We start from the raw sequence: 57,671 nt of genomic DNA, 5'->3' as shown, positions 1-57,671 counted from the left end.
CTGGCACAGTTCTTGTGGCATCGGTGGTTCAACGACCGTAGGCAATGAATTGATATTTTTCACCAACCCAACACTTGGCATTTGTTCCATAAAGTCATCTAGGCCTCCATCGACCAACAAATGCTCTAGCCCTATTGCCCCACCTACTGCCAGCACCAAGGCGCGCTGAACTACGTTTTCTAGCTCGCGCACATTACCAGGCCAAGAATAAGACTGCAAAAACCCCAAAGCGGCCGAATCAAACTGAGCATTAACCGCGGCAGCCCCCATGCTGCCGCGATAACGCTGTAATAAAAATTGAGCAATTGGCAAAATATCTTGGGCCCGATCTCGAAGCGGTAATAACTTAAGGGGGAATACGTTGAGGCGGTAATAGAGGTCTTCTCTAAATCGTTTTTCTAGAACTTCTTTTTGCAAGTTGCGGTTGGTCGCAGCAATAATACGAGTATCTAATTTAATAACCTCGGTGCCGCCCAAACGTTTAAGTTCTTTTTCTTGCACCACTCGCAATAACTTGGCCTGCAAAGAGAATGGCAGCTCACCCACTTCGTCTAAAAATAAAGTGCCGCCTTGAGCCTGCTCAAATAAACCCAAATAGCGCTGATGAGCGCCGGTAAAGGAACCTTTTTCATGGCCAAAAAGCATATCTTCTAACATCGTCTCTGGGATCGATGCGCAGTTAACAGCCACAAACTCACCTTCAGACCTAGGTGATGCTTGGTGAATATGTTTGGCTAATACTTCTTTTCCAGCACCCGACTCACCACCGATAAGTACGGTAACGTCAGTTTTTGCAACCCGTTCTGACAGCGCTAAAAGCTGTTGGCTACGAATGTCCCGGCAAATAAAACCATCCGGTTTGCGCGCTAACAAATGGCGTAAATAACGCTTAAAATGACCGGGCTCAATAGGCAGTGTTAACACGTTTTTAGCGCCCAGGGCCATCGCTGTTACGGCAGTATGCACGTCGCTCGAATCTACTAATACCAATACATCAGCACGATGGAGGGACTCTGCTAATTGTTTGAATACAGCCGCTAGAGGTACTTGCAAATTGGTAGCGTTAATCACCAGTAACTCAATCTGACTGCGGCTCAAAAAAACCCTTAGCTCATTCAAATCGTGTGCTGGCAGCACCGCCATGCCAGCACTACTGGCCATTTCGGCGAGCATATCTAGGCCTGTGTCTTGGCTATCTAGTATTGCAACTGTTGCGTTGGTATTGGCCATCATTGAATCCACTTGTGGTTTGCCCAAGGGCGTAAAACTCTACACAAGCTTAAATGCAATTTTAATGCCATAAAGATAGAAATGGTTTAACTAATTGTTTTTTATAGTTTTTTATTGGTAACGCGAGGCTGGTATTGAAAAATAGACGGTATTACGTCAATATTAATGAGGGTCTTACAACTGGTATTTCTTAATTTTTTCGATCAATGTCGTACGCCTGACACACAATAAATCTGCAGCTTTACTGACATTACCTAAGGTTGCATCAAGTGCTTTTTGGATAAGCTGAGTTTCTACCGCAATGAGTTGCTGCTTAAGGTCACACCCTTGGCTGATGTCGATGCCTGATACCAACCCATCGGCTAATTGCTGGGTATTAGTAAGCTGTTTATCAACCACTAGGGGCGCAAACAAACTGGGTGGGGTGGCCGCTTGAGGAAGTAACACTAATTCAGCTTGAGCCTCCTCTGCCATCATTTCTGAAAGCAATCTGGGCGTACTCGGTTTAAGGTGTTGCACGGTGATTTTTTTGCCTGGGTACAAAATACTCATGCGTTCAACTAAATTGCGCAGCTCTCGACAATTGCCTTTCCATTCACGCTGCAGAAGTTCATGTGCTGCATCCATTGATAGCGTGACCGGTGAATCATGATCAAAACTTAGGCTTTTGGCAAAGAAATCCCATAGCAATAGAATATCCTCACCACGATCTCGCAGTGGTGGCACCTGAATAGGAAACACATTAAGCCGGTAGTAAAGGTCTTCACGAAAGCCACCTGAAACCACTTTGGCAGATAAATTTTGATGGGTAGCTGCAACAATGCGAACATTAATCGCACGTGGTTTTTCACTACCTACCCTATCAATCACTTGCTCTTGAAGCACACGGAGCAACTTCACCTGCATGTTTAACGGCATTTCGCCAATTTCATCCAGCAGTAAAGTGCCCTTGTCAGCAAGTTCAAAGCGGCCTCTTTTAGTACTAGAGGCGCCAGAGAATGCACCTTTCTCATGGCCAAACAATTCACTTTCAAGCAGTTCTGCAGGGATTGCACCACAGTTCACAGGCACGTATGAGTATTCACAACGGTCAGACTGTTGGTGTAAAGCCTTAGCAACAAGCTCTTTGCCTGTGCCAGATTCACCAAGAATAAGCACAGAGGCGTTAGACTTGGCAACCTGCTGAATCAGTCGCTTAACCTGCTGCATAGGCACTGAGTTGCCTAACAATAAAGCATCGATATTTAACATAAATAAGGTTCTTATGGCTGGGATTGTCAAAATACCGACGTATCAGATCAAATGCAAGTGAAATTCTGAATTACTTTCAACTACTTATAGTTAGTGCCTAATTACCCGCTATGCTAAATAAATGTTAATTAACACCTCGGATATAGTGCTTATCTAGAGGAATTTGCCCCCAAGACTCTCGAATATCCCTTAACATGGCTTGAATATTTCGGATGGTTTCAGTGTCATTTTTTAACCCCGCAACAAACAGCTCTTGAGCCATATACAGGTACAAGGAATCTAAGTTGTTAGCCAACTCACTACCGGCTTCTATATCTAAGCAATCCCGCATGCCGTTGATAATAGAAATAGCACGGCTGCTTTGTTTGCTACGCAGTGAAATGTTATTTTGCTGAATAGCGCCGATCGTTATGCTCATAGCTTCAATGGCCCCGTCAAATAACATCAATATCAGTTGATGAGGTGACGCATACATTGATTGGGTATCATTCTTAATACGTCCGTATTGAGCCAAAGCTGTCTTAGCGTTCATAGGTGCTTCTTTAGTTTGTGTTTGAGATACTTAACTTATCGACACGCAGCGCAAAAACTTAACAAGATTGGGCCCTAACCCGTTAATTATATTAATCATTTTTAGACGTGAATGGCAGGTTGCCCAGGCTTGATTCAAGGTAGTCTTGCGTCGCCTTCATTTCGTCCATAATCCTACTCATGGTGCTAAATTGCTGCGTATAGCGCGTCTGGATAGCTGCCATTTTTTTATCTAGGTCACTTTGCTCTACTGACAAATATTTTGTTTCATTGCTGTAACTGCCCTCCCTAGTTTTAATAAGGCCGTCAAACGCTAAATAACTGGTTATCTGATGAACAATGTCACCCGCAATACCACGACTTGCACCGTCATAACTGCTTTGGTTATTTGTGTCTGCGCTAAACATTTTAGTAATATCAGTGTAATCACTGGTCAGTGCTGCAGACAAAGCGGTGTCGTTAACTTTAAAGGTGCCATTACGCTGCAACGACACACCGATGTCAGACATACCCATTTTAGTAGCACCCGGGGTAGAGCTGTCTGATGTTAGAAAACCACGCACTTTTTCTCTAATAGCAGTCACCGAGGCATCAGACTTTAGCGCACCGCCTTCCATTGTAGGGGTGCCACTGGCAGTGAGGCCCCTAATAATGCCTTCAAACACATTGTAGGACGCTACTAAATCGTTAATAGACGCCTTGGCTGCGCTGGTGTCTCTACTGACCGACAAAACGACGTCGGTAGTCGTTTCAGACATTAGGTTTAGTTTAAGGCCAGGCACCACACCGCTTATTTGGTTGCTTGCGCTTGACACCAACAACCCATTAACAGTGACTGTGGCATTTTGCGCTGTTTGTATTTTATTGCTGGGGGTTACTAAACCAAACACAGTGTCGTTAATGGTCAGTGCATTACTAGTTCCTTGCGGGCCTTCAACGACAACACGAAATGCACCCACACTGGTTTCTACTATGCGCGCAGACACGTTTGCAGTAAGGGCATTAATGCCGTCCACTAGGTCATTTAACGTTGTAGCACCCGCGGCAAGGGTGACCGTTTCTACACTACCGCTGCCTACTTGAATAGTCACCGATGCAGTGGCCTGATTAGATGATATATCACTATATTCAGAAGATATAATTACGTCATTCTTTGCCAATTGACTAACAGTTAACGTGTAGGTACCCGGCAAGGCACTGGTTGCATCGAAATTAGCCGAGACCATAGCGGGTGCAGAATTAGTTAACGATGAAAAGTTAAAATCAGCTTTATCATCTACCCTAGCAAACGATGTTTGTAAGGTTTGCAGGGCAGATTTAAGCTGCCCAATACCCGATAGTTTAGTATCTACATCTGCTGTGCGCCGGTCTATGGAGGACTGTTTACCCGCTTTTTCTGCAGCCACTAAGGCCGTCACAATTTGCTTCGTGTCAAACCCACCCCCAGCGCCCAAGGCTTGTAAATAATCCGTTTCCATATGGGTCTCCTCAATACTGCAGCCATTTTTGGCCGCTTTATAGAAAATGGCTTAACTTCACCCTACCTTTTGTTACTTCAAAAGCTGTAACACACCTTCGCCAGAAGCATTAGCCTGGGCTAGCATTGCAGTGCCTGCTTGCTGAAGCACTTGCGCTTTAGCAAGGTTTGCTGATTCAACCGCATAGTCTGCATCTTTAATACGAGACAGCGCAGCAGACTGACTTTCCACCCGATTCATCAAGTTAGAGACTGTATGATCAAGCGTTTTAGAGACTGAACCAAGCGTTGCACGGTAGTTGTCCACTTGCTTCAACGCCGTATCAATTTTGTCCAACGCTAAACGTGCATCCCCAGAAGTTTCAATCTTTGAAAGATGTAACCGGGTATTTTCATCCTCAGTGAGGAAAGTGGTAAGGGGGCCTGACGCCACGTCCGCTCCCAAGCCGGTGTCTTTACTATTTATTGTAAGCGCATTTGATGTAACTGAAGCATCTGCGTCTCCACCGGCATTAATTTGCTCAACCAATTTTGTCATTGTGTTGGCATCGCTGGTTTCAAACGCTTGAGCATATGTATCGCCTGCCACAGTTATTTGAATAGAATTACCGGTACTAATCGTAGCAGTACTATAGACGTGGCTCTGCTGAGTAGCAAGGGTAGCAGGGTCAGCGGCAGGAGCGGCAGCAGCTCCAGCAGTTACTGATTTTCCGAAGTTAGCGATAACGGTTGCTCCTGTGCCACCAATGTCCTCAGCCCTCATCTTTTGAAAAGACAGATCTATGGTGTCGGTTAATTTATCACCAACCTGAATTTTTGGAGTGTCCGTTGAGTTAAGAACGCTCACTCCATTGAATTCTGTTGTCTGCGCTATGCGCGTAATTTCGGTCCTAAGAGCGGTATATTCGTTATTCATCGTGGTTAAACTTCCGGACTCATAAGTGCCATTAGACGCCTGCACAGCAAGCTCCTTCATACGACCAAGAATATTACCGATTTCTTCCATACCGCCTTCAGCGACCTGTACCATCGACATACCATCATTGGCGTTTCTTATGCCTTGATTAAGGCTCATCACTTTCACTTCTATTTTATTGGCAATGGCCATGCCAGCAGCATCATCCGCAGCTGAGTTAATCCGTTGACCAGACGCCAAGCGCTCCATAGCCGTTTCCATGTCACCACGTGAGGATTCCAAATGGCGCTGAGCTTGCAAAGACGCCACGTTTGTTCCAATTACCATACCCATACTAAATACTCCTAAAAGTAATAAAAAAATGATCTAACTATGGCAACTAGTTGCCAATACAAAGGACATCTCTTAGCTACATTATGGTGGCAATTCATTGCCGCTGTGTAAGAAATTCCCTAACTAGTTTCTAACAAGCATAAATCGTGCCAATTTTATTTTTAGAGTTACTGGGTAAGTTTAAAGTAAAAAAAAACAGCACCTTATAAAGATGCTGTTTACTCATACCACGCGACTTGATACGTGGGCTAGGCCTTTTGATTAAATATCACCCCAACCATTAGATCAATATTCTCCATGGCTGTTAGCACTTCGGTACTGGGCATTTGCCTAATAATGTCGCCTGTATTTTTATCAGTAATGGTGACCACATCTATGCCTGTTTGTGGGTCAGTACTAAATACAATAGCTTGTTTTTGCATGGCCATAGCGCTATTTAGTTCGGCTAATTTAGTAATCATGTTATTGGGTGTGATAGCCATTTCACCATTAGCGTTCAGCTCTCTTAGCTCTGGTAGGCTTGGGTTCACACTGCTATTAGCTATGCTTGGTAATGCCTGAGCATTCACAGAAAGCGTTTCAACTGCCATAATGCGCTCCTATATTATAACTTAATTAATAGAGTCTGGCTGACGTTTCAGCCAGACTCATGTTATCACTTCAATAGCGATAACACGCTTTGGCCAGAAGCATTAGCCTGGGCTAGCATTGCAGTGCCTGCTTGCTGAAGCACTTGCGCTTTAGCAAGGTTTGCTGATTCAACCGCATAGTCTGCATCTTTAATACGAGACAGCGCAGCAGACTGACTTTCCACCCGATTCATCAAGTTAGAGACTGTATGATCAAGCGTTTTAGAGACTGAACCAAGCGTTGCACGGTAGTTGTCCACTTGCTTCAACGCCGTATCAATTTTGTCCAACGCTAAACGTGCATCCCCAGAAGTTTCAATCTTTGAAAGATGTAACCGGGTATTTTCATCCTCAGTGAGGAAAGTGGTAAGGGGGCCTGACGCCACGTCCGCTCCCAAGCCGGTGTCTTTACTATTTATTGTAAGCGCATTTGATGTAACTGAAGCATCTGCGTCTCCACCGGCATTAATTTGCTCAACCAATTTTGTCATTGTGTTGGCATCGCTGGTTTCAAACGCTTGAGCATATGTATCGCCTGCCACAGTTATTTGAATAGAATTACCGGTACTAATCGTAGCAGTACTATAGACGTGGCTCTGCTGAGTAGCAAGGGTAGCAGGGTCAGCGGCAGGAGCGGCAGCAGCTCCAGCAGTTACTGATTTTCCGAAGTTAGCGATAACGGTTGCTCCTGTGCCACCAATGTCCTCAGCCCTCATCTTTTGAAAAGACAGATCTATGGTGTCGGTACTTTTATCACCAACCTGAATTTTTGGAGTGTTCGTTGAGTTAAGAACGCTCACTCCATTGAATTCTGTACTCGCCGCTATGCGCGTAATTTCGGTCGAAAGAGCTTTATATTCGTTATTCATCGTGGTTAAACTTTCGGTGTCATAAGTGCCATTAGACGCCTGCACAGCAAGCTCCTTCATACGACCAAGAATATTACCGATTTCTTCCATACCGCCTTCAGCGACCTGTACCATCGACATACCATCATTGGCGTTTCTTATGCCTTGATTAAGGCTCATCACTTTCACTTCTATTTTATTGGCAATGACCATGCCAGCAGCATCATCCACAGCTGAGTTAATCCGTTGACCAGACGCCAAGCGCTCCATAGCCGTTTCCATGTCACCACGTGAGGATTCCAAATGGCGCTGAGCTGTTAAAGACGCTACGTTTGTTCCAATTACCATACCCATACTAAGTACTCCTAAAGTAAATAAACCGACCCTATTTCTTTGCACATTCGACCTAGAGAAGGCTCGAATAAGGCTGGGTTAGAATAGCCTTTGGAATAACTATCGGCCGGTGTAGATCAAACTTGAGCATCTTTATGAATTATTTTTTACATACTTAACGTGTTTTTACACCTAAATAATGGGGCTTTTTAGGTTCTAATCATTAAAAGGGCCATATTTTATAGGCCAACTTAGTACCCCAGCCCGCCTTGGTGGCATCTACGTAATCGCCATCACCACTGTAACTAATTTCTGCGTTAGCAATACGCTTAGATAATACGGTATTGTCTGGTTGCACATCTTCTGAGCGAATCATGCCTGAAATTTGAATATACTCATTGCCGTCATTTAGGGTAATCATTTTTTCTCCCCGAATAATCAAATTGCCATTGCTTAACGCTCTTACAACAGTGGCTGAAATATCACCACCTAATGTATTAGATTGTGAGGTACTGCCATTGCCTGTATTGTCTATATTGGTGGCTGCCAATGCGGAAGCCACGGCTAAATCTCCTGGCATTAAAAGGGGCAACGCATTATTATTTGACACCCGAGACGTGACGTTACTTGCACTTTTTTGAGACATGGTTTTTTCACGTAAGATAATGGTGATAATGTCACCGACGCGATAAGCCTTTCTGTCACCAAATAACCCATCATTAATACCACCAGAAAAAATAGAGCCATCGGCGACCGTTTTTGCAATAAGTGCTGGTGGCAGCACGGGTGAGAAATCACTTGTTTTAACTGGCATGGGCGCACTAGCACAAGCACTAAGCAATAAACATAGAAGTATAAACAACCCCAGTTTTGGTACCTGTTTACGCTTTAACATTAACTTGGCCATGTAGTTCACCTCTGTGGAATGATGTGATTTAGTAACGCGAAGGGATAACACGTCTTTAAAGGTTATTGTTGATAAAGCGCAACATGCCATCTGCTGCCGCAATGGCTTTAGAGTTCACTTCATAAGCGCGCTGAGTTTCAATCATGTTCACCATAGATTCCACCACGTTTACGTTTGACGCTTCCAAAGAACCCTGAACGAGTGAACCCGCTCCATTTTGGGTGGGCGTCATCACTTGTGCAGCGCCACTAGCAGAGGTTTCTTTATAATTGTTACCGCCCATGGCCTGCAGGCCAGCTGGATTAATGAAGCTGGCTATTTGAATATTTCCCACTATTTGAGCAGCCGGCTGCCCAGCTGTTTGCACACTCACCGTACCGTCTTTACCAATGGTGATTGAACGTGAATTATTTGGAATGGTAATTGTTGGCTGCAATAAGTTGCCATTAGCAGTCACTAGCTGGCCTATATTGTTTAGCTTAAAAGAACCATCTCGGGTATAACCAATAGAGCCATCGGCACGTAACGTCTGCAAAAAACCATCACCATTAATGGCCACATCAAGGGCGTTATCAGTTTGTATCATGTTGCCTTGGCTATGGATTTTTTCCGTAGCGACAACCCGTGTGCCCGTTCCCACAAGCAGGCCTGTAGGCGAGTTTGAGTTTTGGTCTACCTGTGCCCCAGGCTGGCTGATGGTTTGATAGAGTAGGTCTTCAAATACCGCCCGATCTCGCTTAAAACCAGTGGTATTTACGTTAGCTAGGTTGTTGGCAACAACACTCATCCGACGCTGTTGTGCATCTAAACCTGTTTTAGCAACCCATAATGAGGAATCCATAAAAATCTCCTATTTATTTATTAGTTTAAGCGCATCGTAGACGCAGAGGCTTCATCTATTTCACGAGCATGTTTAATCATATTCACCGTCATTTCGTATTCTCTAGACAAGGCAATCATTCTCACCATAGAATCTACTACATTAACGTTACTGCCTTCTAACGCTCTAGGCGTCACTTTTACCTCAGCACTTGCCGGCAGTTCACCGCTTGGTGCTTGGTATAAACCGTCTTCACGAATGATCAGGTTTTGGCCTTTTGTATCCACTAGTTTAATACGCCCCACTGCCACTTCTTGGCTAGTGCCTGAAGGGACCATAGTGACCGTGCCATTGCTGGTGATCGATATATGGCTTCCTTGAGGCACAGTAATTGGGCCATTATCGCCTAACACTAAACTCCCACTGCCGGTCACTAATGCACCATCCGCAGAAACAGACAAGTCACCCCGCCGAGTGTAAAGATCCTGACCTTCAGGCCCTTGCACAGCGATGGCCCCTAAATCGTTAACGTAAATGTCTAAATCCCGGCCGCTCACCATCATGGTTCCAGGGCTCATATCCACTGCGTTGCTCCTTGTTAACTCAGCCACTGCCCGCGAGTTATGCGTGCCAGGAACATAAATATCCAGGGATCTGGCTTCCTCGTTATAGGACTTCTTAAAACCAGGCGTTACCACGTTAGCTATTTCGTGAGCATTGTTGGTTTGCCTGGCCTGGGTGTTTTTCATACTGTTAAGCACGGTGAATATTAACTTATCCATATTTTCATCTCTGGCATTGTTGCTTTCTACCACCACATAAGCACAGACCGTGCCAAAAAAATCAACTAATTGTTTTATAACCATTTTTTATTATAAAAAAAATAGTTGGCAAATCTTTGCCGCAGTTTTTTTAGCAAATGATTGCATGCATAGGAGGCTTAGCCTTATGATTCATTATTAAGGGAAACACACCTAAAGCAGATCACTTTTGTCATGGCCACTCCTTCTCCCCAAGCTCGCATGAGCACGCCTTATTTACACACACTACTAAGTGCACAAAAAAACGCCTACGATCGCCAGGGTATCCCTAGCTTAGAACACCGGTTGGCGAGCTTGGATACCCTGTTTAATATTCTAAAAGCCAATCAATACACCATTGCAGAGGCTATTTCTAAAGATTTTGGCCACCGTGCTCAGCAAGAAACCCAGTTAGCAGAACTGTTTTTATGTATTGATGGCATCCGCTATACCCGTAAACGATTAAAAAAGTGGATGCGGCCCCAGAAACGGTCCACATCTATTTGGCTCTTGGGCTCTGGCAATAGGGTAATTCCGCAACCCTTGGGTGTGGTGGGCATTATTGTGCCATGGAACTATCCATTATTTTTATGCATAAGCCCCCTCATTGGTGCCCTTGCTGCAGGCAACCGCTGCATGATTAAAATGGCTGCTAATTCATACCATTTAAGCCAATTATTAGAAGGCTTATTTGCTGAGAAGTTTTCAGCAGACATGCTCACCATTGCTCATGGTGCCAAAGGCGCAGAATTTTCCGCACTCGCCTTTGATCACCTCATTTTTACTGGGTCTAGCAACAGTGGCCGCCAAGTAATGCGCGCCGCTGCAGGCAACCTAACGCCGGTTACCTTAGAGCTTGGAGGCAAGTGCCCTACTATTATTGCTGCGGATTACTCAATCACTAAAGCAGCAGAACGTCTATTGTTCTCCAAGTGCTTAAACGCAGGCCAAACCTGTGTAGCGCCAGACTATGTCTTTGTTCCAGAGGGCAAGGTTGATGAATTTGTTACTGCGGCAAAAACCATTATAAGTGGCCGTTATGCCAGTATAGAAAGTGCGGATTATACGTCTATTATTGATGACAAGGCCTACCTGCGCCTTAAAAGCACGCTTGCAGATGCCATTAATCTGGGTGCAATAGCAACGGTATTGGTACCTAATAGCCAAGCTAATGAGGTTACTCGAAAATTTCCTCCTACCTTATTAACCCAGGTTAAGGGCACCATGAGAATAATGCAGGAAGAGGTATTCGGCCCCCTATTACCCATTATGGCGTACCGGCACATAGACGACGTATTGGGCTACATTAACAGCAAAAATAAGCCTCTGGCGTTATATTTATTTAGTAATGACAAGCCATTACAAAACAAAGTGATTAACAAAACCCAATCCGGTGGTGTATGTCTCAATGACGCCGCGCTGCATGTGGGCCAACACGACATGCCATTTGGGGGCGCAGGGGAAAGTGGCATGGGGCAATATCACGGCATAGAAGGGTTTATGGCTGTGAGTAAACTAAGGCCCATTTTTAAACAAGCGCGTTTTTCGTCTTTGTCTATGATGTACCCCCCTTATGGGAAAAAATTCGATAGACTCATTAAAATAATGTTACGACTCTAGGCAAGCAGCGAAGAGAAGGTGCAACACAACATGCCAATAACCCACCATAGCCTTTGGCGAGCCAATGCCAACAGTAACCTGATTAGTTCACCCCTTAGTAGTGATCTACATAGTGAGCTTGTGATTATAGGGGCTGGGTACAGTGGCCTTTGCGCCGCTCTGCACGCGGCTGAGCAAGGCATGCGCGTGCACGTGCTAGAAGCAAACACCGTGGGGCATGGTGGGTCTGGTAGAAACGTAGGGTTGGTTAATGCGGGGTTATGGACACCCCCAGATGAGGTTGAAACTGCGCTGGGCCAAGTTGCGGGAATCACACTTAACCATGCCTTAGCTGCGGCGCCAGAACTTGTGTTTTCCCTCATAGAAAAGCATCAGATTGAATGTGAAGCACTGCGCCATGGCACCTTACATTGTGCCTCTAACAACGCTGGCTTACGCCAACTCAAACAACGCCTTGCACAACAGGTGAAACGGCATGCCCCGGTGACATTATTAGGGGCGAGTGACACTTTGCAGCGCACTGGATCATGCCAGTTTTTAGGGGCTTTACTAGACCCCAGAGCAGGCACATTGCAACCGCTAAACTACGCCCTAGGCCTTGCGCACGCAGCTACAAGGGCAGGGGCGGTGATCCATACCCAGTCACCTGTCATTACCCATCAGCGCAAGGGTAACCACTGGCTGGTTAACACGGCCCATGGCAGCGTTACTGCGGATAAACTAATCCACGCCACAAACGCCTACGACACCTTGTTACCCCGCTCTACAGCATTTACTAGCGTTGATTATGTGCAATTTGCCACTCAACCACTCACGCTGCAACAAAGAGCCAGTGTGTTACCTAACGGTGAGGGGTGCTGGGATACTAATCAGGTGATGTCGTCGTTTAGAATGGATCAAAGTGGGCGTTTAATCATTGGTGGTGTGGGGTCCTTAGATGGCAAAGGCAAAGGCACTCACATTAACTGGGCTCACCGTAAACTTAGGGCCTTGTTCCCACAGATTACTCAATATAAGTTTGAATACATGTGGCACGGGCATATCGCCATGACCACTAATCATTTACCAAAAATCACCCAGCTTGGCACTAATGGTATTCGTTTATACGGCTACAGTGGCCGTGGTATTGGGCCTGGCACACTGTTTGGCAAGGCGGCGGCTCAGTGGGCCTTCAGTGGCAACGAAGATCATTTGCCAGTTGCCATAACAAACCCCAAGCCAGAAACCTATACCCATTTGAAGGCCACTTTTTTTGACATGGGAGCCACCCTTAGCCACTGGTTAAGTTGTCGGTTGTAGGCCTGAAAAAACTCAATAGGCCCACACCTAAAGTGAACTTCAGATAAGTAATGCAGCTTATATGAATAACGGAGCTTATATGAACAAGGTTGCTATTTCCCCACACGGCGAATTTATTAGCCTAACAGTTGCTGGCAATACCCATCGTTTTCATGCCCTGTGGTTAAGGGATAATGCATTAGACAAAGACACCCGCAGCGAAAGTAATGGCCAACGCCTGATTGCTTTGACAGACATTGATGCCAGTGTCCACATAAGCGCTGCCCAACTGCATAAAAATGACTTACAGATTACCTTTATGCCAGAAGGCAAAACCTTAGATTACCCCATTCAATGGTTGCTAAACCACAGCTACGATAAGCCCAAGAATGACACTAAGGGGTGGCACAATCCCAGCCAAACCCTTTGGGACGCCAGTTTAACACCCAACCTACCCAAGGCCAATTTTGATGCTGTTATAGCTTCGCCCGAAAGGCTAAAAATATGGCTTGAAAGCATCGCACGCTTAGGGTTTGCCAAGCTTAACAAAGGGCCTGTAGAAGCGGGTGCGTTAACGCAAGTGGTCGACTTATTTGGCTACCTTCGAGAGACCAACTATGGGCGTGTTTTTGACGTAAGAGTAGAAGAAAAACCCACCAACCTTGCCTATACGGGCTTGGCCTTGCAAGCCCACACAGACAACCCTTATCGTGACCCTGTGCCCACTATCCAAGTGCTCTACTGCCTAGAAAGCTCGGCACCTGGGGGTGACAATGTATTGGTAGATGGCTTTATGGCTGCCACCACACTGAGAAAGGAAAGCCCCCAAGGCTTTAATCTGCTGAGCCGTTATTGTGCCCATTTTGAGTATGCCGGTGAAAATGATGTTTGCTTACACGCTAAACGTCCCATCATTGAACTGTCAGCAGGTGGGCAATTACAAAGTATACGTTTTAACAACCGCTCTGCTGCGCCTTTCACCGACATTCCCTTTAAGCATATGGCAGACTATTATGGCGCCTATCGCCGTTTAGGTGAAATTATAAATGACCCAGCTTTGGAAGTGGGCTTTAGACTTAATCCTGGTGATTGTTTTGTCATCGACAATACGCGTATATTGCATGCTCGTAAGGCTTTTTCAGGTGCCGGTACACGGTGGCTGCAAGGCTGTTATGCCGACATGGACAGCTTACTTTCTCGTTTAGCTGTGCTTAACAAAACCCATAGCAACACCCCAACTGTTTAGGAGATCACCCATGGAGCGCCCTCAAAACACATTAACATCAAGCACCATTGTCGCTCACTTATCAGACATTTTTGGACACAGTGGCGCGCAACAATACCTTGGTGAGCCAGTCACTATGGCGCAGCATATGCTGCAAGCGGCGTCCCTAGCAGACCAGCAGGGGCGTTCTAAAACTGTGGTTGCCGCGGCACTCTTGCATGACATTGGCCATTTCACTAATGATTTCGGCACATTTTCTATGGCAGACACTCTTGACCTGAAACATGAAACTTATGGGGCTAATGTATTGGCACCATTCTTCCCAGAAAAAGTCACTCAATGTGTACGCCATCATGTCGCAGCCAAACGCTACCTGTGCGCAACTCGGCCAGCGTATTTCTCACAGCTCAGCGACGCCTCAGTGCACTCATTGAAACTGCAAGGTGGGGCCATGAATGCAGACGAGGTGTGTGAGTTTGAAACTAACCCCCACCTAAAAGAGATTATTCAGGTGCGTTTGCTTGATGACACTGGCAAAGTTGCCAACCTAAAGACCTATCCCTTTGTCTATTTTCAGACACTATTGCAGAGCTTGGTGGATGAGCACTGCGGTTAAATTATTAACCCATAAGTAGCTTTCTAATTTCGTCTAAACTGGCTGGATCATCAATGGTAGACGGCGCGACGTAGTCTTCACCGTTGGCAATATTACGGATGATCTTACGCAGAATTTTACCTGATCTGGTTTTTGGTAAGCGTGGCACAATGTGGGCACTTTTGAGCACCGCGATAGGGCCAATAGTTTTACGAAGCATACCTGCAATATCACTAGCCAACTGAGCTTCATCAATGTTTGCACCGGCTTTTAGCAACACTAATGCTATAGGCAGCTGGCCTTTAAGCTCATCTTTCACACCCACCACAGCGCACTCAGCTACCATGTTGTGGGCGCCCACTACCTCTTCCATTTCACCAGTAGACAACCTGTGGCCAGCAATATTAATGACGTCATCCGTACGGCCCATAATAAATATATAACCATCGCTATCTCTATATCCCCCATCTCCAGAGCTATAGTAACCTTTGAACTCTTTTAAATACGCGTCATTTAGGCGCTTATCATCTCCCCAAATGCCCACTAGACAGCCTGGCGGTAACGGTAGTTTGAGGACAATATTACCTTTATTATTGTCACCCATAAGGTGCCCTTCATCAGACAAAATGTGCAAATCATAACCCGCAATCACAACCGTAGATGAGCCGGCTTTAGCAGGCAGCTTATCTAGCCCAACGGGGTTAGCACAAATAGGCCAACCCGTTTCTGTTTGCCACCAATGGTCTACCACGGGCCTACCAATCGTCTCTACTGCCCAATCGTATGTGGGTGGGTCTAATCGTTCACCCGCCATAAACACTGTTTCTAAACTACTAATGTCATAATTTTTCAACAATTGGCCAGTGGGATCTTCTTTTTTTATGGCACGAAAAGCGGTGGGAGCAGAAAAAACAGCTTTAACCTTGTACTCTTCGATTACTCGCCAGAAAGCCCCAGCATCTGGCGTCATCACCGGCTTACCTTCGTATAAAATGCTTGTGCAGCCAGCCAACAAAGGGCCATACACAATGTATGAATGCCCTACCACCCAGCCAACATCAGAGACCGCCCAGAACACCTCACCAGCGCGCATATTGTAAACTGCCTTCATGCTATAGTTGAGGGCTACTGCATGGCCACCATTATCTCTCACAATGCCTTTAGGCTTACCTGTGGTACCTGACGTATAGAGAATATATAGCGGATCTGTTGCTTTAACTGGCACAGCGTCTACTGCTTTGGCTTGGGCCATAAGTTGTAGCCAATCGTAGTCACGGCCAGTGTGTAATATTGCCTGCAATTGGGGCCTTTGCAAAATAACCACACTTGGCACTTTGTGTTGTGCAATGTCTAAGGCTTCATCTAACAAGGGCTTATAGGCAATAATTTTGGCCACTTCGATGCCACAAGACGCACTAATAATGGCTGCTGGTTTTGCATCATCAATACGCACTGCAAGTTCAGCGGCAGCAAAACCACCAAACACCACAGAATGAACTGCACCTATACGCGCACAAGCCAGCATAGCAATAGCGGCTTCCATCACCATCGGCATATAGATTACTACTCGATCACCTTTACCAACACCTTGATCTCTTAAGGCTCCAGCAAACACAGCAACGTGCTCTAATAACTGCCTATAAGTAAGACTAGATTTGCTGTTGGTCACAGGGGAATCGTAATGAATGGCGACCTGATCACCACGGCCATTAGCCACATGATGGTCTAGCGCCATATAACAGGTGTTCATTACACCATCGCGAAACCACCGCCCAGTAGGTAGTTCGCTGGTATCTACACCCACAGTAGGTGTTTTAAACCATGCCAGGCGCTCAGCCTGCTGCTTCCAAAACACAGTGGGTTGGTTGTGGGCCTGTTTATAGGAAGCAGCGTAGCTCATAAACTTATTCTCGATTAATCAAAATCATTAGCGTGTAATAGTACCCGAAGCAAGGCAGAATTAATCTACGACATTGGGGTAAGACCACTCGCGTTAACCGGAACAATGGGTGGCAATAAAGTCTTCTGCACAAGCAAAAATCAACGTCTTTCGCTCCTCATCCATTTTTTCTAAGGTACTTCGCATAAACGACAAACGTGGATTATTTTTTAGCATTCCCATATTGCGGCTAACAAAACGCCAATATAGGCCATCTACCGTGTTGCACCAGTCACCTTTTTTATAGTCACTCATCTTCAAAATGTAGTTAGACCCGCAAATATAGGGTTTGGTGGCAAAAATACCACCGTCTGCAAAAGTGCCCATGCCAAACACATTGGGTGTCATAACCCATTCTGAAGAATCAATATACATTTCCATAAACCAATGATAAACCTTATCTGGGTGAACTTCACAAAGGGTCATTAAGTTAGAAATAACCATTAGTCGGTTGATGTGGTGGGTATAACCAAAGCGATCAGAAAAATTGATTGCATCATCTAACGGTGGGATGCCAGTTTCACCAGAGTACCAGCTACTATTTAACGCGCCAGAAAAATTGAAAAAATTACTTTTAAGCTGGGTTTCTCCATGATGCTGATAAACCCCTCTTATAAACTCTCGCCAGCCAATAATTTGCCGTAAAAAACCCTCTACAGAATTTAACGGCACATGGTTTTGTTCGGTATAAGCCAATACCTTATCAATAATATCATTGGGTGTAATTAACCCCATATTTAATGAAGGACTTATGGCCCCATGAAACATGAAGGTATTCTTCTGTAAAATGGCGTCTTCATAGATCCCAAACTTTTCAAACTTAACCTCTAAAAAGTAATCTATGTTCTCTAGCGCATCATGCCGGGTTAGGGGCATCCACACATCATCCATTTGGCCTGGGTGATGAGAAAACTTAGCCGCTATAGTGGGCTTTAATAATTCAACATACTGCGATTCACTGGGTGTGTACAGATCAGGTAACGCTAGCCCTTTAGGGATCTTTTTGCGGTTATCTTCATCAAAAGACCACTGTCCTCCTAAGGGTTTTTGATTCTCATCCATAAGGATATTGAGCTTTTTACGCACTTCTTTATAGAAGTTACCCATACGTAGCACTTTAAATTTCTTATTTAAGGCTAAAAACTCTTCTCGCTCCAACAGAAACATGGGCGAAGGCAACACCGTTAGAGGCAGCTTTTGCTGCTCCGCAAAAGCTTTTATTCGGGCTTCAAAATCTTTGTCTTCTATTTCAAATATTATCAGAGACTTTATACCAAGGTCTAAAATACAGGCCGCTAACTTCTGTTCATAGGGTTGGTCAAAGCTAGGCTGCTCAATAGCACCATACTCAACCCGTAAACCATTGGCCTGAAGCTCGTCACGTTTTTCTCGCATAGCCGCTAAAAACATTAGTATTTTTAACTTATGATGCTTTTCATAGGTACATAGGCCTAGATCTTCTGCCATAAATACAGCGCCAGCCTCAGCAGCTTGCATATTTTCTAGGGGAAACAATTGATTACCCAACACAATTAGTAGGCTGTTATTTTTCATATATGAGGTATACCCTTTGTTAAAATGTTTCGCACCAGCTGGAGGCAATGTGATGTATTACAGGGCCCCTTCGCTGTCTATTTTACTGGTTTTGTTTAGCCTATTGTGTTCGAAATGGTCTCCAGTTACGCCTAATATTTAGCATTCGTTTGTCGCTGCAAACAATGATACAGAATAGGCTATATATTAATTTAATGAAAGCAGGCGCATACTATAAAAAGCCGGGTTAGGAGTTACAGCCGTGATTGATCGTAAAAAACGCTACCTCAACCAAGATGCAGCTGACGTTGCACTTAAAAACTCTATAAATGAAGCCACCATAAGAAAGGCAAGAGACTACCGACTAAAACGGACGCGCCAGGTGCTGCAAGACAATGACATCGCTGCAGTGCTGCTATATGACCCCTGCAACATTCGCTACGCCACAGACACCTCCAACATGCAACTGTGGACCATGCATAATCTGTCTCGCTATTGCCTTATATTTTCTGACGGCCCTGTCATATTATTTGACTACCACAACTGCGCTCATTTGCACGATGAAAAGCGCTTACCCAATGGGCAACTCACAGTAAATGAGATTCGCCCAGCAATTGTATGGGCCTATTTCGCCGCAGGTGAACGTGCGCCAGAACAGGCCATGCGGTGGGGTGCAGACATTGCCTCGTTAATGCAGCAGTATGGTGGCGGCAATAAACGCCTAGCCATAGACATTTGTGAACAGCTAGGCATTGCCCAGTTAAATAAACACGGCATTGAAACCCTCTCTGGCATGGAGTACATGGAGCATGCGCGTGGCATCAAATCGGCCGAAGAATTGCAACTAATGCAATGGACCATTACCGTGTGCCAAAAAGGTATGGAACGTATGTGGGACCACTGTGAGCCTGGCATTAGCGAAAATGAACTTTGGGCACACCTACACTTTGAAAACATTCGTAACGGCGGTGAGTGGATAGAAACCCGAATTCTCACTGCAGGTGAGCGCACTAATCCGTGGATGCGAGAAAGTTCCGACGCTATGATTCAAAAAGGCGACATCGTCTCTTTCGACACTGATTTAATTGGCCCCTACGGCTATTGCGCTGACATTTCTCGGGCGTGGATTGCGGGGCACGAAAAGCCTACGTCAACTCAGCAAGACATCTATGACATTGCCATGGAACACATTACCTATAACATGGGTTTACTTAAAGACGGCTTGGCCTTTCACGACTTTGTAGATCGATCTTGGAAGCTGCCAGAACGCTTTGCCCCCAATCGGTATTCTTGTTCCGTGCATGGTGTGGGCCTAGCTGATGAATACCCCTGTATTTATCACCCACAAGACCACAATAAAGTAGGTTACAACGGCCACTTTCAGGAAAACATGGTGGTGTGTGTTGAGTCTTACACTGGGGGCGTTGGCGAGAAGGAAGGCGTAAAGCTAGAACAGCAAGTACGCATTACCAAAACTGGGGTTGAGCTTTTATCAGACTTTGCTATTGGGTCATTTAACTAGCTCATCGCCAGTATAAGGGACACTTAAATGTCTGAACTTTGTTTTACGCCAGCCCATCAATTACGCAGCAAGCTGCTAACTCGGGAAATTAGCGCCCGGGAGTTATTAGAAGCCTTTATAGAGCAAACCCAGCGTTATAACCCAACCATCAATGCGTTGGTTACAGTGAACTTAGAAAGCGCAAGGCAGCAGGCAGAGGTGGCTGATCGGCAATATACCACGGGTGCTAAACCTTTAGGATTGCTGCATGGCTTACCTATCGCTGTTAAGGATGTATTTGCAACACAAGGCATACGTACCACCCTAGGCAACCCCCACTTTGCTAATCACACCCCAACTCAAGATGACGTGCTTGTAGCTCGAGAAAAAGCCGCTGGAGCAATTATTTTAGGCAAAAGTAACACCCCAGATTGTGCCTCAGGTGGCGTGACCAGTAACACTATTTTTGGCCTTACCCTAAACCCATGGAACCTAGACAAAACCACCAGCGGTAGCGGTGGTGGCGGGGTTGCTAGCCTAATGAGTGGCATGGTAGCTCTGGCCGACGGCAGCGATATTGGTGGTTCTGTGCGCTCGCCCGCTGCGTGGAGCAATTGTGTAGGGTTTCGCCCAAGCTCCGGCAGAATTCCAGGCCCACCGGGCTCCCTCGCTGATGGAAACACCAGCACTGCAGGCGCCTTCACTCGCTGCGTAAAAGACACTGCCTTGTTCATGGAAGCGTGTGACGGGCCTGATTTACGTTCAGCAACGCCTTACCCTTTTGCGGGCCAGAGGATCACTATGGACGCATTGGATAGTCTACCAATGGGGATAACAGCATCTTGGTCTGCAGAGTTTGCTAAACGTAATATGGAACCAGAAATAAGCTCCTTGTTTGAAGCTCATAGCCGTGTATTCGAAGGCTTCGGGCTGACTCTTTCCAGTACAGAGCTGAACCTTGGCAGCAGTTATAGGCAACTCTACAGTGATTTTAACGCCTACAGTTATGTCAAAGGGTTGCCTGCCCAAGTACTTCACGACTGTTTACACAAAAGGCCGGTGAAACCGAGCATTCAAGCTAATGTTGATCACTACATGAGCATGAGTGCCCAACAAATTTTTAATATGTTTAGAGCTAGAGAAATACTGCGGGTTAACACACAGATATACATGCAAGACCATGCCGTTATCATCACCCCTGCACACAACTGCTTCGCTTACGGGGCCAAGGATACGGCTGGGCAAGGCATGTGCGATTGGTCTGCTTTCTACCTTGCACCCCTGCTAGGCTTACCCTCAATTGTTGTGCCTTGTGGTTTCACTAAAGATGGCATGCCACACGGTGTCATGATCACTGGCCGCTACGGGGAGGACCTGCTGGTGCTACAAATAGCGGCCGCGTTTGAGCGCAACACAGGCTACGGGCAACAACGGCCTAAGTTACCGCTTGAGTAGGCTGCCAGCCGCTACACCGCCAACAATTAAAGCCGCTGCTACAGTGGCACGCAGGCTTACAACTTCCTGCAAAAATAAAGCGCCCAATATCAACGCAAAAACCGGCACCAACAACTGCGCTAGAGCGCCAACAGTGACATCTAACTGTGGTAAAACCCAGTACCATAAAGCGTAACCCAAACCCGACATCATAGCCCCAGACACCAGCGCTAACAGCACACCACTGAAGGTGATTAGAACACTATCACCGCTTATTAACAGGGCTAAGAGAGTAATAGGTAACACATAGATAAAATTCCACGTACTGGTGAGCAAAGGGTCACTTACCTTGCGTCCTTCAAGTGAGTAAAGCGCCCAGCCAAAAGCGGCCACTAGCATCAGCAACACACCGTTGAAGGGTAAGTTAACCTCTTTATCTGGCAAAAACAGTACCACTAATCCTAGCAATGCAATGACCGTGCCCAACCATTGATAGGCAGATAGACGTTCGCCAGAAAAAGCTGCAGCAGCAAACATCACTACTTGCACCGTGCCAAATAAGATCAGGGCACCAAGGCCTGCGTCTAGATTCACATAGGCATAGGAAAAACCCACCATATATGCAGCAAGACCAACAACGCCTTTGAATTGTGGGGGTTTAGCTTTAGGAAGACTTTTGTTACGCCAAGCTAATAGTATGAACAGCGCTAACGCACCAAAAGCCACTCGCAAGGTAGCAAACTCTCCTGGTCCAATTAATTCATACTGTAAAGCACCACGATTGAGCAGTGAATTGGCAGCGAAAGCCAACAAAGTGACAAGACTGAGTATAATAAGTCGCATAATTGTAGTTTAGTATAGGGCTTTCCCTAGTTATTCCCATTCCATCTGTTGGAATACGCGTAAGGCGTTACCTGGAGCGATGCCTTCGTAGTTAAGTAGGTGGCTAAAGGCAGACTGGTCAACGGTACGAATGTCGACCAAGTCGCCATCATTGTCTAGGAATTCTCTGACACCCTGCCTCAGATGAACTAAATAATTATAAGTTTGCTCACTAAGCTTGGGGAGCGTACTTACTGCGCCATGACCAGGAATAACCTGCTGTGCCGGCAATTGAGCCATCACCTCAAACACCTCAACCCAAGACTGGCTATCAGACACCTCGATTACACCCAACATACGGTCACCATAGGCAATGTCGCCCGTAAATAGAATTTTTAAGGTAGGAATATAAACCCAACTGTCACCGGGCGTGTGAGCTGCACCTTGATGCTTAATGTGAATTTCTAAACCTGCATGATTTAAGGTGTAGGTTTGGTCAAAGGTAATGTCAGCAGTGACTGGTTCGAGATTCTGCATAGGGTTTTGGCCTGTAGCGCCGGTTAACCCTTGTATTTGATCCCCTGCTCGTTCATCTTGATCGTTAACAGCTGCACTACTGGCAATAATGCGGGCACCTTGTTGAGCAAAATACGCATTACCTAACCAACGATGGTCTTGGCCACCGGTATTGATAACAGTCGTAATAGGCAATGAGGTCGTCTGGCCCACTTCGGCTTCAATGGCCTTGGCTGCCTGCGTACCCGCTCCACTATCGATTAAAAGCACCCCTGTATTGCCAACAATAAAACCAAAATTAGCATTATTGCCTAAGTTTTCAGCACTGCGGTTCCCCGTCTCACCAATAATTGCGTAGACAGGGCCGCTGATGTGTTGAGTAGTAAATTTAGCATTGTTAGCTAACACCATTTGACTCATGCAGACTAAAGAGATGCCAAGCCCTAAAAGAATGACCAGGGAACCATTACGTAAAAGGTTTACCATACTCAGTGACCTCACAATAATTCTTTGATACTACCTAAATAGCCTTAGATCATACACTGAAAGCAAACCGCTTGCCCTTTAGCCAGCCGAAGGAAAATCACGGGTCTCGTTCACCCTCAGCTCTGTGGCTACTAAGGTCTGCTCCCTAACCAAAACACTGGCAGACTAAGTGGGTTGCGGCATAATACCTGAGTAGCTGATACCACTCAATAAGGCCATGTCGCGGTGCCAGGTTGCTAAATCCTCTTGAGTGAATTTTCTTAAAGCATCATGCCCACAGGCTCGCGCCATCACTTGCATCAAGAGGGTTGAGGATTGAAAAAAGTTTTTAAGTTGATGAGCCGATTTTTCGACATTCAACCGCTGCCGTAAATCTGCTTTTTGAGTGGCGATTCCAGCAGGACAGTTATTAGTATTACAAATTCTTGCAGCAACACAACCGATCGACTGCATTGCGCTATTGGAGATCGCCACACCATCGGCTCCCAAAGCCATGGCTTTAACAAAATCCATGGGCACTCGCAAACCACCCGTAATGATCAAAGTGACGTTACCACTTGCACCCTGCTCGTCTAAATACCTGCGGGCCCTTGCCAAAGCAGGAATCGTAGGCACACTGATATGGTCCCTAAACATTTCAGGAGCAGCCCCTGTGCCACCGCCGCGCCCGTCAAGAATAATGTAATCAGCGCTGGCATCCAAAGCAAACTGAATGTCTTTTTCAATATGGTTGGCACTGAGCTTAAAGCCAATGGGAATACCACCCGTTATTGAGCGCACTCGATCAGCAAATTTTTTGAAATCTTGAGGAGAGTGTAAATCTTTAAATGTGGGTGGTGATATAGCCGCCTCGCCAGCTTTAATACCACGTACTTCAGCAATTTTACCAACATTTTTATTGCCAGGAAGATGCCCCCCTGTGCCTGTTTTGGCCCCTTGACCTCCTTTGAAATGAAAGGCCTGAACATTTTTTAGCTTCGATTCATCATACCCAAATTGGGCACTAGCAAGTTCATAAAAATAACGTGAATTGGCTTGTTGCTCTGCAGGTAACATGCCCCCTTCGCCAGAACAAATACCGGTGCCAGCCAATTCAGCACCCATTGATAAGGACAACTTAGCTTCCTCTGATAATGCACCAAAACTCATATCTGAAACAAATAATGGGGTCTTTAAAATGAGTGGCTTTTTAGCTCTGGGGCCAATCACTAATTCACTATTGACCGCCACATCTTCAAACAAAGGTTTACGTGCCATCTGTGCTGTCATAATCTGAATATCATCCCAGTGAGGCAACGCGTGACGGGGCACCCCCATAGATACCATGGGACCGTGGTGGCCCATGTTAGATAAACCGTCTCTAGCCAGTTGATGAATAAACTCAACCGTAGGCTCTTCTTTTGTGGCGCTAACAAGTGGTATTTTAGAGGCGTCAACTCCCAAACCTGGGCCTTCTTTGCCTATTGCATTGTCGTCAAATTGTTTATGACTGCCATCGCAAAATGGTGAATTTGAAGAATGTTTACACTGACACAAATACGCATCACCTGCCTCCTCTGCCACTAGCTGCTGAGGTTTGAAGTCAGTGCCGACATGGGAGCCATCACAAAAGGGTTGCTGACTCGATCGCCCACAGGTACAAAAGGCGTAGGCCTCACCTTTGGCAAGGGTGACTTTAACAGGTTTATTATTAGCAACTAAAGGTCTCATCTATTATTTCTCTATCTGGTTTATATGCATTTAAGTGCAAAAAAAGACTACCAAGAGCAGTCTTTAAGGGACTCATTAACACTAAGCGTCTACTAAACTGACGCTCGGTCATGGGGTTGCATAAAATCAATCACTGGGCCTGCAGGTATAATCAAGGTGGGGTTAATGGTTTCATGACTGCCATAATAGTGGGCCTTACAGTGCTCTAAGTGCACCGTTTGCGCTACACCAGGCACTTGATATAGGTCCTTCAGATAACCCCACAGGTTTGGGTAATCTACAATTCGACGCAGATTACATTTAAAATGCCCTACATAAACGGCATCAAAGCGCACCAAGGTGGTGAAAAGACGCCAGTCTGCTTCGGTAATGGTGTTGCCCGTTAGATAACGCTGCTTGTCTAACCTCGCTTCCAGGGTATCAAGACCATTAAAAACATCGGCTACGGCGTCGTTATAGGCTGCCTCAGTGGTGGCAAATCCCGCCCGGTAAACCCCATTATTAATGTTGGGGTAGATAAACTCATTCAATTCATCAATTTCTGCAAGGAGTTCGGGTGGGCAGAAGTCTCCAGCAATAGCGCCTACACCATCAAAGGCCGAATTAAACATGCGGATGATTTCAGGTGACTCATTACTCACAATAGTATGCGTGTGTTTATCCCAAATCACTGGCACCGTCACACGACCCGTGTAGTCTGGCATGGCTGCCGTATAAATTTGGTGCATCCTAGTGGCTTGGTGTATCGAGTCGCTAATCACCCCATCCCCTGGTTCAAAGGTCCAGCCCTCATCACCCATAAAGGCATTCACCACCGACATAGAAATCATGGTGTCTAGGCCTTTTAACTGGCGGTAGATCATGGTGCGATGGGCCCATGGACACGCCAGTGATACATACAGGTGATAACGATTAGGTTCTGCTTTAAAGCCGCCAGTGCCGGAAGGCCCTGCACTGCCATCTGCTGTAATCCAGTTACGAAAACTGGGGGCTTTGCGTTCAAAACGCCCACCCGTGGCTTTAGTGTCGTACCAATCAGTATGCCACTCGCCATTAACAAGTAATCCCATTGTTATCTCCTAAAATCTATTGTTTCTAAAATCATCATAAGCCTGCATTACTTCAGCTTTGGTGTTCATCACGAACGGCCCACCTCGGGCAACGCTTTCGTTAATCGGTGTGGCGGCCACTAATAACAATCTTGCCCCTTGGGGCGCTGCCGTTAAACTGACATGGTCGCCATCATCCAGCACACCGAGCCGTTTGGCAGGTAAAAGGCTCACTTTGTCTCCCACCAGCACATGGCCTTCGATGACATAAATAAAGGCCGTATCACCGGCTTTGATCTGTTGTTTAAACTCACTGCTTGGCGCTAAAGTAATGTCCATAAAGGTGGGCTCAATGTCGTGCCTTAGCACCGGCCCAACACTACCTTCATTTGTGACGCCCGCAACGATCCTCACTTGAGTGCCATCGTCTCGTTGCTCTAAAGTTACGTCTTGAGCCACAAACTCCTGGTATTTTGGCTCACACATTTTGTCTTTACTGGGTAAGTTCACCCACAACTGAAAACCTGCGAGCAGACCACTGTCCTGTTCTGGCATTTCTGAATGCACAATGCCTTTACCTGCCGTCATCCACTGCACGCCATGGGCCTCAATAACCCCTTCATTGCCTATGCTATCTTTATGGCGCATACGGCCGGCTAGCATATAAGTAACGGTTTCGAAGCCTCTGTGTGGGTGGTCTGGAAAACCACCAATATAGTCCAGCGGTTTATCACTGCCAAAGGCATCTAACAGCAAAAACGGATCGAGCATATTTAACTGCGGGGTGCCAATAATACGGGTCATTTTAACCCCGTCGCCATCTGAGGCTGGCATGCCGGGTGTGTTAAACTGCAGTTCTCTTGATGCTAGGTTGGTATGTTTAAAAGCAGTCATAAAGAGCTCTCTCAAATTTATTTACGTTTGGGCAAACTTTACACGATTATCTAGGGCATAGGCACCTGGCCCATGGGCAATCAACAATAAAAAACCGCCTGCAATAGTGACGTTTTTCATAAACATGATCATTTCTGATTGGTTACTAAAGTCATTATGGAACAGCGCCGCTGACACCACACAAAAACCGGCTAAAGCCACACTCATTATCTTTGTTTGCCAGCCAATAATGATCGCCAATCCCCCTAATACCTCAAGAGCAATTGCAAGGGGCAAAAGAGCACCCGGCACCCCCATGGCGTCCATATAGCCCTGGGTGCCTGCGAAGTTGCCAATCTTGCTCAAGCCCGACATAAGGAACATCATTGCCAACAGTAAACGACCAATGGGTGCAGCGAACGTAGATAGATTATTCATGATATTACTCCATTTTTGATATATTTTTGTGACTTATTCAGTCCATTAAATTTGCCTTGTCGACCCTTTTGTCAGGGTAGGTTTTGGCTTTAATCACGCTTATAAAGGTTAATTAAATTAAAACCAACCACCAAATGATTATTAGCAAAAAGGGAACAACGTTTATGGATAAACCATGAGACATTTACATTCCCTATTTAACTAATAATGCTTAAGGTGTGTTTCACCCTTTGAAATCTCAAGCCCAACTTTGCTTTACTTTGATTTTCCAAATGCTGCTTGTTTTTCTTTGTCGGTTTTGGCTTCATATTCTGCAGGCGTTAGGTTATGCCAACCAATACAATTTCCAGTGGGTGATCTGCCACATCCACATGTGCCATTTTCATTTCTTACATTTGTCATAATTTTTTCCTTCTCTCATTAAAAATCATTATGGTAACGGGGAGTGTTAGCAACAACTAAGAGGGCCTAAAGTAATTTATTGCTCACAGCAAGACTATACAGTTTGACTAAATACAGAAAAACATAAAGAATATGGAAACATTGTTCGTGAATTGAGAACTATACCTATGGGCCAGCTAGAAAATATGCAGGTGTTTGTAAGGATTGTTGAAGCGGGAAGTATCACCAAAGCTGCAGAGCAACTTAACTTGGCAAAATCTGCCGTTAGCAAGCGGCTTAGTGACCTGGAAAGTAGATTAGGGTCCAAGCTCATCAACCGCACTACGCGCACCTCTAGCCTCACTGAGGCTGGCCACCAATATTACCAGCGAGTTCAACTACTATTAGGTGAAGTAGATTCGTTGAATGGTGATATAGCGCGTGAAAACAAAGTATTGACAGGATCGTTAAAGCTGGCTGTACCATTGACTTTTGGCGTTACTCATCTCACACCCGCTATCGACTTATTTATGCGCCAGCACCCCGAATTAAGTATTGAGTTAGATTTTTCTGACCGTAAAGTAGACCTCATAGAGGGTGGCTACGATCTAGCATTTCGTATCGGCTCCCTGCCAGACTCTAGCCTAAAGGCCCGAAAAATAGCACCCATTAAGCATGTTATCTGCGCCAGCCCAGATTATCTCAAGCGCCAAGGTGTACCAGAAAATCCAGCACAGTTAAAGCATCATAAAATACTAAAGCGGCCGGGCTGGCCATTGGCGGGCATGCCTTTATGGGACCTTGAGGGGCAGAAACATCTCGTTAATGGACAGTCGAGCCTTATTGCTAACAACGGCAATGCGATGACGATGCTGGCCCTCACCGGCCATGGCATTATTATGTTGCCAACTTTCTACGTGTGGGAGTCACTACAACGTGGAGATCTAGTACCCATACTAGAGAACTACTCAATGACCACCATACACGCTTATGCAATTTACCCAGCCACCCGATACCTGCCAAGAAAGGTTAGAAGCCTGATTGATTTTCTTGTTGAGCGCTTTGGTGACACACCCTATTGGGATTAGCTAAACCCGTTATGTATTGGCAGATGATCGTTTGAGAGTAAGTAACGCCACGCCAAAAACAATTACAGCACCCCCAAGTAACATAGTTTGATTGATAGGTTCCCCTAAGAACAACCAGCCACCAAGGATAGAAAATACAGGCAGCAAAAGCAAATACGGCCCTGCTTGAGAAGCTGGATATCGGCCCAACACATGATACCAACAGGTATAGCCAAGCGCTGTCATCACGATACCTAGATAGGCCACAGCACCCCATACAGCGATGCCAGCATGGGTAATATGATACCAATGTTGGTCTTCAACAATGAGAGAAGCCACAAACAATTGGGGGGCGGCAAACACTGAAACCCAGGCAATAGTGCCCATACCAGAAAGCCGGTTGGGTTGGCTTTCTGTTAAACGGCGCATTAAAGCTTGGCCTAAGGCCCACATAAAAGCCCCACATAGAGTCAAGCTAATACCGACCCATTTGCCCACTAAATTAGGCGCACCGGTAAGAATATAGATCCCCACAAAGGCAACAGCTAAGCCTACCAGCTGGCGTATGGTTAACCGATCTCCTAGCCAAGCAGCGCTAATGAGCAATAAAAATGGTGTTTCAATTTGAACAATTAAGGCTGTTGTACTTGCGTCTAGTAACTTTAAGCCATTATAAGACAACCCATATTGCAGGGTAGAACCAACCAGAGCCACCAGCGCTAAAGACTTACGCATACCTTTTGGTACCGGCACAAACCACACCAATAATAAGGCAGTCACTGAAAACCGCAGTGCCATGAGCAAAATGGGTGGAAACTGATCAACTGCAGGTTTAGCAATCACTAACCCCATACCCCAAATAAGCGGCACCATGAGGGCAATTAACACGTCAGATAGTTTCATATGCTAAATTTCAGTTTTGTAGCTACCTGCTAATAGCTAAGTTGAACCTGCAAGTAAATGCCAATGGTGCCTGCCAAAGGCAGTTGAGCTGTTTCAAAGGCCCTTATCCTCTCCGAAAAATTCTCTGGTAGCAATAATACATAAATTCTATTAATTTTACCTGTGAGTAGGCTGACCAACTTAATCAGTGAAATTTTGGTTATATTGTCATTCACCGAACTACCGTTCACGTCACCCAGAGCAACCAATTGAACATCAAAAGTCCTCAGTACCTGCGCACCTAAGCAACACCCAAAGCGCACTAGACAAAGGTTATAGGCAGAGGTATTGTTATTGGGTGGTTAACAGAACACTTCGATTGGGAAAAAATATTATGGTTAAAGGTTATTTAATTGCCTTAGTAAAAATGACTAATAAAGAAGATTTTGTAGGCAATTATAGCTCCAAGGTTGCAGACATATTTGCTCAATTTGACGGCAAGGTTTTAGTGCGAAGCCCAAGTGCAACTCATCATGAGGGACGCCAGTTTGACGTTCATGTAATTGCAGAATTTCCAAGTGTAGAAAAAGCCACCCAGGCGCTAGAGAGCCCAGGTTACACTGCAATAAAGCCCCATAGATTAAGCAACAGCGACATAAACTACGGCTCGTTTATGTTAGTACCCGGCCTAAAGTAGCTTTACACCCAATAACGGCACAGTGTCACCCCAGCGAGGCGCCAAGCTTAGATACCCATCACCACGTTATCGGTTGGCCATTCCAATCAAGGTAAGAAAGTGCGCCATCCAGCTCGGCACTGGCCATGATCTGGGACAGTTGTGAAGCAACAAATGCGGGTGAAAAAAGTTTGCCACTTGGCACTGAGGCTTGAAAAGGTTTCGATAAACTAGTGTCTGTAGTGCCCGGATGAAACGCAATTAACTTAACGTTTTTGGCGCGTCGGGCATATTCAATCGCCATGTTCTTCAAAACCATATTTAATGCTGCCTTAGAGGCTCGATAGGAGTGCCAGCCTCCCATATGGTTATCACCTATACTGCCAACTCTAGCGCTCAACGTAGCCACGATGCACGGGGCCTTACCTTTGAGAACTTTAAATAGTAATTTTAACCAGAGCGCAGGTACCACCGTATTGCTTTGGAATATTTCATGTAAGGCCTGCGCGTTAATGTCCTCAAGGCGCTTTTCTGGCCATATTTTTTTTGAATGCAGCAACCCATGACAAATACACACTCTGCCAAAGTTGCCCGCATAAGATTGCAGCTGATCTGCAACTTCTGCCATTGGCTGCTCGTCATATTCCGTTTTAATCCAAACCAACTTACTTGCCAAGTTAGGTAGTACCAGTAGAGCCGCAGATTGCTCCTGGCTGCTCACCGCGAAGACACAGGTGATAGCAGAATCACTTAAAAAATGAGCTACCAAAGCTGAACCTAAACCACCACTGGCACCCAATACTAATGCGCTATTAGAGGTATCGTGGGTCATTTTGAAAGGCTGCCATCTTCACACCGCTCACAGCGAGGCTTGCCCGTGACAAGTGACGATATACGGTGGCGATACTTAGCAAAAAATCGATACCCTAACTGAGCTATTTGCTTAAAAATAGGCCAACGAAGAATGGCTACCCAGTGGCGTTTGCCTACTAAAGCCCATGAGTGATAGGTAACATCCAAACCGTATATCATGCTTCCATCACTCCACTGACCATGCAATATTAGGTCCGCTTTTTGCAGTTCTATGTGGGGAAATCGCTCACTAAAGAAAGGTGCATAAATGTCTTCAAAGGACAGTTTTTTACCACTGTCTAGTCGCTCAAGATGACCGATTTCAGAAGCACATAGAGGGCAACCCCCATCAAAAAAAATAGTTAATTCTGTCAATTTTAAAGCTCCATCTACATAAAGATAATTATTTAACGGCCCAGATTTTAAGGCTGGTAGTCGGCAACAAACCCATTAGTAATTTACGACACCACATTCAAAGACGTTGGCAGGAAATAGTCCCTATTTTGGGTTATTTACTCTTAGCTGACATCTCGAAAATTTTGCCATAATAGAACCACTCCAACTACCTTAACCGCAAACAATCCAAAAAAAGGCAATATTAGGTCATTAAATGAGTAAAGCAACAAGATCATCTCTAAGTCGATCCATAAAAGGCCACATAGCACTATTAATAGGGCAATATTAGCGTACCTAAAAAATAAGTCCGCATAAAACGAGTAAAGATAAAACACAACAGCAACAATGGCAAAAAATAGCCTAGCGTAACTCAACGAGTCTGAGACACCTTTACCAAGCAAGCGCTCATTGTAAATGCTCACAAGATGATATTCTGGGTAATAAGCAACAGCCACAGCCCAGATCCCAAAGAGCGACAACACGAGCAGGCAGCGAGCCCGTATTCTTGGCCGAATGTCTTCTAATTTGGTTTCATTAATCTTATTTTGCGGGAATAAAGCGTCCAGCTCTTCTTCCGTCACCCGAATATCATCTTTCATAAGAAACCCTCAAAAGTACCTTCCTAGGGGAGTTGTATTAATTTATTAGCTCTGCTGCTGCGCATTAATAAACCTGTGCCCCTCAGCCCAAGCAACGAGTACTGATCTACCTTTACACCGCGTACTTTCGTTTGATATAGGTAAGTATAGTGGTTTAAAAGTAAGCTTCCCAACGAATAGATTGCCTTTATCTACAGCCAGAATACTTGCCTTTTTATCTATACATGTCTTTAAAATGTAACGTTCTTTATTGTAACGGGCTAGATGAGTTGATAACAAGCTTTACATGAAAGATAGCTGTTATGGGGGTTAACTAACCTACTCAGTTAGGACAAACTTAGTTATGGATAGGGTGCGATTAGCCATAATGCTTGAAAATATAAATAACGGTACGAGGTTAGCATCCATAATCACGGCTCTACTTAAATGGAAAGGACTATTTAAATAATTACCAGCATACTAAGGTGCAGAACCACAACGATAATTGTCAGCGACAAACGTAGGCGCCAGTATGCTTTGCCTATGCCACCAATCACATGTTCCACACATAATAAGCTGACAAACCCAGCCATTAAAAGAGCCACCGAGTATACTGCCCATTCGGGTGCAACATAACTCATTAGCACTGCACACCAAGCACTTAAAGAGAGCATATTACTCAGTAAGACAGCACACTTCGCCAAATACTGTTCATTAATTCTCTGCCCGTGTGCCCATAATGTGCCAGACATAAAACTTAAAATAACAGCACTGTAGGTTATGAACATGTAGGAAGCAAAGTGGGGTGGCACCATTTCATGGTAAAACACTATGCCAAACCATAGTTCACATACCATTAGGCCAAGAGGAAAAATGAAGGGTATTAACCCTGCATAACCTAAAGCGCGCATGAAATTTTGTAAAGAAGGGGGTGGATTATTTAAACTTATGGTCATAATTCGCCCTTACTTGTGCCCGATTGCAGCGCAAGAGTACCTCCTATTACAGCTGTTCTCAAGCACCTTGTTGCTGCTTGCTGCACTATCGTGCTGTGTGGTAACTAAAAGCGTAGATTCAGCATACTGGGTTGGACAAGACGCCAGCGAGTATACTATCATCGGTGAGGTTGCGGCGCCTTTGTATATAACGCCGAAAGGTTAATACCAAGGTACACCGCGCATTAATCATGCCTAATAATAAGAAGAAGAAAACCAATGTCCTTTATCAAAAAACATGCAGCTCGGCTGCTATTAGGTGTTCTGTTATTTGCAGCTACAGCCTATTTGGCTATAGGTTTCTATATTTACTCCACACTAACCCACTCTGACTCAGGCTGTGGACTTGATTGTGCTAACACACCCAATAATTTTACTGACAACTGGGCGCCCTCTGATTTTGCCTTTGATCAATATCAGGTTAATTACTGGGAAAATCACCAATATGCTGGGGGTGATACAGGTATCACCCTTGATGCCTGGTGGTTGCCCGTAACCACTGCCGGCGCAGGCAATGCTCCAGTAGTCATTTGCTTACACGGCGTTCGCTCCAATAAATACGATCAGGATATGCTTACCGTAGCAGGCATGCTTCACCAACAAGGCTTTAACGTATTGCTATTTGATCAGCGTGACCACGGTGACTCCAGCATGGAAGACGGCCGTGTAAGCTTGGGCACCAGAGAATACCGTGATGTAATAGCCAGTGTTGACTGGTTGATTAATGAACAGAATATTGCTGCCGAACGCATTGGTCTCTATGGCGAATCTATGGGAGCCAGTACAGCCGCTATTGCCTTTGGCATGGATAAGCGCATCCAATCTGTAGTGTTGGATAACGGCTACCTTGATCTGCAAGTACTGATCCGTGAAGAGTTGCAATACCAAGGCTTTCCTACCTGGCTAGCACCCGGTGCAATCTGGGCAGGAACACTGTTCGCAGGAGAGTCGCTTCTGGACCCTGCCCCATCATTGGCTTTTATTAATCATTACAACCGGCCCATGTTCGCTATGCACGGCACAGCAGACACACGAGTGTTACCGCACCACACAGCCGATATGGCAACCTTGGGTCAGCAGCAAGGTGCAAACCTTTCTACCTGGTTTGCAGAGGATGCTGTGCATTCTGGCGTCAAGTACCTTTACCCACAAGAGTTCTCCAGCCGCGTAAGCACTTTCTTTGCTAACAGCCTAAGCGGCAAACGGATACCTAATCAAGATTGACCAAAACTTCCTCCACCAATACGTCTGTTAAAGCTAAACTGTTAGGCGTATGCTTCGATAGAGCCTTGAGCAAGGTCACACAAACCCAGTAAGCAAGTTCGCTGTCGCCGGCAATTTACCTCAGTAGCAAACTGATGTCGTAAATCACATTTAGTCATCGCAGGAGTTGAGATGGTTATGAGAACACAAATCCCCCTTAAGCATACTGCTTACACTTATCGCTACTCAGTTGCACTAAATAGGCATCACATTTTATTTTTCTGTATGGTGTTGAGTGCCCTTTTTACTTGGCAGGGTGCATTGGCGGCTGATGCTGCGATGAAGGCGGGGACTATTGTTGTGGACGACTCTAATGGAGTTTGGTTTGATCGGTCACTGGAGGTTCGAGGCATTCAAATCGTAGTGGCTGGTGCTGTCGGTGGTCAGAAATCTGTGCCTAATAAGTGGGTAGAAAAAACGGCGCAGACGCTTAAACTGTTAATCAATTCTTCGGCACCCAATATTGAAAAGACTTTACAAAAACGCCTTGTAGCCATCTTAGAAGGGGCCCCCGGCACTTCGCACCAGGGCTACAAAACAGGTCAGCGCATTGGGTATGGCGGGGGCAATTCCTATCGTCCAAACCCATTACGTGATAATGGTGTTCGGCATTATAAAGGGTATGAGGCCTGGTTGGATCGTACGGTTCAAAAAGATATGGTCTGGTATAAAAATGTAGATAGTTTACACACAGGTGATGATGACATAGTTGAACTGCTCGAGCATTTAATGCATACAATCCACTCTTTTGGCTTGCCTGGTGCGGTTAATGGGTCCTTAGATGCGCTAACTTGGGATTCTGAGCGCAGGAGAGATTACCATAAGCAAGAACTTTGGCTGGCAATGAAAGAGGCGATTAATAATAGCGTATTCAATGTTTCTGATTATGGCAATGGTGATCCGCGAGGTCATATGAGTTCCGTGATGATGACAGAATATATGTATTTATTAAATTTCAGTATGTGGGAGTTTGGTAAAGAATTTTGGGGTGACGGTGGGTCGCTGGCGCCGGAATGGTCGAACAAAGCAAGAACAGCAAAGGGGGTTCGCAAGCATAATCCACTTGGGTATACATTGTTTATGACTTACTTTAACCCTGTTTTAAGTAAACCTGATATAAAAACCCTGCGCCGTATGTTCAAAAATCATGATAGAGGTGAATCGGGTTATGTGGCAGAGTAATTTTAACTCCATCGATTATCAAGAGGCGCTTGCAGGACTTAAGGACTGCAAAAACCTTTGCAGTTTGGCAAGCATGTATTCTCTACTTGGATATACCGTGTAAATATCCACCATGGGGAGCGCTCCATTCACTGCTAGGGAAACTCTGAATAAATAACTATATTCAACACGGTACTCGAACTTCCATCAACATCACTCATATCCAATTCTATTTTTCCCAAAATGGGCCAATTTATCCTCTACCAACCCTGAATAATGCCGTTTTGGTATATTCTGGGCGCACTAAAACGGTTAAGTGCCCAATTCATGCCGTGCAATCCAAACATTGCACAATGCAAATAGGTTTTTCAACTGAGCTGTGTTTTTCGCCAGTCCACGATAGCGCACTTTAGTAAAGCCAAACTGACGTTTGATTACTCAAAACGGATGTTCAACTTTGGCCTGATGTTTCGCCAACCATTTGTTGGTGCGCTTTTCACTATTATTTAAATGCCCTGCAGGTTTTCTTGGGTCAGTACGTGAGCACAGGGAGGTTCAGTGTTTCTCAGCCTTAGATCATGCCAATAGTCTTCCAAACGCACAGGTAATAAGCGCGATGAATGCACAGCAGATCTACGATTTTTAGTCCGTAAGGATTGAATCACACGAGGCTTACTATAGTAACTTTTGAGGGCTGCAGGAATAACTCGTGAAAAGTAATAGATATTACCCTTCAGATACGTATATGCAGGATGCTTAGGGGGGATTTGTGTCATCAGTTATGTCTACCGTTCCATAGGACTGGAGTTAATACAGTAGATATTTCAACAACTTACCTGGTCATTGCTGGTGAATATTGGCGGTGAGAGAGGGATTCGAACCCTCGGTACCTTGCGGTACACACACTTTCCAGGCGTGCTCCTTCGGCCACTCGGACACCTCACCATTTGAAGGCGCAGATTCTATGCCTTTGCTGTGTAAAAAGCAATAAAATTCAACGCATTAATGCCAATGTTTAATGAATTCTTGGCTACTTAATACTGGCGCTGGCCTAGGTGTTACTGAGGGCATGCCCATATAAATCATAGCAATCATTTCTTCAGACTCTTTTAGGTCAAAGGCTTGCGTTATTGTGGGGTGACTCACTACCCATCCAGTACGCCATACCGCACCAATATTTTGCGCAAAGGCAGCAAGCAACATAGCACACCCGGCAGCCGCTGTGGCCTGTATTTGTTCTGCTCTTGGCACTTTAGGGTGTGGTGTTGGGCTTGCTATTAATACTAAGATACTCGGCGCACGGTGAGGCATTTTAATACACCGTTCCAAGGTTTGTGGATCGCTGTCTGGATCACGCTCTAGTTGTGCTTTTTGCAGAAGTCCCCCCAACTTTGTAAGGCCCTCACCCGTTACCATGACACTGCGCCAAGGTTTAAGATTTCCATGGTCTGGCGCTCTAAGCGCAGCTTGCAACATCACTTCTACCTGAGTTTCTGTCGGCCCTGGGGATTCGAGTCTCTGGATCGAAACTCGATTGAGTAAACCATGTAATAATTCCATAAAAATATCTCTAAAGGGCTATTGCCGCTGGGTACGATGATTGCTAGGTAAAACCGGTCTGGTAGAACGATAAGGGTTAATATCTAAGCCACCGCGCCTTACATAACGGGCATAAACGGTGAGCTGCCCAGGCTTACATTGAGCCTTTATATCAAGAAATATTTGTTCTACACATTGTTCATGAAAGTCGCCATGTTCTCTATAAGACACGATATAAGCCAACAACCCTGCTCTGTTGATTGTGGGCCCTTCATATTCTATAACCAGAGTTGCCCAATCTGGTTGCCCAGTAACAGGGCAGTTACTTTTAAGTAAGTTACTATGTAAAATTTCTGTACGGTAAATCTTAACGTCAGACGATAAGAGACTAGCGTCTGGCGTGTAGGTTGTTATTTCGATATCTTGCTGGTCTATATTTGCACCAGGAGTAGGTAATACTGGCATCACTATATCATCAAGGCTATATAAACTAACCTGCACTTGTGCCCCTGCTGCGGCAGAAATATCTGCAGCCATATGCCGCTGAACCTGTGATAGGTCAACCATTTTTGTTTGGTTAAAGGAGTTTAGATACAGCTTAAATGATTTGCTTTCAACAATATTAGGGCTTTCAGCTGGCACACGAAATTCCGCCAATGCCAGTTGTGGCAGACCTTTTTCATTGAGCCACGACACTTCAAACGCATTCCAAACATCGATGCCATAAAATGGCCTAGACGTGAATTCTGGTTGCCAAGGCTTATTGCGTGGAATAGGAAACAATAAACCAGGTGCATATTCAGTAACATAGGTGCTTATATCACCTAACGGCGAGGCTTCTATAAAATCATTTTGTTGCATTACTTTCTCCAAGGCAGCGGCATTATTTACGAATGCCCTTACCCGTATTTAACAGGTGCATACAGTAGCTAAACAAAGCAAAAATAAACACGCTAATCACTAACAAAGCATAGCCTACAGGGATATCAGACACCCCTAAAATTCCATAGCGAAAGGCATTCACCATGTATAAAATAGGGTTCAGCTGTGAGACACCAGCCCAAAAATCTGGCAGTAGGTCAATAGAATAAAACACCCCACCAAGGTAGGTTAAAGGCGTAAGAATAAACGTTGGCACAATAGAAATGTCGTCAAAACTGTTAGCAAACACTGCATTAATAAAGCCACCCAAGCTAAATAAAATGGAGGTCATTAGCACCACTAAGGTGATAATGCCCAAGTTATGAATTTCTAAGTGGGTGAAGAATAACGAAAGCGTGGTCACTATAGCGCCTACGGCCAAACCGCGGGCCACACCACCGGTAACGTAGCCTGCCAATATCACCCAGTTAGGCATAGGTGAAACCAGCATTTCCTCTATATTACCCTGATACTTAGTACTATAAAACGAAGACACCACATTGCCGTATGAATTAGTAATGACCGACATCATAATTAAACCTGGCACAATAAACTGCATGTAATCAAAGCCACCCATTTGGCCAATTCGGCTGCCAATTAAGTTGCCAAAAATAATGAAATACAGCACCATTATAATGGAGGGTGGTAATAGCGTTTGCACCCAAATACGCATGAATCGTTGAATTTCTTTGCGCACAATAGTTGAGTAAGCAATGTAGATTTCATAACTAGACATTAGGCACTTACTCCTTTCAAATCAGTCTTATTGCTGGTTACTAGATTGACGAATAGCTCTTCTAAACGGTTAGTTTTATTTCGCATACTGGTCACTTTTATTCCTGCAGCTGACAAGGCTACAAATACTGTATTAATGTCTTGCCCTTGGTTAAGGGTTACTTCTATGTGAGTGTCATTAACTAACAGTAAATAATAGCCTTCCACTTCGGGTGCGTGTAGTAGTGGCTGATGCAAATCCAGCACTATAGTTTCCGTGTTAATGGTTTTTAAGAGTTCCCTCATAGTGCTATGTTTAATGATTTCGCCTTGGTCAATTATGGCAATATTACGACACAAACTTTCTGCTTCTTCCAAATAATGAGTGGTGAGAATAATGGTTGTGCCCTGTTCATTGATACGGGTGAGGAATTCCCACATAGACCGGCGAAGTTCAATATCTACACCAGCGGTAGGTTCATCTAAGATCAGTAATTTAGGCTGGTGAACTAAGGCTCGGGCTATCATTAAGCGTCGCTTCATACCCCCAGAAAGGGTGCGTGACGCTTCAAAGCGCTTGTCCCATAAACCCAATTGCGTAAGCAACTGCTCGGCGCGGCGAACGGCCTCATCGCGAGCGATGCCATAGTATCCAGCTTGCTGTACTATTACATCTTCCACTTTTTCAAACATGTTGAAGTTAAATTCTTGTGGCACCACCCCCATCATACATTTTGCTTGGCTAACCTCTATATCTAGGTCATGCCCAAATACTTTTACTGAGCCTGAGGTTTTATTCACTAAAGATGACACCACACCCAAAGTTGTAGATTTGCCTGCACCATTGGGCCCAAGCAAGGCAAAGAAATCCCCTTGTGCTACTTTTAAACTGATTCCCTTAAGGGCCTCAAAGCCGTTGTCATAGGCTTTATGCAGCTGGTTAATTTCTAAGGCGTAAGTCATATGTCTCATTAGTAATATTTCATATTCACCGTTATAGGTGGGGGTTGTTTAGGGCTTTTTAAAGGGCTAACAGTTTGTATTGCTTCGCTTTGTTTCACAAACATGTCGGGGTTATCACTGACGTGCTTGGCGAAATCTGCTATACCTATGCGTACCAATAAAAATCCAGACGCAACGCATGTCAAAACAACAAGAATATAGCGCATGGAACCCCGGATTGAGTGCTAATTTGCCTCGGGAATTAAGCTGTCTAGAAACTATTTTTCAAACGCCAAACGTTTATACCCGCTACGACGAAGTGCAAGAAATTGCCAAACTCACGGGCCTTAAACCAGAACACCTAGTAGGTTTTACGTCCTGGCGCTTAGTAATGCACGAGCTTATCGTAAGAGTGAGCGCCAACATTCATATTCCAGAAGCTGAGCATGAAGAAGACTTCGGAATTAACTTCCGGCGCATTACTAACGACATTTTATATCAGCATATTGCCCCTCTATATGCCTCTATTGAAGCCGACTTTCAAAGTTTATCTGCAGCAATAAAGGTAGAAGTGGACCGATTATTAGCTGAAGAAGTGATGCTAGAACCCAAAGCTGCCCCAATAGTAAAAAAAGGCTTTTGGCCTTGGGGAAAAAAGCAGGTAAAAAAGCAAGCTCTCCTTAGCAGTGAAGAAATTCAATTCAAAGCCATTAACCAACTTAAAACCACAGGCCTTGCCCATACAGATCCTTTAATTAGAGCGGTCTACAAGAGCAGTTATCAAATATTAGGTTCTGTGGCATCCACACGGGGTTTAATAGGCAATGATAGAGTGTTTATGAGCCGCATAATTTGTCGCCATGCGCTTAATAACTTCGGTAGCTTTATGGTTGGGAAATTAATTGAGCCGGCTATTGATTCAGCGGTAGCCAGTAATGCATACCAACTGTTAAAGCGCGTAGACAAACCTGTGATTATCAGCCTTAAAGGTGCCTCTGCAGCAGGTAAAAGTACCCTTAGGCCATTATTGCAAAAAACTATGGGGCAGCGCGGCATTGAGTCTTCTTTATACGGCATTATTAGCCCAGACATTTGGCGGCGTCAGTTATTAGACTATGAATCATTGGGGCCAAATTATAAGTACTCGGGCCGTTTTACTAGCAACGAAGTTAACATTATTGACGCTAAGTTAGACCGTTATATTAGGCGCACTGGTCAGGAAAACCAGTCTATTCCGAATATTTTAGTAGATCGTTTTAGATTTGACAGCTTTTCAACTGAGCAGGTGCAAAAGGTTTTACACGGCACTTATGCCAAATATGCTCATATTATGTATATGTACTTTGTTATTACTCCACCAGAGGAAACGGTAGAGCGAGGATGGATTAGAGGCCAACAAAGGGGGCGGTATAAATCTGTGGAGGACTTTTTAGGCCACAGTGTAGAAGCTTACCAAGGCATCCCTAAACTTATATTTAAGTGGTTAGCGCATACTAGCCCTCGTTACGAATTCACTTTTTTTGATAACAGCGTACCCAAAGGCCAGTTTCCACTTACAAGTGTGACCGGCAACCAAAAAGGTATACAGGTATTTGATCCTATGGTGTTTGTGAACATTGAGCGTTATCAAAAAATCAATATTTATGCCCGTAATTTAGGGGAGGTGTATCCTAGTGCAGAACTCATGTCAGTTGCTAACAACATGAACTTTTTTAACCAATGTTTAAAGCGCTTTCCTATGGCGTCATTTAGCCTTACTAAGGGTTCTGAACCCTACCTAATAGTGCGGCAAAAAACCTACACTATTAGCCACCAAGAAGAGTTCAATCTGCAACTTGAAGACCCTCAGTTGAAACTACTATTTAAGCAAATAATAGGCGCTAGGATCTATCATTAATCTGCTCTGGTAATGAACCCCACCACCCTTAAATTAAACACTAAGCAACGCTTTAAGCCCAGACCAGCGCTGAGTCTTGTGGCCCACCGCTTTAAACCACAGCGACTTATTGACTGTAACACTACAACTTAACTTTGCCCGAGTGACTGCAGTATAAAGTAGCTGGGAAGACAATAAGTGCTCTGCCTGGGGCGCAACTACAAGAGCAATATGCTGAAACTCTGACCCCTGGGTTTTGTGGATGGTCATGGCATAGACGGTCTCTAAGTCTTGTAACAAACCCACGTTTACCTTGTACACCCCTTGTGAGTGCATAAAGCACACATTAAGCTGGCCATTGTCTTGCGCCCACAGAATGCCAATGTCCCCGTTAAATAAACCTAAGCCATGATGATTTTTCGTCACCATGACAGGTTTACCGTGATAATTTTGTGCCAATCTAATTTGTGACAGGCGGCGACTCAGTATACGTTCAACCTGTTCGTTAAGCCCTTCAACACTCATACTGCCTTGGCGTGTTGCAGCTAAAATTCTGAACTGGTTTAAACATAAAAATGCCTCCTCTACACTTTTAGCTTTTAACATAGGCACAAAGTATTGATCGCACATTCGCTCCAGCCACGGTTGGAACTCTTCTTCTGGTATTAAATTCAAATCTTTATGGGTTAACAGCAGGTGCCAACTTTTCTCTGCCTCATTGTGCATCACCTGATGTGCCAACAATCCAATGCCACCCTGCCCATCAAAGCGATGACTTTTATGCAAGTAGCTTATCGCCGTAGGCGGAATGTCAGCTAATACTGAGCCCGCAGCCACAGAAGGTAATTGCTCTGCATCACCCACCAGCACCAGCTTACAATGCTCAGGTAGGGCATCTAACAACCGCGCCATCATAGGCAAATCTACCATGGACACTTCATCAACTAACAGTAGGTCTATAGGCAGCGGGTTAGCGCTATGGTATTTAGCTGAGTGGCTATTAGGACGCAGGCCCAGCAGCCCATGCAAGGTTTGCGCGGTATGTGGAATACTATTGATGAGTTCTTTGCCTATACCCTGCTGCAACAATTGGCCCTTAGCACTATTAATAGATTCTACCAAACGCTGTTTTGCCTTACCTGTTGGTGCAGCCATCACCATGGTTAACGAGGTTTCATTAACAGCCTGCAATGCCACTAGCAGCCTTGCCACAGTATACGTTTTACCTGTTCCTGGCCCACCAGAAATAATACTCACTTGGCGCTCTAAGGCATCTTTAACGGCCTGAGCCTGCCAGTCTATTTGGCCCTCATTTGGAGCTTTAAATAGTTTAGCCAGTAAGTTATGTGCAGCTTCTTGTTGCTCTTTCGACAGCTGATAACCTTGCATACGCTTTAGTAAATGCTTTGCAACGTGTTGTTCATAGCGCCAGTAACGTCTTAAGTATAGTCGCGTATTTTCTAACACTAATGGGGCATCATGGTTTGCATTAATTGGGTGACTTTGGGCGCTATTCATTAGTACTTCAAAGGAAGCAAAGGTGTAACCTGGCCTGCTAGCTGCACCTGCAGCTTTATCATCCGTTGTAGACCAATACGTTTGGCCGGCAATGTCACCTAAAGGTAGGCAACTATGGCCGTTACGCAGGGCTTTGCTTAGCGCCATAATCAAATGCTGCATCACCGAGCATTGGCTTGCAAAACTTTGGCACAAGTGGGCTGCTAAAAATTCATCTACCGCTTCCAATCCTGCATAATTATTATGCAATTGATCCCTTGAAATTAACATGGCACTTCCCCTGCAAACAGGCGATCAAGCTGGTTCAATTCTTCTATGCTGATCGCTTTAGCAAATATACCCGTGGCTGCTTTGGGCGACATTCCTCTGAGGTATAAATAGTACACCCCACCAAAATGCTGGGCTGGGTCATAATTGGGCATTCTTTGACCCAAGTAACGGTGCAAAGCTAAGCTATATATTAGATATTGCAGGTCATAATAATGCTGTTGGTTCGCGTCTAACATCGCTTGATAATGATAATTTTCAAGATTATCGCCTAGATGATTAGATTTGTAGTCAGCGACAAAAAAGCGACCCCCATATTCAAATATCAAATCTATAAATCCATGCATCATCCCTTGAAGTACCAGATGGCTTGGCAATGCTGTGGGCAAGCCACCACGGTGATGGCTCAATATCTGCGCCAAGGTAGATTGCTTTGCCTGCTGCAGTGGAAAGTAGAATTCTACCTCTCTTAAGGTTTGATGCTGGGCAAGTTTCCCTAGGGTGATCTGTTGTTGATGCGCTAATGTGGGATTAAGGTCCATACCAATATGTGGCATCGGAGATTCTAAGCACTCATCTAGCCATTGCTCAAGGCATTCCAACTTATTAGCGTCATCTTGGCCAATGCCTACCATGGTATGGTATTTAGCCAAAGGCACATCCATGGCAGTAGGCCAAATGGGTTGTGAAAAATCGACCTGTTCTAAAATATCATGCAGTAACAAGCCACTATTTTTACCCTTTGCTAAAGTGAAGCGTAACTCATTAGAGGCAGTATTTGGGTTAGGGTCTACAAGCTGGTTGCTCCCATCACCACGGTCTTTAACACTTGTTTGCTGTGTGTGAGCACCGTAACTAAGTTGGCGCACCAGAGCACTGTAAGACAACAAATTATTGTTGGCATCAATATGGCCACTAAAGCTTTGTGTTGTTAACACTTGGGTTGTTTCACTTGCAAAGCTCTGGGGCAAAGGCACCTGCACCGAGTCTTCTTCGATAAGTCGTAGCTCAGAGTCTTTAGGGTGAGTTAACTGAACCAAGGCCTCTGGCCAATTAACGGTGTCAGCTTGCTTGTGGCACCAAAAAGCCACTTGACCTAAAGGCGACAGTTCACTGTTACTGAAATCGCTCACTGGGATATAACACCTATACTGAGCACGGGTAACAGCAACGTATAATAGGCGCAAGGATTCCGCTTGAGCAGCACGTGTGGCCTGATCACACACTTCACTATCTCGGCCTATCATTAACGCTGGGCAATGCTCTTGGGGATGATAATAAGGGAATAATTGGGCGTGTTTGGTGCCCCGTTTAAGCGGGTCTTTGGCTTGGCTTGCAAAAGGAATAAATACCACAGGGTATTCCAATCCTTTAGAGCCATGCTGGGTAACAATTTGAATCAATTTGGCATCACTTTCTAAGCGCAACTCTGCACTGCTATCTGCCTTGCCTTCATTGCATTGTTGTTGCAGCCATTCCACCAGCAATAATGCCGAACTGGCCTGGCCTGATGCCTTTTGCAGCAGCTCTGCCAATTGCACCATGTTGGTCATATAACGCTCTTTATTTAGCGCCGGTGGCACAGCACGCTGCTTGAGCAGATGAATCACTAAAGCCATCACCCCTTGCCTCAGCCATAATTGACGCAACTGCATCATTTGGCTGCGTATTTCTATCAAGTAGTTGTCATCAAAGGTTAACTGGGCCAGCAATGACACACTGCCACCCCAGAGGTGAGTGCTTGCTGCACGCGCAAGCTGCCGATGATCTTCGCAGTGCAATAAACCATTAAGTAGGCGCACCATTTCTGTAGCCTCGGCACTGTCATACACGCTGCTTCTATCACTAATATACACACAGGCTAAGCCAGCCTGCTTTAGTGCGGTCTGCAACGCCTGCGCTTCAGTCGCTCCGCGCACCAGCAAAGCAATATCACTGGCAATAAAATCGCCTTGGCGCAATATTTGCTGCACTTCTGCAACACACCACTGGGCAATATGTTGGTGCTTGCGCTCATTAGTTAATAGCTGTGTTGGTAGCCAAACATAGGTTAAAGCTGCACCACTGGCTTTAGGGTTATTCTCTTCATTGGCGGTAGCATAGTTACTAGCGCTAACATCTGTGTAATTAATGCCCCTGCCAAACACTTTTCGTTCTCTAGTACTTTCTGAAAAAAGACGATTATAGGCCGCCACCATGGCATGACTAGAGCGCCAGTTAGTGTCCATATGCCAGCGATAGTCTGTGGCCTGAGATGCGCTCAAATAGGTTTGTATATCACCACCTCTAAAGCCATAAATCGCCTGCTTTGGATCTCCAATCATAAATAACGCAGTGCTATTGCTGGAAGGTTCATAAAGGCGATTTAAAATAGCATATTGGTGCCCATCGGTGTCTTGAAACTCATCGACTAAGGCCACTGGGTAAGCCAACCGCAAAGCATCAACTAGGGCTATACTTTCTGGCTGATTAACGCACTCGGATAAGCGCCTCACCAAGTCATCAAACTCCATAACTTGTTGTTTTTGTTTAGCCTCTTGGTAGGCTTTTCTCACATGCTGCACTGCCTCTAAAACTATGGGGGCAACCTTTGCTTGGTTAGCGTAAGCCAAGTACTTATCGGTAAAGCTTTTATTATTAATAAGCTCCCGAAGGGGGGTAATAATAGTCTTTAATTCTGGTGATTTAGATAACCTACCACCATGCAAACAAGCTAAGTGGTCTTTAGAGGCAGGCTCAAACACATCTGTACCTAGCCAGTTTAGTAAATCTTGCCACTGGGTTAAACGAACCCCCTTAGACTTAGGGTCAGCCATAGTGGCTTGGGTCATTTGCACTTCTGCCTTAAGCAAACTATTACGAACATGTAATTTATTTTTGTGCCATGCCTGATGCCATGATTCAGCATCTACAGCAAACACAGGTGTTTGACTTAACAAAGCACCACTAAAGGCGTCCCAAAACCCTTTTGGAGTATGCCAACCCTGTTGTTCAAGCTGGCTATAAACCACTGGCTGATGCATTGTTACACGAAGCCAGTCCTGCAGGCCTGTGTGGGCCAAATCTTGAGTATTGGTTTCTAACACCACTTCTAGGCCCGTTTGACTAGCAAATGCATATTGTTGCAAAGCTCGGCCGCAAAATGCGTGTATGGTAAAGATGGCCGCTTGATCTAAATTAAGTAGGGCTTGGTGCAACAGCAGTTGAGCTTGCTGAGGCTCTGCCTGTTGATAGAGATTCTGCCAGTACTCATCTTTATGCAAACCCCAGCTATTTTGGGCTTCCCGGAGCGTGTCTTCTATGCGCCCACGCAGTTCTTGTGTTGCGGCGCGGGTGTATGTCATTAACAATATTTGTTCTACAGGGATCTGTTTCTCTATTAATAAGCGCAAATAGATGCGAGTGATGCTGTAGGTTTTACCCGTGCCTGCACTGGCTTCAATAAGATGACGGCCTTTCAAGGGCATATTAGCTAGGTCAAGGTTGGGCATGCTTCACCTCTTTGATGCTATCCACCATGGGTTGGTAAACGTCAGAAAACTGCTCATGCCAATCTTCAAATGAGGGAGTTTGTGGCCATAGCCAACGCCTATATGGGTCACTTGAAAAATCAAAATGTTGACTATATTTGTGGTGGTACCACTTCTTCTGCCACTTGCTGCGGCGCTTATCAGTGTCTTGAGAATCTACTTTGAGCAATTCTTGACCTAGTTCAGCATCTAATGGCAGGGCTTGGGTTAAGCCTAGTAGGTAAAGCGCTACTATTTTTTGTAACTGACCTGAAGCATCATTTAATTCATCTACTTCTAAATTCTTTTCTAAGTGAACTGATACGCCCGTAACCTTCTGTTCAAACGCCACTTGGGCAATTAAACTAGTAAGCCAAAGGGTAAGCCTGTCTTTAGGTTTTGCCTTGCTGGGCCGACTAAGGATAACTTTGAGTGGGCTGTTTTCATCCGTAGGGTCACCTATTAAAGGTAATTGATCTTCTATGGTTACGCCCATTACGCGCGTTGAAACCCAATGGTTTTGTGCCTGTTCGTATGCCAGTGTTTGTAGCTCATCTAAAAGTGCTTCTGCCTGCTCTTGGCTGGTGTCAATAATGCGGGTTGCAAGGTGGTTTTCTGGCAGTTGCCCATTCAATTGATATTCTTCTCTAACCGCTTTGCACGCCTCTGGCTCATGAGACAAGACCGCAGCTAACATGCACTGGCGCAATTTATACTCAACTAATTTGGAGCTTTCAAAGGGCTCATCATCATCTAGTTCTAAGTCATAATCGTGTAAATATAAGCCTAAACTTTCATTAGCAAACGTACGGCCAGGGTTTTCTAAAAACCGCACTAGACCACTCACAGTTAACGCTTTTAAATGATCAGATGGGCCTACAACACTGTGATCTTCATCCAAACTCTCAGCTTGCAGCAAACGTAGCCAAGAGGTCTCAAAGCTAGGGGTAGATAAAGGGTTAAAGTTATCTTTGCTAAAGCTATGCAAAGGTAGTTGCCGAAGCTTTGAATCAGCCTGTGTTGGATTAAAGTTCCAGCCATACCCTCTGGTAAGGTAGTCCATCAATTCAGACAAAACCAAACTGGGTTGGCGTGGGGAGTTATTTTTACTATCCACGCCTTGATAACTAAAGTACAAACAAGACCGGGCACTGATCAAAGCTTCTAAAAATAAGTAGCGGTCATCACCACGGCGCGAACGATCACCCACCCTACGCTCTTCTTGGGCCATTAAGTCAAAGTCTAATGGTTTAGATTGTCTAGGGTACTGCCCATCATTAAGCCCTAACATTGCAACTACCTTAAATGGAATGCTGCGCATAGGCACCATAGAGCAAAAGGTAATTTTCCCGGTAATAAAGGCTTGGCTACTACTTGCTACAGACAGTTTTTGGGTTAAGCTGTAGCGCACCACCTCTAAGGTAATGGTTTGACTATAATCAACTTGTTCTACCCACATAGCCATATTACCGATAGCCGTTGTTAGCCACTCTTTGGCCTGCTCTTCGTTACGCTGCAACGTTTGGTCATCGGCAAAAAACTCGTCTATCATGCCCGTAAGATAGCCCCGCCAAGCGAGGCCTGAACGAGGAGTATTAAGGTTTTTTGCATGCCCCTGCAACTGTTCAAGCACCTGCATTAAACGGCCTAAAAGCACCGCTTGGCTGCCCTCTACATCAGCTAGCAACCAGTCATTTTGATACTTTTTTGACTCCCCACCTTGAGCAAAACCAAGCAATAAACGCTTAAGCCCCCAAGACCAACTATAGGTGCTTGTAGACTCCTCTTGGCCCAAAGTGCTGGCTTTATGACACTCATCCAAGCCCCAATGCACACACGCGTTAGCTAGCCAAACTGCAATAATTTCAAGTTCAACTGGGTCGATACCAAACTTTCGTTGTATCGCTGGCAAGCGTAAAAAGTCTAATATAAAAGACACTTGGAACCGGCTATCTGGCAATTGCAGAAGTTGCAAGTAAGCGGCTACAAGAGGCTCTGAATCTTGCGGCTTGCGGTCGGCGATAGAGCACGGTAACTGTGGCGTTTCGGTTTTACTGGCATCATACCAAGAACCAAACTGCCTGCCTTGGGTGTCAAAGACAGCGCCTACGTAGGCAGCATAATCCTCTACTTGCGGGCACATGACTAGAATGTCACTTGGTTTAAGGCTAGGGTCTATTTGGAACTTGCCAAGCAACCAGTCATGTAAGCCTTGTAACTCTCTCAGGGCACTGGAACCATTGGCAAAAACAAGGCTGTCATCTACTTTTTTATGGCTATGTTCACGGGCATCATCAAGGTGCAAAATGTCTTGTTGAAGCTGTTGTAGGGTAGACAAATCTGCACTGGAACTAACAGGGGTAGCTTCTTCGAAGGCATCAATATTATAACTATCTTGCTGCTGTAGTAGGCGGAAAAACTCTTTGCCTTGGCTGCCTAAGTTAGCTAATAAGGGGTTGCCACCATCAACTAACACGTTATCGTCTTGCTGCGCTAACCAATGCTTTAGGTGCGTAGCCGCAATGGCTTTTTCAGACTGAATATGGCCCCAATATTCAGCACAAGGATTAAGGTGAAATATATGCACCTGAGTATGCTGAGCTAAGGCCGAAAAAACCTCTAACGTAGCTGGCGCCATAGTATTCAGGGCAAACAGAAAAATTTGTTGCGGTAGCTGTTGGTGCTTAGGCCCTGTTAGTTGAGAAAGTGCGTGTATTAACCTGCGTTGTATATCTATGGGGTGGCGCCCATCTTGATGGCATAACATAGCCCACAGCTGAGCTTGCCAATGTTCTGAGCTGTCTTCTATTTGCCATTGAGTGAGCCAATCGGGACGGTAGAGAATATATTGCTCAAAAAGGTCAGCCAGCGCGCTGGATAATTGAAAGCGCTTTAAAAGGTCTGCAGGTGTTTTTGTTTGCTCTTGCGGCGCTGATTGCCAGTAGCGATTAGCCTCAGAGAATGCTGAATTAGTCAGTATCGCATCACTCGCCAATACATCATCAATTCGCCAAACTAGGGCCTCGCGCTGATAAGGTGGTTGCTGAGGCACTTGAGCATCGCCTAATAACTGCCGGGCCAATTGCCAAACAAATTTTCCAGGCAAAGGGTAGTCAATGTTCATCGCAATGCCGTTTTGCTTGGCTAATTGCGTATTAAGCCAATGCTGCATGCCCGTGTTTTCAACGATAACTTGAGCAGAATCTAATACCCCAGAAGCACTGCCAGATTGCCCAAGCGTTAACACGTGGTTCAGTAATACAGCCAGATCTTCTAGCCTGTTTGCTGGGTATACCATGAGTTGTTTTGCTACAGCCATCCACCTAATTCCTTGTGTATTAACTTATGTTTCAAGCATTACTGGCCATAAGCCATTATAAACTTTGAGTTATTTGCACCGTAACATGAAGGTCATCAGTACTTAAGTGCACCTGATCTTCTTCAATAATGCAGCTCAAGTTCATCGTTTTAACCAACATATTTTCTAACGAAGACGCAGCTTCCACATCAATGTGAAACACCTTTACTTTTTTGTTGGTAGATAGACTAGCGCGATTTTTCTCTAACCAAATGTCAGCTTTATTATCATGATAGGTATAAATAGTCACCTGCTGAGCCCTACCACTAGCTTGGCGAATGCGTTTTTCATCTGGCATCCCCAGTTCAATCCAATGCACAATATTTCCAGTTAAATCCCGCTGCCACAAGTCAGGTTCCTCTACTGAACTAATGCCCTTTGTTAGTTCAAGGTCTTCATGTGCAGCATGCAAAAAGGCAATGAGGCGACACATTAATCGAGTTTCATTTTCAGACGGATGTTTTGCGATGGTTAGGCTGTAATCAGCGTAATGATGACTATTAAGGTTGGATAAGTTTAAATTTGCCTTATAAATGGTAGCACCTATGGCCATAATTTTTCTCTATGCGAAGTGTTAATGATACGTCTGGTAGAATCAATCATAGACTATCACGAACCCCCCACTTGAAGTGAGCCAAAAGCAGAAGGATCAATGCTATTTTAGGTATCAACTAATGCTCTTAAAAACCTAAAAATGATTACTACCCTTTAATTTGCTCTAATGAATTACATGCCAATACGCGAACTGAGCAATAAATTGGTCTCTGTGGTTTCAATCCCACTCACTTGGCGAATTTTTGACAGCGCTGTGTCAAAGCTTTCCAGGTGTGAAGCTCTAATTTCAACTGCCAAATCCCAACGTCCACTAGTGGTGTATATTTTGCTTACTTCAGGGATGAGTTTCATTGCAACAATGCCACTTTCTTCTAAATTAGGTACTGTAGTAATCATTACCCACCCACGTACTTCTTTATTAAGAAAGTCTTTTTTTACCACTGCAACATACCCTGTAATTACCCCACTAGATTCTAATTTTTCTATACGTTTAGTTACTGTGGCTCGTGTTATCCCTAACGCTTTGGCCATATTTTGAACTGACATACGACCGTCTTTTTGCAACAAACTAACAATAGCTTGGTCTTTGCTGTCTAGGAATTCTGACATTAGGTATTTTCTCCCATACTTGTTAAATAATCATTAAATTTACTTTTTGTATAAAATACAAAACATAATGATCTTTTTACGATGAATATAAACAAATTTTTGACTTACATTAACACATAAAGTGCAATAAAATTAACTTTTTGGATTAGTTTACAATTTATATAGGCCATACAGAGTGAGGACACGTCAATGCCTGCTAAACAAAGTGAATGCGTAACTATTGCAGAGGTTAAGGCCATTAGTGGCGACTTAGTGGCCATGGAATTTTTAGCAAGGCGTTTTTTTGACGGCAGAGGAGTGGTTCAGAGCTTTCAGAAGTCTTATTACTGGTCAACAATTGCGCTAAGCAACGGTGTAACTTACTTAACTACCTTAAATAAGTTTGCTTCAAAGAAGTTAACCAAAGAACAAAGAGTGGGTATAGAAGCCGATCTAAGCCTCATTAAATAAATGGCCCATCACAACAAAAAACTGTATTGCACATGTCACAAGTACTGCAATCTGCATATAAGTAGTTTTACACAGCTGAAAAGAGGTAAGGTAATATAAAGGCCTGTAAAGGCCGGGGATTGTCTAAAAACGATTGAAGTTACTCGCCTTAGGTATAATTTAAGCGTGCCGCTAATGAGTGGCTATAACTGTGAAAGCGAGCTAAAAATATTGATTCTTGCGCTGCATGAGAACAAGATAAAAAGCAATGGCATAGTGCTAAAGTTCACAATCATTAAACCCTGTGAACTCTATACTAAATAGCAGGTATGGCTTTGAATAATCATTTAAAGCCAACTTTAATTGGCATCAAAAAAGCACCTTTTATAAAGCACCTAAGCCCACAGGTTGCACTAATAAGGCTAGGACTACTTGACCTTGCACTGCGGAGTTTGATCAACAACTGACTTACCTGATGCCAACCTAAGTGCACGCTCCTCTTCAACAACAGCTTGAGGGAATTGGCCCATAAAACAGCAGCACACATTTTCATCAATCATTGTTCTAGGCCCATGCGGGTGCGCAATGTGTCTATACGGTGCATGTGTATGCCCATGCCCAGAATGACTATGCCCTGCGTCCTTTTGGTGCGAATGCCCGTGGCTATGGTCGTGATCATGTGAATGAGCTTTTAAATCAGCCTCTACCTCAGGCTGAAACTCTGCATGGTGGTGGTGAACCGTAACTTCACCAGCCGCTAACCTAGCTTGAAATTTTTCCATAAGGCCATCGTTAACTGCCGGTTGAGACACTGTTTCTTCAATCCTTTCAACAAAAGTGTTGATAACATGAGATTGGTCACGCAGGTAATCTGCAACATGGAAACTAACACCAGGGTGATCAGCAGAAACTTTGTCAATGTAACCGTGGATACGGCCAATTAACTTACCTGAAAAAAGAAAATATGGGGCCACAACTATTTTCTTAAAGCCAAGCTTCAATGCCATTTCCAACCCCCTACCCACCGAGGGAAAAGTGACCCCAGAGTAAACTGTTTCACACCAACCAAAACCCATATTTTCTGCCACAATGCGGGTTAATTTTGAAACCTCTGCATTAGCTTGCGCAACAGACGTGCCCCGACCCACCACCACCAGCATGGTGTCATATAAATCACCAGGTTTTGGCATTTCAGTTAGGTCTACAGCTTCCATAATCCTATGTTGAAAGGCCATGATCATTTCGTCATGTAAACCAAGCTCTTTACCGTATTTGATGGTAAGCGCAGGATTTTTTTGCATATAGGTAGTTAATACTGATGGGATATCATTTTGCGCGTGGGTAGCTGAAAACAACATGCCAGGCACCGCATAGATATTAGTGATACCCTTTGAAATCAAACGATCCAACGCCATGTGAATATTGGGCGATGAGTATTCCAAAAAACCATATTCAACCTCTAGACTGGGAAATCTAGCACGCAATCCAGCAGCCAGCAGGCTGAACTCTTCTTCAGCAATTTTGGCTCTACTACCATGACCACAAATAATGATTCCAGAATTTTCGGGTAAAGAATTTAATAATGACATATGGATCTCCTTTGGCTGCCGATTATACAGTCTGATAGGCAAGGTTAAATACCCAGTGCGTCAAATAATTTCTCATTTACGCCGAGCTAGTTCACTGGTGAGTTGTTGTGATTGGAGCTGTAACCATAAAAATATCAACGATCTATCAGGCTGCATTTATAATTGAATTAAGTAAGAGGGCAGATTTGCTAGGCAGCTTAAATCAGTTAGCTTTTAAAGCATAGCTTTAATGTTTAGGTATAGAGCCACCATACCTGCTGATAGCATTGTTCAAGGTCGCACAGGCAACTTAAGTTAACGCATATTATGGAGGGCTCTTTAGACCCCAGCCTAATTCACCTAAACCACTGTATCAATGCGTTATCGGCAAGTAATAAAGACGGCTCAGTTTGCTAACTATACCTCATTAAACTAGCCGCATTGGGCTGTGCTTGTGCGCGAATACCTTAGGACCACAATCGATGGTTAATCGCAACAAAAGTCCTGGGGCCAAACTACAAATAGGCTGCTTCCAGCTTACAAAAAGAAGGTTGGCTAAAGCTTACTGAAGTCTTTCAAAGGCATAATATAAACCAGCTATTCATCACTTTGGGGTGGGCGTGAAACTCATTTGTGAAACAACAGCACATTTAGTGATTCATGGTCTATACTTTGGCTTTTATTGCTTTTATGCAGGTAGGTTTACTTAGGTAAAATATCCATTACAGCCCACGCTTTGCTTCATGAGACACGTGATTTGTGTTGCGTTTTAAATCGTTAAGTAAATACAGCCGGCATCATAGCAAAGCAGTAGAATTAAGGCTGAAAGCATTAATATATTATTATGTTGATCAATGTGTGTTTGCATACCCATAGATTAACAGCGTTTAATAAAACCCTCTTATAACATCAACAATAGTTACGGATCAAAAATGTCTGAAAATACGTATGAGCCCCCAAAAATATGGCAATGGACTACAGCAACTGGCGGCAAGTTTGCTAGCATTAATCGTCCAACATCTGGAGCAACCCATGAATCAGAATTGCCTGTGGGTAAGCACCCCTTACAACTTTATTCGTTGGCAACGCCCAATGGTGTAAAGGTAACAATTTTATTGGAAGAATTGTTATCTTTGGGTATCAAGGACGCTGAGTACGATGCTTATTTGATTGATATTTTGGATGGCGATCAATTTGGCTCTGGGTTTGTTGAGGTAAATCCAAACTCCAAAATCCCTGCGCTAGTTGATAATAGTGAAGGCAATAAGCTGCCTATTTTTGAATCTGGTGCGATATTGTTGTATTTGGCAGAGAAATTTGATGCTTTTTTACCCAAAGAACCTTTGCTTAAGTCGCAGTGCCTGTCTTGGCTATTTTGGCAAGTGGGCAGTGGGCCATATTTAGGTGGCGGTTTTGGCCATTTTTATGCCTATGCGCCTGAAAAATTTGAATACCCAATAGAGCGGTTTACTATGGAAGTAAAACGGCAACTTGATGTACTCGATCAACATTTAGCTAACAACCAATATATGTGTGGTGACCAATACACTATTGCTGATATGGCAATTTGGCCATGGTATGGCGCCCTGGTGCAAAATAAAGTTTACGGTGCAGCAGAGTTTTTACAAACTAAGTCTTATAAAAATTTGGTGCGTTGGACTGAAGAAATTAGTCAACGAAAAGCAGTTAAACGCGGGGTAATGGTCAATCGTGCTTGGGGTGAATTAGATGAGCAGTTGCATGAACGCCATGACTCCAGTGATTTCCAATTCAAAACCCAAAACAAATTAAACTAAGCACCTTATGAGGCAATGTTAATTGTAATTTGAGATTTATCTACGAAAACAGCTTTGGTGTCCTTAAAGCTTATAACCAAGCTTAAATGAGCTACACCATAGCTGCTAATAGTGGTGATGATTTCACCTTGCTGCTGACCCTGAAACACTAATACTAAATTCAAGCGAAAGAGAATGAGGTGCTCAAGCCTCACTCATATCTTGGGATATATTCGTTGTTTTATAAAAGTTTAATTTATTAATTTATTTTTATACCCCCAAAGATAAATCAAGAAGTAAAATGACCTTTATTGAACTATTTATTACCAAAGGCGCTTAAGCCTTTTTCAATCGATTAAGCACTTTAGAGCTATGCTAGTGTAAAACTATCACCCCTGCTTTTTTGATCGTTTAATCTGCAAAACTACAATGGGTAGCATCAATACAAGTCCAACAATCATGGTAACTAATCCTGGGGCAATAAATAGGAATGACACCAGCGCCACCCACCAGCGTTCCCATTTTTTCAATGGAGCTAGCAAATATCCCGAAAAAGCAACGCCAAGTGATCCGATACCCAACATAGCACCTACTAATGTGACGGTAAACAACCACCAAGTAAAACCATCTGTGACCAACAATAAGGCGGGTGAATAGACAAAGACGAAAGGCACTAGTGCTTTGGCGATGCCGAGCCGGAACGCAGTATTACCAGTTTTGAATGGATTAGATCCAGCAATTCCCGCTGCTGCATAGGCCGCCAGTGCCACCGGCGGTGTGATATCGGCCAGAACACCATAGTAAAAGACAAAAAAGTGTGCCACGAGGGGCTCTATTTGAAGCACAGCAAGTGCGGGTGCGGCAACGGCAACCAGAATAATATAGGTCGCTGTCGTAGGAATACCAGCCCCCATAATAATGCAAGACATAGCTATAAGAATAAGCGATGTGAACAGCGCCCATTGAGTCACAGTAAAGTATCCAAGTAATGGCAGTGAGCTCAGCAGTGTGCCTATATCAGTAGCTGTTTGTACTACAACGTATCCAAGTCGAAACCCAACACCCGTCAAGGTGACAACCCCCACAACTACTCCAACGGTTGCTGCCGCTGCACCAACGGCTAGTGTACTCTTTGCACCTGTAGACAAACTAGACCATAAATCCTTCAGACTAAGGCGGTGCGTAGGATTTAGGAAACCAACAACGACACAAGCAATAATGCCATACACCGCTGCATAATCAGGCGTTTTTCCTGATAAGATCATGTAGACGAGAATGATCAAAGGAATGAGACTTAACCAATGATCCTTCAGAACAACACCAAGCTTAGGTAATTCTTCGGCACGCAAACCACGTAAACCCAGCTTTTTGGCTTCAAGGTGGACCATAATAAAAATGCCAAAATAATGTAACAAAGCAGGGAACAACGCCGCAGCCAGAATATCGCGTAATGGAATTTCCAAATATTCGACCATAATAAAGGCTGCAGCACCCATTATTGGGGGGGTGATCTGGCCACCCGTTGATGCTGTCGCTTCAACAGCACCCGCAAAATGTGCGGGGTACCCTACGCGTTTCATTGCAGGAATAGTGAGTGCACCAGTAGTCACAGTGTTGGCGATGGACGAACCAGAAATGGTACCCATAAACGCGCTCGAGAAAATTGCAACCTTGGCTGGCCCTCCAGAATAACGACCTGCAATGACCATTGCCATATCAATAAAAAGCTGACCCAAACCAATACGTGTGGCAAGCACTCCAAACAAAATGAAAAGGAATACGTACTGAGCCATTACACCGATTGCGATTCCATAGATTCCTTGGTTAGTCATATAGAGATGGTTGATAATGCCAAACCACGAGGCTCCCCCATGCTTTAAAGCCCCTGGCATTAAGGGACCAAAATAGGCAAAGCCAATGAAGACCAAACCAATTATAGGCAAGGTTGGCCCAACACTCCGTCGTGCTGCCTCAAGTGTTAACAAGAGCAAGGCCGAGCCCATAAAAATATCAGTGGGTGAGGGATTTCCAACCCGCTTAGCCAGCGCTTCTGCGGGCAGCAAAGGCAGGTACATTGCCGCGCTAACGGCCACCAATGAAAATATAATATCAATCATGGGCACGCCTTCAACGCGATACCATGCTTTAGGGGATAAGCTATAGTTGGCCTTGCGTGCGCCAAATAGTAAAAACACCAGCCCAAGAACAAAAGACAAGTGGATACCACGATGCACTAGCTCACGGACAAGACCAAAGCCAGATGCATAAAAATGGTAGACAGACATTGACACTAAAATTGCAGCAATTATATAACCAACAGTCTTACCTGTTGAACGAAAGGCTGTTTCAGGATCAAACTCACGCTCAATTTCTGCTAATTGTTCTGGCGTAAGTTCAGGGGTGTCGTCTGCAGGCATGACATAGTTCCATATCAGAATAAATAAATAAAACAGCCCCAGACACGCTAGTGCCTGAGGCTGGTAGCATCGAGAGTATAACTTACTCGATTAGGCCAGCTTCACGGTAGAAGCGCTCAGCACCTGCATGCAAAGGCACACCTACACCCGCTAAAGCTGTAGCCGGTGTAATCGTCTTACCTTTAGCATGACCTACATCAAGCAACTTGCGAGACTCTTTATTCCACAATGCTTTAGTAATATTGTAAATCAGGTCATCGTCTTGAGATGCAGACGTAAACCACTGTGCACCAACGGCTACTGTGGTTGTGGTATCTACGCCTTCGTAA

Annotated in this window: 50 protein-coding genes, 1 tRNA gene and 1 pseudogene (2 of these 52 running past the window's edge); 13 read left to right on the top strand and 39 right to left on the bottom strand. The window is 44.7% G+C overall.

Translation table 11 applies throughout. The annotated features are described in order from the left end of the window. The 10 genes from ABXT60_RS03815 to ABXT60_RS03770 form a co-directional block, all read right to left on the bottom strand. Positions 1-1,233 carry the 5' portion of a sigma 54-interacting transcriptional regulator gene (locus tag ABXT60_RS03815; RefSeq protein ID WP_443631435.1) on the bottom strand. The gene continues 225 nt to the left of window position 1, outside the view, so 1,233 of the gene's 1,458 nt are visible here — the first part of the coding sequence; its start codon is at positions 1,231-1,233; its stop codon lies off the left edge, out of view. A 171-nt stretch (positions 1,234-1,404) separates the two neighbouring features. Then, complete coding sequence (locus tag ABXT60_RS03810) at positions 1,405-2,481, bottom strand: sigma-54 interaction domain-containing protein (RefSeq protein WP_443631434.1); 1,077 nt, start codon at positions 2,479-2,481, stop codon at positions 1,405-1,407. 124 nt (positions 2,482-2,605) lie between these two features. Further along, complete coding sequence (gene fliS, locus ABXT60_RS03805; RefSeq protein ID WP_443631433.1) at positions 2,606-3,013, bottom strand: flagellar export chaperone FliS; 408 nt, start codon at positions 3,011-3,013, stop codon at positions 2,606-2,608. Between the two features lie 91 nt (positions 3,014-3,104). Beyond that, positions 3,105-4,490: a flagellar filament capping protein FliD gene (gene fliD, locus ABXT60_RS03800; protein WP_443631432.1), complete on the bottom strand. Its 1,386-nt coding sequence runs from the start codon at positions 4,488-4,490 to the stop codon at positions 3,105-3,107. A 72-nt stretch (positions 4,491-4,562) separates the two neighbouring features. After that, positions 4,563-5,738, bottom strand: a complete 1,176-nt coding sequence (locus tag ABXT60_RS03795; RefSeq protein WP_443631431.1) for a flagellin N-terminal helical domain-containing protein — start codon at positions 5,736-5,738, stop codon at positions 4,563-4,565. A gap of 248 nt (positions 5,739-5,986) precedes the next feature. Continuing rightward, the gene (locus tag ABXT60_RS03790; protein ID WP_443631430.1) at positions 5,987-6,328 is read right to left on the bottom strand and encodes a flagellar protein FlaG; all 342 of its coding nucleotides are present in this window, start codon (positions 6,326-6,328) and stop codon (positions 5,987-5,989) included. Positions 6,329-6,393: 65 nt separating this feature from the next. Next, entirely contained in the window at positions 6,394-7,569 is a 1,176-nt protein-coding gene (locus ABXT60_RS03785) for a flagellin N-terminal helical domain-containing protein (RefSeq protein ID WP_443631429.1), read from the bottom strand. A gap of 202 nt (positions 7,570-7,771) precedes the next feature. After that, positions 7,772-8,455, bottom strand: a complete 684-nt coding sequence (locus ABXT60_RS03780; protein WP_443631428.1) for a flagellar basal body L-ring protein FlgH — start codon at positions 8,453-8,455, stop codon at positions 7,772-7,774. Positions 8,456-8,510: 55 nt separating this feature from the next. After that, the gene (gene flgG, locus ABXT60_RS03775; protein WP_443631427.1) at positions 8,511-9,296 is read right to left on the bottom strand and encodes a flagellar basal-body rod protein FlgG; all 786 of its coding nucleotides are present in this window, start codon (positions 9,294-9,296) and stop codon (positions 8,511-8,513) included. Between the two features lie 20 nt (positions 9,297-9,316). Beyond that, positions 9,317-10,141 (bottom strand): flagellar basal body rod protein FlgF, encoded by an 825-nt coding sequence (locus ABXT60_RS03770; RefSeq protein ID WP_443631426.1) that lies wholly within the window; start codon positions 10,139-10,141, stop codon positions 9,317-9,319. A gap of 129 nt (positions 10,142-10,270) precedes the next feature. Between ABXT60_RS03770 and ABXT60_RS03765 the strand changes: the two genes are divergently transcribed. The 4 genes from ABXT60_RS03765 to ABXT60_RS03750 all read left to right on the top strand — a co-directional run bounded on the left by ABXT60_RS03765 (position 10,271) and on the right by ABXT60_RS03750 (position 14,814). Further along, the gene (locus tag ABXT60_RS03765) at positions 10,271-11,695 is read left to right on the top strand and encodes a coniferyl aldehyde dehydrogenase (RefSeq protein ID WP_443631425.1); all 1,425 of its coding nucleotides are present in this window, start codon (positions 10,271-10,273) and stop codon (positions 11,693-11,695) included. A 30-nt stretch (positions 11,696-11,725) separates the two neighbouring features. Then, positions 11,726-12,994 (top strand): NAD(P)/FAD-dependent oxidoreductase, encoded by a 1,269-nt coding sequence (locus ABXT60_RS03760; protein ID WP_443631424.1) that lies wholly within the window; start codon positions 11,726-11,728, stop codon positions 12,992-12,994. Positions 12,995-13,073: 79 nt separating this feature from the next. Continuing rightward, positions 13,074-14,219 (top strand): 2-trimethylaminoethylphosphonate dioxygenase, encoded by a 1,146-nt coding sequence (gene tmpA, locus ABXT60_RS03755; protein ID WP_443631423.1) that lies wholly within the window; start codon positions 13,074-13,076, stop codon positions 14,217-14,219. A 10-nt stretch (positions 14,220-14,229) separates the two neighbouring features. Continuing rightward, a complete protein-coding gene (locus tag ABXT60_RS03750; protein ID WP_443631422.1) occupies positions 14,230-14,814 on the top strand; it encodes an HD domain-containing protein in 585 nt (194 codons plus the stop codon). 4 nt (positions 14,815-14,818) lie between these two features. Here the strand turns inward: ABXT60_RS03750 and ABXT60_RS03745 are convergent, their stop codons facing one another. Continuing rightward, positions 14,819-16,693: a propionyl-CoA synthetase gene (locus ABXT60_RS03745; protein WP_443631421.1), complete on the bottom strand. Its 1,875-nt coding sequence runs from the start codon at positions 16,691-16,693 to the stop codon at positions 14,819-14,821. Between the two features lie 93 nt (positions 16,694-16,786). Beyond that, complete coding sequence (locus ABXT60_RS03740) at positions 16,787-18,286, bottom strand: cryptochrome/photolyase family protein (protein ID WP_443631420.1); 1,500 nt, start codon at positions 18,284-18,286, stop codon at positions 16,787-16,789. Between the two features lie 241 nt (positions 18,287-18,527). Here ABXT60_RS03740 and ABXT60_RS03735 point away from each other — a divergent pair, with 241 nt between their 5' ends. Together ABXT60_RS03735 and ABXT60_RS03730 are read left to right on the top strand one after the other, a co-directional pair. Next, complete coding sequence (locus ABXT60_RS03735) at positions 18,528-19,787, top strand: M24 family metallopeptidase (protein ID WP_443631419.1); 1,260 nt, start codon at positions 18,528-18,530, stop codon at positions 19,785-19,787. 27 nt (positions 19,788-19,814) lie between these two features. Beyond that, complete coding sequence (locus ABXT60_RS03730) at positions 19,815-21,221, top strand: amidase (RefSeq protein ID WP_443631418.1); 1,407 nt, start codon at positions 19,815-19,817, stop codon at positions 21,219-21,221. Here ABXT60_RS03730 and ABXT60_RS03725 read toward each other — a convergent pair. The 7 genes from ABXT60_RS03725 to ABXT60_RS03695 all read right to left on the bottom strand — a co-directional run bounded on the left by ABXT60_RS03725 (position 21,207) and on the right by ABXT60_RS03695 (position 27,496). After that, on the bottom strand, positions 21,207-22,043 hold the full coding sequence (locus tag ABXT60_RS03725; RefSeq protein WP_443631417.1) for a DMT family transporter: 837 nt from the start codon (positions 22,041-22,043) through the stop codon (positions 21,207-21,209). The genes ABXT60_RS03730 and ABXT60_RS03725 overlap by 15 nt on opposite strands. Before the next feature lie 30 nt (positions 22,044-22,073). Then, positions 22,074-23,024, bottom strand: a complete 951-nt coding sequence (locus ABXT60_RS03720) for an MBL fold metallo-hydrolase (protein WP_443631416.1) — start codon at positions 23,022-23,024, stop codon at positions 22,074-22,076. A 165-nt stretch (positions 23,025-23,189) separates the two neighbouring features. Next, complete coding sequence (locus ABXT60_RS03715; protein WP_443631415.1) at positions 23,190-24,734, bottom strand: glutamate synthase-related protein; 1,545 nt, start codon at positions 24,732-24,734, stop codon at positions 23,190-23,192. A gap of 92 nt (positions 24,735-24,826) precedes the next feature. Beyond that, positions 24,827-25,804 carry a glutathione S-transferase family protein gene (locus tag ABXT60_RS03710; protein WP_443631414.1) on the bottom strand — a complete coding sequence of 326 codons (978 nt, stop codon included), beginning with the start codon at positions 25,802-25,804 and terminating at the stop codon, positions 24,827-24,829. A gap of 9 nt (positions 25,805-25,813) precedes the next feature. Then, on the bottom strand, positions 25,814-26,677 hold the full coding sequence (locus ABXT60_RS03705) for a pirin family protein (protein ID WP_443631413.1): 864 nt from the start codon (positions 26,675-26,677) through the stop codon (positions 25,814-25,816). 21 nt (positions 26,678-26,698) lie between these two features. After that, entirely contained in the window at positions 26,699-27,094 is a 396-nt protein-coding gene (locus ABXT60_RS03700) for a DoxX family protein (RefSeq protein ID WP_443631412.1), read from the bottom strand. A 255-nt stretch (positions 27,095-27,349) separates the two neighbouring features. Beyond that, on the bottom strand, positions 27,350-27,496 hold the full coding sequence (locus tag ABXT60_RS03695; protein ID WP_443631411.1) for a hypothetical protein: 147 nt from the start codon (positions 27,494-27,496) through the stop codon (positions 27,350-27,352). A 167-nt stretch (positions 27,497-27,663) separates the two neighbouring features. Between ABXT60_RS03695 and ABXT60_RS03690 the strand changes: the two genes are divergently transcribed. After that, complete coding sequence (locus ABXT60_RS03690; RefSeq protein WP_443631410.1) at positions 27,664-28,563, top strand: LysR family transcriptional regulator; 900 nt, start codon at positions 27,664-27,666, stop codon at positions 28,561-28,563. 9 nt (positions 28,564-28,572) lie between these two features. Here ABXT60_RS03690 and ABXT60_RS03685 read toward each other — a convergent pair whose 3' ends face one another. Next, positions 28,573-29,445, bottom strand: coding sequence for a DMT family transporter (locus tag ABXT60_RS03685; protein WP_443631409.1), 873 nt, complete (start codon positions 29,443-29,445; stop codon positions 28,573-28,575). 373 nt (positions 29,446-29,818) lie between these two features. Here ABXT60_RS03685 and ABXT60_RS03680 point away from each other — a divergent pair, with 373 nt between their 5' ends. Next, positions 29,819-30,121, top strand: coding sequence for a DUF1330 domain-containing protein (locus ABXT60_RS03680; RefSeq protein ID WP_443631408.1), 303 nt, complete (start codon positions 29,819-29,821; stop codon positions 30,119-30,121). A gap of 58 nt (positions 30,122-30,179) precedes the next feature. Here the strand turns inward: ABXT60_RS03680 and ABXT60_RS03675 are convergent, their stop codons facing one another. The 4 genes from ABXT60_RS03675 to ABXT60_RS03660 all read right to left on the bottom strand — a co-directional run bounded on the left by ABXT60_RS03675 (position 30,180) and on the right by ABXT60_RS03660 (position 32,882). Then, positions 30,180-30,932, bottom strand: a complete 753-nt coding sequence (locus ABXT60_RS03675) for an SDR family NAD(P)-dependent oxidoreductase (RefSeq protein WP_443631407.1) — start codon at positions 30,930-30,932, stop codon at positions 30,180-30,182. Then, positions 30,929-31,327, bottom strand: coding sequence for a thiol-disulfide oxidoreductase DCC family protein (locus ABXT60_RS03670; RefSeq protein WP_443631406.1), 399 nt, complete (start codon positions 31,325-31,327; stop codon positions 30,929-30,931). The genes ABXT60_RS03675 and ABXT60_RS03670 overlap by 4 nt, the downstream gene beginning before the upstream one ends. A 143-nt stretch (positions 31,328-31,470) precedes the next feature. Continuing rightward, the gene (locus ABXT60_RS03665; protein ID WP_443631405.1) at positions 31,471-31,947 is read right to left on the bottom strand and encodes a hypothetical protein; all 477 of its coding nucleotides are present in this window, start codon (positions 31,945-31,947) and stop codon (positions 31,471-31,473) included. 440 nt (positions 31,948-32,387) lie between these two features. Continuing rightward, the gene (locus ABXT60_RS03660; RefSeq protein WP_443631404.1) at positions 32,388-32,882 is read right to left on the bottom strand and encodes a DUF3429 domain-containing protein; all 495 of its coding nucleotides are present in this window, start codon (positions 32,880-32,882) and stop codon (positions 32,388-32,390) included. A gap of 258 nt (positions 32,883-33,140) precedes the next feature. Between ABXT60_RS03660 and ABXT60_RS03655 the strand changes: the two genes are divergently transcribed. Then, positions 33,141-34,145, top strand: a complete 1,005-nt coding sequence (locus ABXT60_RS03655) for an alpha/beta hydrolase (protein WP_443631403.1) — start codon at positions 33,141-33,143, stop codon at positions 34,143-34,145. Between the two features lie 177 nt (positions 34,146-34,322). Continuing rightward, entirely contained in the window at positions 34,323-35,366 is a 1,044-nt protein-coding gene (locus ABXT60_RS03650; RefSeq protein WP_443631402.1) for a hypothetical protein, read from the top strand. A 291-nt stretch (positions 35,367-35,657) separates the two neighbouring features. Here the strand turns inward: ABXT60_RS03650 and ABXT60_RS03645 are convergent. The 7 genes and pseudogenes from ABXT60_RS03645 to ABXT60_RS03615 all read right to left on the bottom strand — a co-directional run. Next, positions 35,658-35,813 (bottom strand): annotated as a pseudogene (locus ABXT60_RS03645) (transposase); the annotation flags it as partial. 38 nt (positions 35,814-35,851) lie between these two features. Continuing rightward, the gene (locus tag ABXT60_RS03640) at positions 35,852-36,121 is read right to left on the bottom strand and encodes a DUF6538 domain-containing protein (protein ID WP_443631401.1); all 270 of its coding nucleotides are present in this window, start codon (positions 36,119-36,121) and stop codon (positions 35,852-35,854) included. Between the two features lie 81 nt (positions 36,122-36,202). Continuing rightward, positions 36,203-36,290: transfer RNA gene (locus ABXT60_RS03635), tRNA-Ser, on the bottom strand. 57 nt (positions 36,291-36,347) lie between these two features. Next, positions 36,348-36,905 (bottom strand): nitroreductase family protein, encoded by a 558-nt coding sequence (locus ABXT60_RS03630; protein ID WP_443631400.1) that lies wholly within the window; start codon positions 36,903-36,905, stop codon positions 36,348-36,350. Positions 36,906-36,923: 18 nt separating this feature from the next. Continuing rightward, a complete protein-coding gene (gene queF, locus ABXT60_RS03625; RefSeq protein ID WP_443631399.1) occupies positions 36,924-37,745 on the bottom strand; it encodes an NADPH-dependent 7-cyano-7-deazaguanine reductase QueF in 822 nt (273 codons plus the stop codon). Positions 37,746-37,767: 22 nt separating this feature from the next. Next, the gene (locus ABXT60_RS03620) at positions 37,768-38,541 is read right to left on the bottom strand and encodes an ABC transporter permease (protein WP_443631398.1); all 774 of its coding nucleotides are present in this window, start codon (positions 38,539-38,541) and stop codon (positions 37,768-37,770) included. Beyond that, positions 38,541-39,482 (bottom strand): ABC transporter ATP-binding protein, encoded by a 942-nt coding sequence (locus ABXT60_RS03615; protein WP_443632064.1) that lies wholly within the window; start codon positions 39,480-39,482, stop codon positions 38,541-38,543. The genes ABXT60_RS03620 and ABXT60_RS03615 overlap by 1 nt, the downstream gene beginning before the upstream one ends. A gap of 178 nt (positions 39,483-39,660) precedes the next feature. On the opposite strand from ABXT60_RS03615, the gene ABXT60_RS03610 reads away from it, so the two are divergent. Further along, entirely contained in the window at positions 39,661-41,358 is a 1,698-nt protein-coding gene (locus ABXT60_RS03610) for a hypothetical protein (protein WP_443631397.1), read from the top strand. Positions 41,359-41,391: 33 nt separating this feature from the next. Here ABXT60_RS03610 and ABXT60_RS03605 read toward each other — a convergent pair whose 3' ends face one another. The 5 genes from ABXT60_RS03605 to ABXT60_RS03585 form a co-directional block, all read right to left on the bottom strand. After that, entirely contained in the window at positions 41,392-43,125 is a 1,734-nt protein-coding gene (locus ABXT60_RS03605; protein WP_443631396.1) for an AAA family ATPase, read from the bottom strand. After that, the gene (gene recB, locus ABXT60_RS03600; RefSeq protein WP_443631395.1) at positions 43,119-46,613 is read right to left on the bottom strand and encodes an exodeoxyribonuclease V subunit beta; all 3,495 of its coding nucleotides are present in this window, start codon (positions 46,611-46,613) and stop codon (positions 43,119-43,121) included. The genes ABXT60_RS03605 and recB overlap by 7 nt, the downstream gene beginning before the upstream one ends. Then, complete coding sequence (gene recC, locus ABXT60_RS03595) at positions 46,600-49,950, bottom strand: exodeoxyribonuclease V subunit gamma (protein WP_443631394.1); 3,351 nt, start codon at positions 49,948-49,950, stop codon at positions 46,600-46,602. The genes recB and recC overlap by 14 nt, the downstream gene beginning before the upstream one ends. Before the next feature lie 55 nt (positions 49,951-50,005). Next, positions 50,006-50,542 (bottom strand): YaeQ family protein, encoded by a 537-nt coding sequence (locus ABXT60_RS03590; RefSeq protein WP_443631393.1) that lies wholly within the window; start codon positions 50,540-50,542, stop codon positions 50,006-50,008. A gap of 173 nt (positions 50,543-50,715) precedes the next feature. Further along, a complete protein-coding gene (locus tag ABXT60_RS03585) occupies positions 50,716-51,153 on the bottom strand; it encodes an Lrp/AsnC family transcriptional regulator (RefSeq protein ID WP_443631392.1) in 438 nt (145 codons plus the stop codon). 189 nt (positions 51,154-51,342) lie between these two features. Between ABXT60_RS03585 and ABXT60_RS03580 the strand changes: the two genes are divergently transcribed. Beyond that, the gene (locus tag ABXT60_RS03580) at positions 51,343-51,603 is read left to right on the top strand and encodes a hypothetical protein (RefSeq protein ID WP_443631391.1); all 261 of its coding nucleotides are present in this window, start codon (positions 51,343-51,345) and stop codon (positions 51,601-51,603) included. A gap of 407 nt (positions 51,604-52,010) precedes the next feature. Here ABXT60_RS03580 and ABXT60_RS03575 read toward each other — a convergent pair whose 3' ends face one another. Then, entirely contained in the window at positions 52,011-53,171 is a 1,161-nt protein-coding gene (locus tag ABXT60_RS03575; RefSeq protein WP_443631390.1) for a sirohydrochlorin chelatase, read from the bottom strand. Between the two features lie 911 nt (positions 53,172-54,082). Between ABXT60_RS03575 and yghU the strand changes: the two genes are divergently transcribed. Continuing rightward, positions 54,083-54,946, top strand: a complete 864-nt coding sequence (gene yghU, locus ABXT60_RS03570) for a glutathione-dependent disulfide-bond oxidoreductase (RefSeq protein ID WP_443631389.1) — start codon at positions 54,083-54,085, stop codon at positions 54,944-54,946. 368 nt (positions 54,947-55,314) lie between these two features. Here the strand turns inward: yghU and ABXT60_RS03565 are convergent, their stop codons facing one another. Further along, positions 55,315-57,342: a TRAP transporter permease gene (locus ABXT60_RS03565; protein WP_443631388.1), complete on the bottom strand. Its 2,028-nt coding sequence runs from the start codon at positions 57,340-57,342 to the stop codon at positions 55,315-55,317. A gap of 82 nt (positions 57,343-57,424) precedes the next feature. Then, positions 57,425-57,671 carry the end of a TAXI family TRAP transporter solute-binding subunit gene (locus ABXT60_RS03560; protein ID WP_443631387.1) on the bottom strand. Its footprint extends 758 nt past the window's final position, so 247 of the gene's 1,005 nt are visible here — the last part of the coding sequence; its start codon lies beyond the right edge, outside the window — the gene reads right to left on this strand; it ends in the stop codon at positions 57,425-57,427.

This window comes from Candidatus Njordibacter sp. Uisw_056 (genome assembly GCF_047730085.1).
In the GTDB taxonomy this organism is placed as follows: Bacteria; Pseudomonadota; Gammaproteobacteria; order Pseudomonadales; family Balneatricaceae; genus Njordibacter.
The sequence above is the reverse complement of the archived record's forward strand: the minus strand, read 5'-3'. Positions and strand labels throughout refer to the sequence as shown.

What these genes read in the sequence shown, in the direction of transcription:
- ABXT60_RS03810 (WP_443631434.1), bottom strand. Translation starts at nt 2,481, where the DNA reads ATGTTAAATATCGATGCTTTATTGTTAGGCAACTCAGTGCCTATGCAG.
- fliS (WP_443631433.1), bottom strand. Translation starts at nt 3,013, where the DNA reads ATGAACGCTAAGACAGCTTTGGCTCAATACGGACGTATTAAGAATGAT.
- fliD (WP_443631432.1), bottom strand. Translation starts at nt 4,490, where the DNA reads ATGGAAACGGATTATTTACAAGCCTTGGGCGCTGGGGGTGGGTTTGAC.
- ABXT60_RS03795 (WP_443631431.1), bottom strand. Translation starts at nt 5,738, where the DNA reads ATGGGTATGGTAATTGGAACAAACGTGGCGTCTTTGCAAGCTCAGCGC.
- ABXT60_RS03790 (WP_443631430.1), bottom strand. Translation starts at nt 6,328, where the DNA reads ATGGCAGTTGAAACGCTTTCTGTGAATGCTCAGGCATTACCAAGCATA.
- ABXT60_RS03785 (WP_443631429.1), bottom strand. Translation starts at nt 7,569, where the DNA reads ATGGGTATGGTAATTGGAACAAACGTAGCGTCTTTAACAGCTCAGCGC.
- ABXT60_RS03780 (WP_443631428.1), bottom strand. Translation starts at nt 8,455, where the DNA reads ATGGCCAAGTTAATGTTAAAGCGTAAACAGGTACCAAAACTGGGGTTG.
- flgG (WP_443631427.1), bottom strand. Translation starts at nt 9,296, where the DNA reads ATGGATTCCTCATTATGGGTTGCTAAAACAGGTTTAGATGCACAACAG.
- ABXT60_RS03770 (WP_443631426.1), bottom strand. Translation starts at nt 10,141, where the DNA reads ATGGTTATAAAACAATTAGTTGATTTTTTTGGCACGGTCTGTGCTTAT.
- ABXT60_RS03765 (WP_443631425.1), top strand. Translation starts at nt 10,271, where the DNA reads ATGGCCACTCCTTCTCCCCAAGCTCGCATGAGCACGCCTTATTTACAC.
- ABXT60_RS03760 (WP_443631424.1), top strand. Translation starts at nt 11,726, where the DNA reads ATGCCAATAACCCACCATAGCCTTTGGCGAGCCAATGCCAACAGTAAC.
- tmpA (WP_443631423.1), top strand. Translation starts at nt 13,074, where the DNA reads ATGAACAAGGTTGCTATTTCCCCACACGGCGAATTTATTAGCCTAACA.
- ABXT60_RS03750 (WP_443631422.1), top strand. Translation starts at nt 14,230, where the DNA reads ATGGAGCGCCCTCAAAACACATTAACATCAAGCACCATTGTCGCTCAC.
- ABXT60_RS03745 (WP_443631421.1), bottom strand. Translation starts at nt 16,693, where the DNA reads ATGAGCTACGCTGCTTCCTATAAACAGGCCCACAACCAACCCACTGTG.
- ABXT60_RS03740 (WP_443631420.1), bottom strand. Translation starts at nt 18,286, where the DNA reads ATGAAAAATAACAGCCTACTAATTGTGTTGGGTAATCAATTGTTTCCC.
- ABXT60_RS03730 (WP_443631418.1), top strand. Translation starts at nt 19,815, where the DNA reads ATGTCTGAACTTTGTTTTACGCCAGCCCATCAATTACGCAGCAAGCTG.
- ABXT60_RS03725 (WP_443631417.1), bottom strand. Translation starts at nt 22,043, where the DNA reads ATGCGACTTATTATACTCAGTCTTGTCACTTTGTTGGCTTTCGCTGCC.
- ABXT60_RS03720 (WP_443631416.1), bottom strand. Translation starts at nt 23,024, where the DNA reads ATGGTAAACCTTTTACGTAATGGTTCCCTGGTCATTCTTTTAGGGCTT.
- ABXT60_RS03715 (WP_443631415.1), bottom strand. Translation starts at nt 24,734, where the DNA reads ATGAGACCTTTAGTTGCTAATAATAAACCTGTTAAAGTCACCCTTGCC.
- ABXT60_RS03710 (WP_443631414.1), bottom strand. Translation starts at nt 25,804, where the DNA reads ATGGGATTACTTGTTAATGGCGAGTGGCATACTGATTGGTACGACACT.
- ABXT60_RS03705 (WP_443631413.1), bottom strand. Translation starts at nt 26,677, where the DNA reads ATGACTGCTTTTAAACATACCAACCTAGCATCAAGAGAACTGCAGTTT.
- ABXT60_RS03700 (WP_443631412.1), bottom strand. Translation starts at nt 27,094, where the DNA reads ATGAATAATCTATCTACGTTCGCTGCACCCATTGGTCGTTTACTGTTG.
- ABXT60_RS03695 (WP_443631411.1), bottom strand. Translation starts at nt 27,496, where the DNA reads ATGACAAATGTAAGAAATGAAAATGGCACATGTGGATGTGGCAGATCA.
- ABXT60_RS03690 (WP_443631410.1), top strand. Translation starts at nt 27,664, where the DNA reads ATGGGCCAGCTAGAAAATATGCAGGTGTTTGTAAGGATTGTTGAAGCG.
- ABXT60_RS03685 (WP_443631409.1), bottom strand. Translation starts at nt 29,445, where the DNA reads ATGAAACTATCTGACGTGTTAATTGCCCTCATGGTGCCGCTTATTTGG.
- ABXT60_RS03680 (WP_443631408.1), top strand. Translation starts at nt 29,819, where the DNA reads ATGGTTAAAGGTTATTTAATTGCCTTAGTAAAAATGACTAATAAAGAA.
- ABXT60_RS03675 (WP_443631407.1), bottom strand. Translation starts at nt 30,932, where the DNA reads ATGACCCACGATACCTCTAATAGCGCATTAGTATTGGGTGCCAGTGGT.
- ABXT60_RS03665 (WP_443631405.1), bottom strand. Translation starts at nt 31,947, where the DNA reads ATGAAAGATGATATTCGGGTGACGGAAGAAGAGCTGGACGCTTTATTC.
- ABXT60_RS03660 (WP_443631404.1), bottom strand. Translation starts at nt 32,882, where the DNA reads ATGACCATAAGTTTAAATAATCCACCCCCTTCTTTACAAAATTTCATG.
- ABXT60_RS03655 (WP_443631403.1), top strand. Translation starts at nt 33,141, where the DNA reads ATGTCCTTTATCAAAAAACATGCAGCTCGGCTGCTATTAGGTGTTCTG.
- ABXT60_RS03650 (WP_443631402.1), top strand. Translation starts at nt 34,323, where the DNA reads ATGAGAACACAAATCCCCCTTAAGCATACTGCTTACACTTATCGCTAC.
- ABXT60_RS03640 (WP_443631401.1), bottom strand. Translation starts at nt 36,121, where the DNA reads ATGACACAAATCCCCCCTAAGCATCCTGCATATACGTATCTGAAGGGT.
- ABXT60_RS03630 (WP_443631400.1), bottom strand. Translation starts at nt 36,905, where the DNA reads ATGGAATTATTACATGGTTTACTCAATCGAGTTTCGATCCAGAGACTC.
- queF (WP_443631399.1), bottom strand. Translation starts at nt 37,745, where the DNA reads ATGCAACAAAATGATTTTATAGAAGCCTCGCCGTTAGGTGATATAAGC.
- ABXT60_RS03620 (WP_443631398.1), bottom strand. Translation starts at nt 38,541, where the DNA reads ATGTCTAGTTATGAAATCTACATTGCTTACTCAACTATTGTGCGCAAA.
- ABXT60_RS03615 (WP_443632064.1), bottom strand. Translation starts at nt 39,482, where the DNA reads ATGACTTACGCCTTAGAAATTAACCAGCTGCATAAAGCCTATGACAAC.
- ABXT60_RS03610 (WP_443631397.1), top strand. Translation starts at nt 39,661, where the DNA reads ATGTCAAAACAACAAGAATATAGCGCATGGAACCCCGGATTGAGTGCT.
- ABXT60_RS03605 (WP_443631396.1), bottom strand. Translation starts at nt 43,125, where the DNA reads ATGTTAATTTCAAGGGATCAATTGCATAATAATTATGCAGGATTGGAA.
- recB (WP_443631395.1), bottom strand. Translation starts at nt 46,613, where the DNA reads ATGCCCAACCTTGACCTAGCTAATATGCCCTTGAAAGGCCGTCATCTT.
- recC (WP_443631394.1), bottom strand. Translation starts at nt 49,950, where the DNA reads ATGGCTGTAGCAAAACAACTCATGGTATACCCAGCAAACAGGCTAGAA.
- ABXT60_RS03590 (WP_443631393.1), bottom strand. Translation starts at nt 50,542, where the DNA reads ATGGCCATAGGTGCTACCATTTATAAGGCAAATTTAAACTTATCCAAC.
- ABXT60_RS03585 (WP_443631392.1), bottom strand. Translation starts at nt 51,153, where the DNA reads ATGTCAGAATTCCTAGACAGCAAAGACCAAGCTATTGTTAGTTTGTTG.
- ABXT60_RS03580 (WP_443631391.1), top strand. Translation starts at nt 51,343, where the DNA reads ATGCCTGCTAAACAAAGTGAATGCGTAACTATTGCAGAGGTTAAGGCC.
- ABXT60_RS03575 (WP_443631390.1), bottom strand. Translation starts at nt 53,171, where the DNA reads ATGTCATTATTAAATTCTTTACCCGAAAATTCTGGAATCATTATTTGT.
- yghU (WP_443631389.1), top strand. Translation starts at nt 54,083, where the DNA reads ATGTCTGAAAATACGTATGAGCCCCCAAAAATATGGCAATGGACTACA.
- ABXT60_RS03565 (WP_443631388.1), bottom strand. Translation starts at nt 57,342, where the DNA reads ATGCCTGCAGACGACACCCCTGAACTTACGCCAGAACAATTAGCAGAA.